This window comes from Leptolyngbya cf. ectocarpi LEGE 11479 (assembly GCF_015207065.1).
Taxonomy (GTDB): Bacteria; Cyanobacteriota; Cyanobacteriia; order Phormidesmidales; family Phormidesmidaceae; genus Leptothoe; species Leptothoe ectocarpi.
Window position 1 is genome coordinate 1 of sequence record NZ_JADEXP010000009.1, and the last position, 44,331, is coordinate 44,331.

Annotated in this window: 40 protein-coding genes; 16 read left to right on the forward strand and 24 right to left on the reverse strand. The window is 50.3% G+C overall.

All coding sequences use genetic code 11. The features are described 5' to 3' along the window. The first annotated feature begins 206 nt into the window (after window positions 1-206). Window positions 207-1,169, forward strand: a complete 963-nt coding sequence (locus IQ260_RS02235; protein ID WP_193990450.1) for a tetratricopeptide repeat protein — start codon at window positions 207-209, stop codon at window positions 1,167-1,169. 38 nt (window positions 1,170-1,207) lie between these two features. Here IQ260_RS02235 and IQ260_RS02240 read toward each other — a convergent pair whose 3' ends face one another. Continuing rightward, window positions 1,208-1,531, reverse strand: a complete 324-nt coding sequence (locus tag IQ260_RS02240; protein WP_193990452.1) for a hypothetical protein — start codon at window positions 1,529-1,531, stop codon at window positions 1,208-1,210. Window positions 1,532-1,628: 97 nt separating this feature from the next. Between IQ260_RS02240 and IQ260_RS02245 the strand changes: the two genes are divergently transcribed. Together IQ260_RS02245 and IQ260_RS02250 are read left to right on the forward strand one after the other, a co-directional pair. Next, on the forward strand, window positions 1,629-2,279 hold the full coding sequence (locus IQ260_RS02245) for a pseudouridine synthase (RefSeq protein ID WP_193990454.1): 651 nt from the start codon (window positions 1,629-1,631) through the stop codon (window positions 2,277-2,279). A gap of 184 nt (window positions 2,280-2,463) precedes the next feature. Next, on the forward strand, window positions 2,464-4,437 hold the full coding sequence (locus IQ260_RS02250) for a serine/threonine phosphatase (RefSeq protein ID WP_193990456.1): 1,974 nt from the start codon (window positions 2,464-2,466) through the stop codon (window positions 4,435-4,437). Window positions 4,438-4,473: 36 nt separating this feature from the next. Here the strand turns inward: IQ260_RS02250 and speA are convergent, their stop codons facing one another. After that, entirely contained in the window at window positions 4,474-6,453 is a 1,980-nt protein-coding gene (gene speA / locus IQ260_RS02255) for a biosynthetic arginine decarboxylase (RefSeq protein ID WP_193990458.1), read from the reverse strand. A gap of 170 nt (window positions 6,454-6,623) precedes the next feature. Between speA and IQ260_RS02260 the strand changes: the two genes are divergently transcribed. Continuing rightward, a complete protein-coding gene (locus tag IQ260_RS02260) occupies window positions 6,624-7,226 on the forward strand; it encodes a hypothetical protein (protein WP_193990460.1) in 603 nt (200 codons plus the stop codon). 14 nt (window positions 7,227-7,240) lie between these two features. On the opposite strand, the gene IQ260_RS02265 is transcribed toward IQ260_RS02260, so the two are convergent. The 3 genes from IQ260_RS02265 to IQ260_RS02275 form a co-directional block, all read right to left on the reverse strand. Beyond that, complete coding sequence (locus IQ260_RS02265) at window positions 7,241-8,812, reverse strand: Hsp70 family protein (protein WP_193990463.1); 1,572 nt, start codon at window positions 8,810-8,812, stop codon at window positions 7,241-7,243. A 12-nt stretch (window positions 8,813-8,824) separates the two neighbouring features. After that, window positions 8,825-9,382 carry a hypothetical protein gene (locus tag IQ260_RS02270; RefSeq protein ID WP_193990465.1) on the reverse strand — a complete coding sequence of 186 codons (558 nt, stop codon included), beginning with the start codon at window positions 9,380-9,382 and terminating at the stop codon, window positions 8,825-8,827. Window positions 9,383-9,460: 78 nt separating this feature from the next. Beyond that, entirely contained in the window at window positions 9,461-9,916 is a 456-nt protein-coding gene (locus IQ260_RS02275; protein WP_193990467.1) for a nitrate reductase associated protein, read from the reverse strand. A 338-nt stretch (window positions 9,917-10,254) separates the two neighbouring features. On the opposite strand from IQ260_RS02275, the gene IQ260_RS02280 reads away from it, so the two are divergent. The 3 genes from IQ260_RS02280 (at window position 10,255) to IQ260_RS02290 (ending at window position 11,522) form a co-directional block, all read left to right on the forward strand. Further along, window positions 10,255-10,467, forward strand: coding sequence for a DUF2997 domain-containing protein (locus tag IQ260_RS02280; protein WP_193990469.1), 213 nt, complete (start codon window positions 10,255-10,257; stop codon window positions 10,465-10,467). Between the two features lie 81 nt (window positions 10,468-10,548). Continuing rightward, window positions 10,549-10,944: a DUF1257 domain-containing protein gene (locus tag IQ260_RS02285; protein ID WP_193990471.1), complete on the forward strand. Its 396-nt coding sequence runs from the start codon at window positions 10,549-10,551 to the stop codon at window positions 10,942-10,944. 140 nt (window positions 10,945-11,084) lie between these two features. Then, on the forward strand, window positions 11,085-11,522 hold the full coding sequence (locus tag IQ260_RS02290; protein WP_193990473.1) for a ferredoxin: 438 nt from the start codon (window positions 11,085-11,087) through the stop codon (window positions 11,520-11,522). 51 nt (window positions 11,523-11,573) lie between these two features. Here IQ260_RS02290 and IQ260_RS02295 read toward each other — a convergent pair whose 3' ends face one another. Further along, window positions 11,574-12,821 (reverse strand): DUF4335 domain-containing protein, encoded by a 1,248-nt coding sequence (locus IQ260_RS02295; protein WP_193990475.1) that lies wholly within the window; start codon window positions 12,819-12,821, stop codon window positions 11,574-11,576. Window positions 12,822-12,957: 136 nt separating this feature from the next. After that, window positions 12,958-14,670, reverse strand: coding sequence for an ABC1 kinase family protein (locus tag IQ260_RS02300; RefSeq protein WP_193990477.1), 1,713 nt, complete (start codon window positions 14,668-14,670; stop codon window positions 12,958-12,960). Window positions 14,671-15,002: 332 nt separating this feature from the next. On the opposite strand from IQ260_RS02300, the gene IQ260_RS02305 reads away from it, so the two are divergent. From IQ260_RS02305 to IQ260_RS02320, 4 genes are all read left to right on the forward strand, one after another. Continuing rightward, window positions 15,003-15,227 (forward strand): hypothetical protein, encoded by a 225-nt coding sequence (locus IQ260_RS02305; RefSeq protein ID WP_193990479.1) that lies wholly within the window; start codon window positions 15,003-15,005, stop codon window positions 15,225-15,227. Between the two features lie 133 nt (window positions 15,228-15,360). Next, a complete protein-coding gene (locus tag IQ260_RS02310; protein WP_228015413.1) occupies window positions 15,361-15,963 on the forward strand; it encodes a pentapeptide repeat-containing protein in 603 nt (200 codons plus the stop codon). A gap of 158 nt (window positions 15,964-16,121) precedes the next feature. Beyond that, a complete protein-coding gene (locus IQ260_RS02315; RefSeq protein ID WP_193990483.1) occupies window positions 16,122-18,125 on the forward strand; it encodes a DICT sensory domain-containing protein in 2,004 nt (667 codons plus the stop codon). 105 nt (window positions 18,126-18,230) lie between these two features. Further along, entirely contained in the window at window positions 18,231-18,413 is a 183-nt protein-coding gene (locus IQ260_RS02320; RefSeq protein ID WP_322744879.1) for a CU044_2847 family protein, read from the forward strand. Window positions 18,414-18,476: 63 nt separating this feature from the next. Here IQ260_RS02320 and IQ260_RS02325 read toward each other — a convergent pair whose 3' ends face one another. The 4 genes from IQ260_RS02325 to phoU all read right to left on the reverse strand — a co-directional run bounded on the left by IQ260_RS02325 (window position 18,477) and on the right by phoU (window position 23,467). Beyond that, complete coding sequence (locus IQ260_RS02325) at window positions 18,477-19,235, reverse strand: LapA family protein (RefSeq protein ID WP_193990485.1); 759 nt, start codon at window positions 19,233-19,235, stop codon at window positions 18,477-18,479. Between the two features lie 37 nt (window positions 19,236-19,272). Then, the gene (locus IQ260_RS02330) at window positions 19,273-19,938 is read right to left on the reverse strand and encodes a flavin prenyltransferase UbiX (protein WP_193990487.1); all 666 of its coding nucleotides are present in this window, start codon (window positions 19,936-19,938) and stop codon (window positions 19,273-19,275) included. Further along, window positions 19,939-22,338 carry a ribonuclease R family protein gene (locus IQ260_RS02335; RefSeq protein WP_193990489.1) on the reverse strand — a complete coding sequence of 800 codons (2,400 nt, stop codon included), beginning with the start codon at window positions 22,336-22,338 and terminating at the stop codon, window positions 19,939-19,941. It abuts the gene before it with no gap. A 394-nt stretch (window positions 22,339-22,732) separates the two neighbouring features. Continuing rightward, window positions 22,733-23,467, reverse strand: coding sequence for a phosphate signaling complex protein PhoU (phoU, locus tag IQ260_RS02340; protein ID WP_193990491.1), 735 nt, complete (start codon window positions 23,465-23,467; stop codon window positions 22,733-22,735). A gap of 322 nt (window positions 23,468-23,789) precedes the next feature. On the opposite strand from phoU, the gene psaM reads away from it, so the two are divergent. The 3 genes from psaM (at window position 23,790) to ribBA (ending at window position 26,306) form a co-directional block, all read left to right on the forward strand. Beyond that, window positions 23,790-23,885, forward strand: coding sequence for a photosystem I reaction center subunit XII (psaM, locus tag IQ260_RS02345; protein WP_193990493.1), 96 nt, complete (start codon window positions 23,790-23,792; stop codon window positions 23,883-23,885). A gap of 284 nt (window positions 23,886-24,169) precedes the next feature. Then, window positions 24,170-24,511 carry a slr1601 family putative cell division protein gene (locus IQ260_RS02350; protein ID WP_193990495.1) on the forward strand — a complete coding sequence of 114 codons (342 nt, stop codon included), beginning with the start codon at window positions 24,170-24,172 and terminating at the stop codon, window positions 24,509-24,511. Window positions 24,512-24,557: 46 nt separating this feature from the next. Further along, window positions 24,558-26,306 carry a bifunctional 3,4-dihydroxy-2-butanone-4-phosphate synthase/GTP cyclohydrolase II gene (gene ribBA, locus IQ260_RS02355; RefSeq protein WP_322744878.1) on the forward strand — a complete coding sequence of 583 codons (1,749 nt, stop codon included), beginning with the start codon at window positions 24,558-24,560 and terminating at the stop codon, window positions 26,304-26,306. Between the two features lie 37 nt (window positions 26,307-26,343). Here the strand turns inward: ribBA and IQ260_RS02360 are convergent, their stop codons facing one another. Further along, the gene (locus IQ260_RS02360) at window positions 26,344-27,675 is read right to left on the reverse strand and encodes a S41 family peptidase (protein WP_193990497.1); all 1,332 of its coding nucleotides are present in this window, start codon (window positions 27,673-27,675) and stop codon (window positions 26,344-26,346) included. 465 nt (window positions 27,676-28,140) lie between these two features. Between IQ260_RS02360 and IQ260_RS02365 the strand changes: the two genes are divergently transcribed. Beyond that, window positions 28,141-28,806 carry a YdcF family protein gene (locus IQ260_RS02365; RefSeq protein WP_193990499.1) on the forward strand — a complete coding sequence of 222 codons (666 nt, stop codon included), beginning with the start codon at window positions 28,141-28,143 and terminating at the stop codon, window positions 28,804-28,806. On the opposite strand, the gene IQ260_RS02370 is transcribed toward IQ260_RS02365, so the two are convergent. The 7 genes from IQ260_RS02370 to IQ260_RS02400 all read right to left on the reverse strand — a co-directional run bounded on the left by IQ260_RS02370 (window position 28,803) and on the right by IQ260_RS02400 (window position 35,015). After that, window positions 28,803-30,293: an ArnT family glycosyltransferase gene (locus IQ260_RS02370; RefSeq protein ID WP_193990501.1), complete on the reverse strand. Its 1,491-nt coding sequence runs from the start codon at window positions 30,291-30,293 to the stop codon at window positions 28,803-28,805. The genes IQ260_RS02365 and IQ260_RS02370 overlap by 4 nt on opposite strands. 1 nt (window position 30,294) lies before the next feature. Continuing rightward, window positions 30,295-30,969, reverse strand: a complete 675-nt coding sequence (locus tag IQ260_RS02375) for a hypothetical protein (protein ID WP_193990503.1) — start codon at window positions 30,967-30,969, stop codon at window positions 30,295-30,297. A 90-nt stretch (window positions 30,970-31,059) separates the two neighbouring features. Continuing rightward, window positions 31,060-32,385 carry a PhoH family protein gene (locus IQ260_RS02380; RefSeq protein WP_193990505.1) on the reverse strand — a complete coding sequence of 442 codons (1,326 nt, stop codon included), beginning with the start codon at window positions 32,383-32,385 and terminating at the stop codon, window positions 31,060-31,062. Window positions 32,386-32,571: 186 nt separating this feature from the next. Next, window positions 32,572-33,258, reverse strand: coding sequence for a hypothetical protein (locus tag IQ260_RS02385; protein ID WP_193990507.1), 687 nt, complete (start codon window positions 33,256-33,258; stop codon window positions 32,572-32,574). Between the two features lie 63 nt (window positions 33,259-33,321). After that, window positions 33,322-34,002 carry an actin-binding WH2 domain-containing protein gene (locus tag IQ260_RS02390; protein ID WP_193990508.1) on the reverse strand — a complete coding sequence of 227 codons (681 nt, stop codon included), beginning with the start codon at window positions 34,000-34,002 and terminating at the stop codon, window positions 33,322-33,324. Between the two features lie 166 nt (window positions 34,003-34,168). Then, window positions 34,169-34,561 (reverse strand): hypothetical protein, encoded by a 393-nt coding sequence (locus IQ260_RS02395; RefSeq protein ID WP_193990510.1) that lies wholly within the window; start codon window positions 34,559-34,561, stop codon window positions 34,169-34,171. A gap of 133 nt (window positions 34,562-34,694) precedes the next feature. Beyond that, window positions 34,695-35,015, reverse strand: coding sequence for an SH3 domain-containing protein (locus IQ260_RS02400; RefSeq protein WP_193990512.1), 321 nt, complete (start codon window positions 35,013-35,015; stop codon window positions 34,695-34,697). A 228-nt stretch (window positions 35,016-35,243) separates the two neighbouring features. Here IQ260_RS02400 and IQ260_RS02405 point away from each other — a divergent pair, with 228 nt between their 5' ends. Continuing rightward, window positions 35,244-35,717 (forward strand): host attachment protein, encoded by a 474-nt coding sequence (locus tag IQ260_RS02405; RefSeq protein WP_193990514.1) that lies wholly within the window; start codon window positions 35,244-35,246, stop codon window positions 35,715-35,717. Window positions 35,718-35,844: 127 nt separating this feature from the next. Here IQ260_RS02405 and IQ260_RS02410 read toward each other — a convergent pair whose 3' ends face one another. From IQ260_RS02410 to IQ260_RS31615, 5 genes are all read right to left on the reverse strand, one after another. After that, entirely contained in the window at window positions 35,845-36,786 is a 942-nt protein-coding gene (locus IQ260_RS02410) for a lysylphosphatidylglycerol synthase transmembrane domain-containing protein (RefSeq protein ID WP_193990516.1), read from the reverse strand. A 30-nt stretch (window positions 36,787-36,816) separates the two neighbouring features. Then, window positions 36,817-40,131 carry an ArnT family glycosyltransferase gene (locus IQ260_RS02415; protein WP_193990518.1) on the reverse strand — a complete coding sequence of 1,105 codons (3,315 nt, stop codon included), beginning with the start codon at window positions 40,129-40,131 and terminating at the stop codon, window positions 36,817-36,819. Then, entirely contained in the window at window positions 40,124-41,557 is a 1,434-nt protein-coding gene (locus IQ260_RS02420) for a hypothetical protein (protein WP_193990520.1), read from the reverse strand. The genes IQ260_RS02415 and IQ260_RS02420 overlap by 8 nt, the downstream gene beginning before the upstream one ends. Before the next feature lie 2 nt (window positions 41,558-41,559). Further along, the gene (locus IQ260_RS02425) at window positions 41,560-43,020 is read right to left on the reverse strand and encodes an efflux RND transporter periplasmic adaptor subunit (protein ID WP_193990522.1); all 1,461 of its coding nucleotides are present in this window, start codon (window positions 43,018-43,020) and stop codon (window positions 41,560-41,562) included. 103 nt (window positions 43,021-43,123) lie between these two features. Further along, complete coding sequence (locus tag IQ260_RS31615) at window positions 43,124-44,209, reverse strand: glycosyltransferase family 4 protein (RefSeq protein ID WP_193990524.1); 1,086 nt, start codon at window positions 44,207-44,209, stop codon at window positions 43,124-43,126. Window positions 44,210-44,331 lie beyond the last annotated feature (122 nt).

Here is a 44,331-nt window from a genome sequence, read left to right on the forward strand (position 1 = left end):
TAGTTATTTAGCTAAGCTGACGATATTTGGAGGCTGTTTGGTCAACTTACGAAGAAAATATTTACGAATTTTTGCTACCAAACGGCCAACTATGGAAGAAATAATGATCATGCTTACGGACATCGGCTGACGACTCTGCTAAAAGCCCAGCAGTCCTGGCTCATTTGGGTTTAATATGGGCAAGTTGCTCTGAAGGCGGGAGTCCTATGGCTATTAAACGCAACCGCTGGCTAGTTGGCGGTATCTTATTCATAGCGGTAGCGGCACTGCTAGCTGTTTCCCTGGGTCCCCTGATCCAAGCGGCTTTTGATCAACCGGGTAATGGTTATGGCGACAATGCGGCGAATACGGCCGCGAGCCCAGACCGCCAAGCAGAGTTAGAGGGTCGAGCCAATGGCTATGAGCTTGTCCTAGAACGAGAGCCTGACAACCAAGCTGCCCTTGAAGGCTTAGTGGAAGCTCGCATTGGCTTGGAGGACTTGTCAGGAGCTGTTGAACCGCTAGCACGCCTGGCAGAGTTAAATCCCCAGGAACCTCGCTATGCCGTGTTGCTGGCCCAGGCTAAACAAGAACTTGAGGATTTAGAAGGCGCGGCCCAGACCTATCGCAGTGTGTTGACGGCTAATCCTGGCAATATGGAAGCCCTCCAGGGGTTGATTGCCTTACTCATAGAACAAGAGCGACCCCAGGCGGCGGTGGGTCTGCTACAGGACACCCTTAAAACAGCTGAGCAGTCTAATAAAATTCAACCGGGCACCATTGATGTAATTGCGGTGAAGCTGCTGCTGGGACAGGTTTATGCTGAGCAGTCTCGCTATGACGATGCGATCGCAATCTATGACACCGCCATTCAAGATGCCCAGAATCTGGGAGGCACGCCTGACTTTCGGCCCACCCTAGCCAAGGGTCTGATCCTTCGAGAAACGGGCAAAGAAGCCGAGGCTAGACCTTTGTTTGAAACGGCACTGTCCCTGGCTCCGGTTCAGTTTAAAGATCGTATTCAGCAGCTCATCGATCAGGGAGCAGTGGAAACAGCTCCTTCTGATGGAGCCACTGGTGAGACACCTGGCGGGACATCTGATGATGGGACAACTGATGACACATCGGTAGCTCCTGATACAGCTGAACCAGAGGCCGCGCCTGCCTCCGAGGGCCAGCCCGAGGAGTAAAGAGTTCTTGCCCATTACCCCTCTTGAACCTGGATGTCTTAGGATGCCGCCTGTTCTGACATCTCTTGCCCGGACATCTGTTGGGTACCAAAGGCACTCTGTTTCCGGCTCGCCGCTGCATCAACCTCACTAAACTCAATGTGATTAATCAGGGTGGTGACAAAGGCAAATAGTAAAAACGGCAGTGACAGCACCAAAATCAAGCCAACACAGACCAGCGCATAGATGGGACGACTGGCCCCCATTAACGCCAGCGCCGTTGCCAAACTGATAAACAGTACAAGCAGCCAAACAATGATTTGGCCGTAGATGTCACCAAAGGTCAGAGTGCAAACAAACTGGTACTTCGAGGCATTATTCATATTGCCGATACTCGCATTGATCGAATCTACTCAGCATATCTAGCTCCTTAACGTAATTCACTATTTCTCAATACAGCTTCAAGAATTGACCGCGTCTATGGATTACCGCTATCTGGTTTTTTATAAGCCCTACGACGTCCTCAGCCAGTTTACCGACGCTGATCGCACTACGCTCAAGTCTTTTATTCCAGTGTCGAAGGTGTATCCGGTGGGGCGTCTTGATCGCGATAGCGAAGGGTTGCTCCTGCTAACCAATGACGGACAGCTGCAAAATCGTCTGTGTCATCCTCGCTTTCGGCACCCTCGCACCTACTGGGCTCAAGTGGAGCGAATTCCTGATGCCACCAGCTTGGAACGTCTGCGGCAAGGTGTGGTGATCCGAGGCTACACCACCCTACCGGCAGAGGTTACCCTGCTATCAACAGCGCCGTCCTTGCCTCCCCGAACACCCCCCATTAGGTTTCGTAAACAGGTGCCCACAGCTTGGCTACAGCTCACCCTTCGAGAAGGCAAAAATCGTCAGGTACGACGGATGACAGCGGCCGTTGGTTTTCCCACACTGCGGCTTGTGCGCGTTGGCATTGGGTCGTTACATTTGGGCGACTTACAGCCCGGACAGTGGCGCTATCTGACCCCTGATGAACAGCAACATCTACATCAGCTTGGTCAGTTAACAAAAGGTTGTGACAGACCTCATGCCTCTAGACGTAAACGATTCCAACCGCGCTCCCGACAACGTTACAATTAATTTGGTGGCATTTATACCGACGTTTGTATTTTTTATCGGCTATGCTGAACTGTATTTAGCTGTTGTAATGCCTTCCCTCCATAGTTTTTAAGAGCTAAGACTATTTTTAACTTTGGGAATAGTGGATTATGGCATTGTTTTCGCTAAGCTGCGGTCATTGTCAACGGCCTTTTTGTATCCACTGATGATCATTTGTCCATACTGCGATTTTAATAACCCGACCGAGCACAAATTTTGCCAGTCATGCGGTTCGCCACTGCAGCTTTGGAGGGCTCTTATTTTGCCTGGGACACCGTCTGTTGTCCTGGCTGTAGATCAAGGGGCAATGGCATCTGGGGACGGTCCATCGAGCGGCCCGTCAGATAGCCCAAGCGATTCAGGCAACTCGGGCGATTCAGACAATAGCGATATCGAGATTTGGCAACAGGTAGCGACGAACGTGATGGCGCCCATGGCAGCAGCCACCATGAGTTATACCGCTGGTGATTGGTTGAGTTCTCAACAACGCTATCGGTTGATTGAGGACCTAACCGTACCCACTGACGACCCAAAACCTGTAGAAGCCCAGGTTATGGACACCAAGCCTAATGACTTGGCGTCTTCCTTGGTGGAACAGCGGTATCAGTTTTTTCCCATCGACTGGGAGCCTCAGTCTGAGCAAGCGTCTGATCAGGCTAAAGACCTTTGCTTTCCGTTGATGGCCTACCCTTATTTGGCCCTCCATCGTCGGTTTTTTCCATCGGTGCCAGAACTACAGAACGCTTGGGTACACTCTGACTACAGCGTTTTAATTATTGAGGACCGACGACATCTGCCAGATCTGCTCACCGTTTGGCAGCAGGCCACCCTAGACCCGCTCCAGCAGGTTCATAGTTTCTATGTGATGGTTGAGCTGTGGGAAGCCATGGCGGCATTTAAGGGACAGGGCAGTTTGCTCAACATCAGCAATCTATGTATGGATGAAGACCAAATTGTCTGTCTGCGATGTATAGAGATGGGTCCCTATCTCAATGATTATCGTCTGGCGGACATGGGGTTACTGTGGCAGTCCCTGCTCCAGTCCAGTAGCCAGTCATTGCCGGATCTAAAAACGCTGGCTGCCCAGGTAACTGAGGGCCAGCTGACTGATCTCGATGAACTCAAAGAGGTATTGGTTGCGATCGCAGACAAATATCAGCTCGGCGCAGATATTTCCCCAGCCATTTCTGAGGTATCGTCCAACCCTAATCTTCTAGGTGATCTAGACATTCCAGGATTAGAAGGCATCGAACTCACTGACGACACTGGCATGGACAGCATCGACTCTCCTACCATGGTGCTACCGATGAAACTGACCGGTCTAGAAGATGCCGGTCAATCCCATGTGGGACAGCAGCGGGACCACAACGAAGATAATTACTTTATCCAGTCCGCCCTCAGTCGCCAAGAAACCCTCACGACTCAAACCTTAAATGCCCGCTGTGCCTACATTCTTTGTGACGGCATGGGGGGACACTCAGGCGGAGAAATCGCCAGTCAGCTAGCGGTGGATACCCTGCGTCAGTACCTTGATGAGCAATGGGGACCCGAGCTGCCCGACGAAGCGGAACTCCTCCATGCCATTGGTCTCGCCAACCAGGTCATCTACGACAAAAACCAGGCAGAAGAGCGCACTGGCAGCGCTCGCATGGGGACAACATTGGTGATGTTACTGGTTAAAGGGACCCAAGCCGTAGCAGCCCATGTGGGCGACAGTCGGCTCTATCGGTACACCAAACGTCTGGGACTACAGCAGATTACCGTCGACCATGAAGTGGGTCAGCGGGAAATTAAACGCGGTGTAGAACCTGCCATCGCCTATGCCCGACCGGATGCCTACCAGCTTACCCAGGCGCTGGGTCCCTGTGGTCAAGATGCCTTAGACCCTGGCTTTAACTATCTCAATCTCACCGAAGATACCTTGCTGCTGCTGTGCTCTGATGGTCTCAGTGACGACAGGCTGCTGGAGACCCACTGTTCTACCCATATCGAACCCATTCTCAGAGGTCATAAAGGGATCGAAGAAGGGGTGGCAGATTTAATCGAACTGGCCAACGAGCACAACGGCCACGACAATATCACCGCTCTGGTAGTCAAGCTCAAGGTCAAACCCGACCTCTCTAAACTCCAATCGATTTAACACCGTAGGGCCGTTCCATGGAACGGCCCTACGGTGTTAAGACAAATAGGTATACCGGCTCAGACTCTCTTCGTAGTTTTGTAGCAGCAGCTGGGCTTCTGGCAGGGTAATCTGTTTCTCTTTAAGAGAGATTTCCGAACGCCGTCGAATTTGTTCCACCAGGTCCTCAGCGTCATACTGCACATAGCTCAGCACCTCCTTCATGGTGTCGCCTTTGACCACATGTTCGATGGTGTACCCCTGGGGCGTAAGGTGAATGTGAACCATGTTGGTATCCCCAAAAAGATTGTGCAGATTACCCATGATTTCCTGGTAAGCCCCATTGAGAAACATACCCAGATAGTAAGGTTCATCCGGCTGTAGAGCATGGAGTTCCAACACCGATTTCACACCGTGCAAATCAATAAACTGGTCTATTTTTCCATCGCTGTCGCAGGTCAGGTCTGCCAGGGTGGCTCGACAGGTGGGTTCTTCGTTAAGACGGTGAATGGGCATAATCGGAAACAGCTGATCGATTGCCCAGGTATCCGGAGCTGATTGAAACACCGATAGATTGATGTAGTAGATAGACGCCATCATCTTTTCTAGATGGGCCAGATCGTCCGGCACATACTCTTCCTGGCGCAGCACCTGAATAATCTTTTGACAACAGGCCCAAAAGAGATTTTCTACCCGCGCCCGCTCAGTCAGGCTGAGATAGCCAAAGTTAAACAAGCTCACGGCTTCGCCCTTAAACTGCTCGGCGTCGTGGAATGCTTCTTGGTAGTTTTTAGAGTTAATACTCTGATAGGCCTCGTACAGCTCTTTGAGAATGGCGTGATCGTCTGACGATGGTTCAAAGGGCACCTGGGGACGGACTTCGCTACTGCCCAACACGTCGAATACCAATACGGACTGATGGGAGGCAATGGCTCGACCGCTTTCACTGATCAACGTCGGTACGGGTAGATTTTTGGCAGTGCAGGCCTCTTGAACCTCGGCTACAACGTCATTGGCATAGTTTTGGATGCTGTAATTTTTAGAGGCAGGTACATTGGTCTTAGAGCCGTTGTAATCTACGCCAAGGCCACCCCCCACATCCAGGTATTGCATATTGGCCCCAAGGTTTACCAGTTCCACATAAATTTGGCAGGCTTCTCGCAGCGCATCCTTGATGATACTGATGGAGGACATTTGGGAGCCAATGTGAAAGTGGAGCAGCTGTAGGCACGACAGCATCTCGGCTGAGCGTAGCTGGTCAACAACGGTCAAAATTTCTGGGATAGTTAGGCCAAACTTAGCGCGATCGCCAGCGGAGCCCCCCCAGCGCCCGATGCCCTTGGAACATAGTTTGGCTCGCACCCCCAATCGCGGCTGGATATTGAGCTGCTGACTGACCTCAATCACCAGAGGTAGCTCGTCTAGCTGTTCCAATACAATGATTGGCTGCTGACCCAGCTTTTGACCCAGCATGGCTGTTTCCAAGTAAGCTCGATCTTTGTAACCGTTACATATCAGCAGTGCCCCCGGTGTTTTAAGTGTGGCCAGGGCAATCATCAGTTCCGGCTTGGACCCGGCTTCTAACCCAAACTGATAGCGTTGGCCAAAGGTGACTAGATCTTCAATCAGATGACGTTGCTGATTGCATTTAATGGGAAATACCCCCTGGTAACGGCCGTCATAGCCATATTTAGTGATGGCTTTAGCAAAACAAGAATTGAGTCGTTCGATGCGGTCTTCCAGAATGTCAGAGAAGCGAACAAGAATCGGTAGGGATAGATTACGAGCTTCTAGGGCCTGAATTAACCGATGTAAGTCTAAAGAACCGCCCCGATCTCCTTGGGGTGAAACGATGACATTACCAGCGGCATTGATGGAAAAGTAGGGTTCTCCCCAGCCGTTGATGCGATACAGCTCTTCGCTATCTTCAATGGTCCATGGTGAGTTCTCTGGAGAGAGTTTTTTCCCAGGCGGGAGATCAGTATTAGCGATGGCATCCATTGATTGCTGGTTGAGCGAAACTGGGCCTGACGTCATCAACGTAATTTCCTTTAACAAAGATGTAATGATAGTTTAAATTTATCCCTAGGCTATCTGTACGGGTCTCAGGAGGTCTGCATGATCTAAAAGACCACCGGGGTATGTTCGCTATACGTAGATATACTCGGCACACTAGACGTATTTTTACAAGGGAATCAATTCAGTTCATGAAAACACGCACCGCCCCAATATCAGTTGTCCCAGTTTTGGGCGTTGACTTACTCATTGCGCTGGTGGCGGCCATTGCTGCATTTCTCTTTAACCAGGCGGTTAATCTAGCACTGTCATCAGAGTCTATCAATCAAAATCTGCAGGCTCCCCCCGCATTTTTGGTGGTGGGCTCCAGTTTGGCCATTCCGTTGGTATATATAGTACTTGATGTCCTGAACGCAGCCGGCAATCGGCTCAAGCTGCCCCTAGCGGGCAGTCGCAAACGGGCTCAGCAAATCTATGCCAGACGGATTCATCTGGGACTGCTGGCGCTGTATTTTAATGCGATTTTAGTGGCTCTCTGCTGGTCAGCGTCGGCAATGCCAGTGATGTCAAAAATTTATCTGGCGGCTGTATTTGCGATCGCAATCTACGCCCTAGGCCAAAGCATTCCCTCAACCAAGCTTAGCTTTACCCTGTCGGGTGTGCTGTTTGTGATTGTTCTATTGGCCACCCAAACCTTTATCATCACCAAAACCCAGGCTGAAGCTGAGCAAGCTGGGGAAGAACTGCGGGAGCGCCTCGGTAACGGCAACCCCGGTGCAGAAGACAAAGACTAAATTCAGCAGCAGACCTAAGACAGTTCCACAACCGCTTGCTTTTGGGTCAACACCTCCTCGGTAAGCATATCTTCCACCGTCACCCGCAGTAATCGATCTTGATCGACCATAAAACTCAGCTTAACTCGGTCCTCCCCCGGCCTACCGGGGGGGGTGAGTGTAGCAATGCTCGGAGCCTGTTCGTTGAGCGGTTGGGCTACGGTCTCCCCTGTCTGGGTCTGTCGGGTAACCAGGCGGTTACCCTCAAAATAGACCTCGGTGCTGCCCTGGTTACCGCCCAGCTCACCAATAATCAGCTCAATGCTGGGCTGCTTTTCACTGGACGCCCCCAGCACCAGCTCCACCGGCTGCGTCATCGGGTAAGGCTGCCCCTGGGGAATAATCGGATGCCAGCCGTGGCAGTTATTACGGCGGTCCCAATAGCGAATGCCGTAGCCATGGTAAAGAAAGTCCGTCAGCTTAATTTGCTGCAGCTGCAGTGCCCCGGCGGATACCGCCGTAAACGGGCGATCACAACACACCCGCGTCTGGTCAAATCGTGCCTTAACCCAGGTTTGAACCGCTGGAATTTGAGTCGTTCCCCCCACCAGCAGCACCGCATCAACATCGTCTAGATCCAAACCTTGACGCCGTCCCTGCTGTAAAACCTGGGTCACGCGCTCCTCTAACCGATCAAAAAAGCTCTGCTGCTGTAATATCGCCTCAAACTGCCCCCGATCCAGGGCCAGCTCGTAGCTGTCAAAGGTTTCATCATCGAAATAGCTTTCGCTGGCGCTCAGAGCAGTAGACAGCTGAATTTTGAGCTGCTCCGCTAAGCGTAGCGTCAACGCCGATAGGGGGATGCCATACTGCTCGCTCAGATACTGGGCCACCCACTGGTCAATGTCGGCCCCACCCAGATTTTCCCCAGCCTTGGCCACTACTTTTGCCGTGGATACCTGCTGGGCCGAATTGCCCATGGTTTTTTGACCCCACTTGAGAATGTAGCCCAGGGCCTGAGAGCGCCGCCCGCTCAGCTGCACCATGGCCAGATCGAGGGTGCCCCCGCCAAAGTCAATCACCAAGACCGTCTCATTATCTGTGAGACCATAGCCCAGGGCCGCCGCCGTCGGCTCATCGATCATCCGCACCCGATTAACGTCCCAGCTTTGGCACAGCCCCCCGAGCCAGCTGCGATAGGTTTCAAAACTATCCACCGGCACCGTCAGGACAATCTCATCTAGAGGTTCGTCCTGCTGTTTGAGCTGTTCAATAATCTGGGTCAAAAACCATTCGCCTACCTGCTCAAAGGACACCGTACAACCATCTAGATCCGGTATAAACCCTTGAATTGCGGTACCAATACCCCGCTTAAAATTTTTAAAGCAGCGATCCGGTGACTGGTCTAAACCGCGATCGCGCACTCCTTGACCAATCAGTACCTGAGGGCGTTGGGCATCCTCGACATAAACCAAACTTGGCACCACCGCTGGACCCGGAGGGCGCTGGGCCACCGCCGCCAACGGCAAAATCTCAGCGGACTGGGTGGCCATATTCCACCGACAGAGCACCGTGTTGCTAGTGCCAAAGTCAATCGCTAATACCATGAGCGTGTATACCTAGCTTGCGATCGCAAGTCCCAATGCGCCACCAATAAACAGACCCAAAAAACAAAAACTTAGCAAATATAAGCCACAGCGAGTGCGACTCATCTCTGCCAGCAGACGATCGCCAATATTGGCAATTAATAGGCTACACAAAGCCGTCAGCACCAAAACCCCAAGATTGATCAACAGCAGTACTAAACCTGTCCGAACAAACTGAATATCATCAATATTAGAGGTGCCGCCATAGCCCACAGCAATGGCCAACGCCACCACCGATAGAGCCACCCCCAGACAAGTCACACCGCGAGACAACAAAATACGCATCCCCTGTAGCGACGACAGCGCTCTGGGACCCGCCAAAACCGCAGCCTGTAACAAGGTACCTGCAAACGCTAGGGGCCAGACCCAGAACGGAGGCGAAAACACAGATAACAGCAGCCCCGTGACTCCATGCAGCAGTAAAACCAGTATTAACAACCCCCAAGGTGTGGCTCCCCGCGGACGGGCTCTACCTACACGTCTAGGCAGCTTAACTGGAAAACTCGGGGTATTAAACGGTTGCTTACTCATGGATATCAATAACGACTGGCGGGGCCACGCTGGTATTGATACTAGCAGCCCAAACACCTCCAACCCCAGCCCTAAAGCTTAATCAGCCAGACCAAATTCTTGCAAAGCAGGCACAAAATTTCGGTTCTCATGACTGGGCCGACTCAGCTTGATTAGCGCAAATCGTTGAGCCGGAGTCAGCCCTTGCCAAGCATCGGTTGAAATTTCCACCCGATGGGCAGTGGCCTGGTGTTTGACCGATGCGGGCACGGCAGTTTCCAACCAGGCCGGATGGTCCGGCACATCAATCTCTTTGGCTGGCTGGCCGGTGTAGTGAGTGACCAACCCTTGTAAATACTGCTGGTAGGCAGCAATGGCATCTCGATGCTCACAGGGCATCGTCACCAGCGTCTGCCGCTCAGGGTGACTAAACCGATGCCAGTGGGTGAGCTTGAGCTTTACACCACAGGTATCCAACTTCATCCTCACCACCATTGGAATACAGCGCAGCGACTCAATAAACTCCTGCTCAAACTGAAAACCTCCTGATTCCATAAACACCTCATTCAACTGGAGCGGGTCACGGGCTTGCCGAGCGCGGCCAAGCCATTACAGTCAGCATCATCGCTTAAATTAGGAGGGAACTAGACTACGACCCATCTCGAAACGTTGATTTTTGTAACACATCTACGTCAAACCTAAATCCCCCTAAGCCCCAAGCTTGACTGCTTCAGGAAGTTGCGCGACACTTATTTGTACAACTAATGTAGGCACTCTCAAACTCAATGCTCTGTATTAATTTTTTATATGGAGTTCTAACTATTGTTTGAGTATTATTTTGTCTATAAATTTCCGCTCCTAAGTGTGGCGAGTCCCATAAGAGGTGAGTCCTTTTGGAAACACTGGAATTTGTTATCTATCCCGATGGCCGAGTCAAAGAACTGGTGACAGGTATTGTCGGTCGCTCCTGCTCTGAGGTAACTGCTGCCGTTGAGGCTCAGTTAGGCCAGGTTGTATCGCAGGAAAAGACGTCTGAGTTTTACGCCCAGGAGAATCAGTTAACGTCCAAACAAACGGACGCCCAGACTAACTACAGCAGCTGGTAGGCCGTCGGTTCTGCTACTGCATCGGCCCAATGGCCACACTGTCAACTTGAATACAACTTCCACACAACATAGGGTTTTAAGATGTCGCATTTTAGCCAGATCAAAACCAAAATTCGTAATTTGCCTGCTCTAGAGGCTGCCCTGACTGATATTGGCACCGATTGGAAAGCCGGTCCCCAGTCAGTGCGTGGCTATCAGGGCAAGACCGAGACTGCTGAGATCGTTATTGAGCAAGATAATGGCTACGATCTTGGCTTTAAGCGCAATGCGGACACAGGTGACTATGAGCTAGTCGCCGATATGCAGTATTGGCAGCAGTCCCTGTCTGTAGATGGCTTTTTGAATCAGGTGACTCAGCGCTACGCCTATCACACCGTGGTGAGTGAGACCTCACGTCAGGGCTTTCAGGTAGCTGAGCAGAAAAACGCTGCGGATGGTTCCATTCGCCTGGTTTTACAGCGCTGGTCACAGAACTAGCTCGAGCTTAATGCATGCTAGGTTAGGGCGGCTTTGAGGCTTGGGGCTTCAGGTCGCCCTTGCTGTATGGGAACTTGTCCCAATGTGACTGGCCAATGTGACTGGCCGCTGCGATTGCCCATGTAATTGGAAGACTATCAATGACTTTGCAATCCGATTCTCCCAATAGCGGACGCTCAGGGTTAGAGCCCGAACTCGGTGGTCTCCTGAGAGATATCGACAATCGTACGGGGCTAGAGCCTGAGTTGGGTGGAACATTTCGCCAGAAAGGCGTGTATGTTGATGAGACCACCTGCATCGGCTGTACGCACTGTGCCCATGTGGCTCGCAATACGTTTTATCTAGAGCCGCACTACGGTAGGGCTCGGGCGATACGCCAGGATGGGGATTCTGAAGAATTAATTCAAGAAGCCATTGATACCTGTCCCGTGGACTGTATTCACTGGGTTGACTATACAAAGCTCAAAAAACTAGAAGAGGAGCGTCGCCATCAGGTGATTCCGGTGGTTGGGTTTCCAGTCAATCAAGGTTTGGTGCGTCGTAAGAATCGTACGGCTCAGAAAAAATCATCCCAGTAGTCTCAGTACACGACACACCAACAGCACAGGGCAACGGCACAATAAAATTGCCTACTCGATTTCTCTGACGGTGAGGCTACCCGTTCCTGTATAAACCACTTCTATGGTTAGCACGCGTCCGGGAGATGGCTCAATCATGACGTCAGAGAGGTCTAAAGCAGGGGCATTTGCACTGACAGGTACTTGAGTCAAGATTCTACCGCCGGGTGAAATTTCTAGCTGGTATACCAGCGGATAGGAAGCGTCTTTGGGTTGGTAGGGGGTTAGCTGGGTTGCGATCGCATCCAGTATTTCACTATCACTCGCTTCACGCTCAGGCTGTCTAATGCGGGCTGCAGCCTCAGGTCTCTCGTTAGCGATAGCGCCAGCGCTACTCCTATCGCTTTCTGCTGACTCTTCAACAGCTTCAGGCGCAGGCGCTGCTGGTGCAGCCTCAGGCAAAACGTTGGTCTCTGCTGGTGCCGTGTCTTGTTCAAGCTGCTCTTGAGCCGTTGCAAACTTATCAGCAGAAGGTTCTGTAAAATCGGCGGCGGGGTCTGGTGCAGAAGGTTCTGTAAAATCGGCGGCGGGGTCTGGTGAAGTAGCAGGTGCAACCGGCGCATCGCCAGTGGTCTCTGAGGTTGGGCTAGAAAGGCGTTGATTTTCTGGCCGGTTTTCCGTAGCGCTGCTATCGCTAGCAATCTCGGGAGTCGGTCTAGCGGCTGGCGGAGCAACAGAATCTGCCGGTGGTGCAGACTCTTCTTCAGATAAGATCTCCGGTGCCGCGTCAGGAGCGACGGACGAACCCGCTTTGTTCTCGAAAACGGCTTCGGGAGCCTGAGTTGTTTCCATCTGATCAAACGCGGCTGGTCGGTACTGGAGATAGACTGCTGTTACTCCCACAGCCACCAAAAGTGATGCCACCGCCGAACCTGTCCACCACTGACGACGGCGCTTAGCAGGTGCTTTCGGTAGCGTGATATGGCATTGACCATAGCTATTCAGCACCTCTGCGAGATCAAACAGCTGCAAATGACTCAGTTCCACATCGTGATCTAAGAGCGTTAACCGATGACTCTGAGGCCATGCCTGCTGGCTAAGATGCCGCTGTACATAAGACTCGATGGTATCGCTCAGGGTGACTAGCTGTAGCTGATCGCCCGTCACCAGACGCTGTTGTTCTGACCACAGGCTAAAGCGGAGCTGACGCACCACGGGTCGGTCGCTCCACTGGGACAGCGGCGACTGGTGCGCTGTTACCTCCAGGGTATAGCTACCAGACTGATAACGCTGGGTATCGATGGATAAAACCGAAGACATGGACGAGCTAGTCGTTACGGTTACAGCTTACTAGCACAGTCCCATTGCGACTAGGGTGGTTACCGTTAAGGCAACGCTTTTGATTGCTCGGCAGACCTGAGCTAGCATCTGTCTCACCCAATCCGTTTCAAGGATATTATTCAGAACCTGAGCGTTCCAGAAAGAACAAAGAGCGGCCTGCAAAAATTGCAGCTAATACAGCCAAAAATAAGAGGCTTCCACCTAACCATGGCCAACCTGCAATCAAAAACTGCGTTGAAGATAATAGGAGTGCGCTGAACACAATGGCGTAAGTAGCACCGATTAATATCGTATTGAGCTTTCGTAATTCACGATTAGCCTCGACCGAGTTGGTGCGAAGTCGGATATCTCCTTGTTCTAACTGATTTAGGGTTTTCTCAACACGCCTAGGTAAATTTAAGCTGGTATTTGTAAATTCAGCCGCCTGATTACCCAATTTATCAATTAGGTAATTTGGGTTGTTATACGGATCGTTTGCCATCAGTTCTTCTGCAAAGGGTTGTGCAACATCTAAAAAGTTAAAGTCTGGGTCGAGCGCTGTTCCCCACGCTTCTAGTGTGGAGAGTGCTCGTAGCACGAATGTAAACGTCGCTGGAAACCGAAAGGGCTGATTGTAGCTAAGTTCGTAAAGGTCTTCGCTAATGTCAGCCATAGAGATGTCGTCATGACTCCCTAATGCTTGATTCAGATATGTTTCAAGCATATACTGAACCGAGCGCCTGACAGGATCGAGAACTGCGCCAGGTGCTAAAGCTCCCAGCTTCACCATCGATTGCACAACTAAGTTAGCATCCTGATGGATAATGCCTGAAAAGGTGAGCATGAGGCTCTCTTTGGTTTCAGGGTGAATCTCGCCCATCATGCCAAAGTCGTAGAAGATGAGAGAACCGCTCAGGGATACTGCAATATTACCGGGATGAGGATCGGCATGGAAAAAACCATGGTGCAAGACCTGACGTAAATAGGCAGTTGCCCCTAATCGAGCAATCCGTGGCCGATCTAATCCAGCGACATCTAACCCTTCAAAGCTACTGACTTTAATCCCAGAGACGTACTCCATCGTTAGCAGTTTTGCTGTGGTGTAACGCCAGTAAACACGAGGGACAATGACGTCTGTAACCTCACTAAAATTACGACGGAAGGTGGCTGCATTACGTCCTTCATTGAGATAATCAACTTCTTGCCAGAGCGTGCGTCGACATTCTTCGTAGATACCAACCCAATCGCGTCCATCTTCTCCCCAATGGGTGCGATGTTGAACATACTCGACAATCCGCCTGAGAATATTCAGATCGATCTCAAATAATCGCTGTAATCCCGGACGCTGAACTTTTACAGCGACCTCTTCTCCAGATTTCAGTCGAGCCTGGTGGACTTGCCCCAGACTTGCAGAGGCAATCGGAACCAGTGTGAAGTCAACATAGACCTCATCAATGGCTTTACCCAGTTCACGTTGGACAATGGCTTCTACTTGCTCATACTCAAAAGCAGGCACCTGGTCCTGCAGCTTTGAGAGTTCTTCAACGTATTCAGAGGGCAATAAATCAGCCCTAGTGGAAAAGAATTGCCCAATTTTGATAAAGGTGGGTCCCAAATCAAGTAGCGCTTCTCGTAACCAAATGGCACGTTGCTTGTGCTTCTGAGCTTTCTGCTCTGAGGTGCTCTCTGAAGTAGACCTGAACGGCCGCCTGTCTAGCCATAAATACAACAGAAACTGCAGTACAACCCATCCAATATCAGATAGACGCCCTAGCTGGGTGTAGTTGTCGCGAGCCCAGCGATACGAGCGCTGAGAATGGACTGGTGTTAGCACAGATGCATCAGTCACAGTAGTTAGCGTAATTATGCGATTATTAGAGAATTTAACTTAAGTTTACATTATAATGTTGCAAAAATTAATATGTAACGGCGGCATCAATATTGATTCCTTTCCGTTCTATCCTTCAGCTTATCCATTAAATGACGTCTTAATTGACCACTCCATAGAGGATATGGAGACTGAAGCCAGATAGAACTGGTTACATTCGGCCTGCCCACTTACTCTGGGATAGCTTTCCGCAGCAATTAAGGCATATTTGTCAAAATATTTACAATTCGATACAAAATTGCGTTACATTAGTTAACATAATAAACAGTCATAAATACGATAAGGGCTTACTAATGGTTTCATTGCTTATCTCAACGTTTGTTGTCGCCTGGGTTGCGATCGCAGCTGTCGCCATCCAGACAGGCTACCTAGATAACGCAGCGCATCATTCGTCTCACCAACTAGAAAGACTGACTAACCTGCTAATGGGGCATGCATTAAAGGGCGGTGAGCGGGGACTTTCTCCAGTACTGATTCCTGTACGGGGTGTGCATGCAGAGCAGCACTTCAGACCGTAGTTATAGGTATAGCTGCAAGCCAGCTACACAGCCCGTATAGAGGATGAGCTAAATTTTCTTGAATGCGCTCGGTCTATAGGGTTTGAGGCTAACTCCATTTTCCATGACACACCTGAAATCGTGAGACATTGTGATGAACATTAATGAGTTTTTGGAGCGTTACGCAGCTGGTGAGCGAGATTTTGCGTGGCTAGATTTACGTGCAGTCAACCTGAGCGAGGTGAATTTAAGCAAGACAACTTTAAAGTATTCCGACTTAGGTAGTACGAACCTGAGTTTAGCAGCCTTGAGAGAATCCAACTTGAGTCAGAGTAGCTTGTCAATGGCAACCTTGTGGCGAGCTGATCTAATGGATAGCGATCTCTCAGCCAGCAACTTAAGTGAAGCCAGGCTGATTCGCGCAAACTTGCAACGGGGTAATTTATGTCACGCCCATTTAGATAGGGCCGATTTGAGATTAGCTAATTTACAGGATGCCACATTGAGAGGTGCTAGTTTGGTCGGCGCTGATCTCCGTTATGCAGACCTGACTGGAGCCGATCTCACCCAAGCAAACTTAAGTCGCGTTGATTTTACCGGAGCGACGTTGGTGAATGCGCACTTGGATGCGTCTAGCTTAACAGGAGCCATCTTTAATCGCGTCGATCTCAGTCAGTTACGTCTCTCTAATGCAAAAGGACAGCATCAAGCTGTTGAATCAGCTCCAATTCCCGCACTAGACGTAAGCATCAGTTAAATGGGTATGGGACTCATTAATAGATGCAGCTTAGTAAGCGTTTCCATGCTGTTGTATGCCTGAATTTAGGATTGAGCAGAGCACTAATTCATTTTTTTGACAGATACTTTCTGTTTCTCCCACCTTTGATTAGCCATAGTTAAAGAGGTTAAAGCCCGATGTCAGACTCTTTACTAAAGAATTTATTAAAAGACCTGCCAAATTTACGCTCTCAAACCTACTTTAAGTCTTCTTTAATAGCATTGTCCCATGCCATGGAAGATCTAATACTGGTGGGAGATGAAGCACCACTAGTGATCGCAAATTTTCAGCGCGAGCGATTTTATCGTCAGGAAATTCGTCGGTACCAGCAGATTGCCCAACGCACCGAGCAAGTATATGTTTTAGCCGCGCCGGAACCAGAGTCAGGGTTTGCCATCGATACAGCCGCCTATGATGTGATTCCATTACATCCTGATGATGCCCTCACCCAAGAATGGCATTTAGTCATTATCGGGAAGCACCATTCCGCCTGTCTGATTTGTCGTGAGCAGATTGAAACAGACGCGTCTGTTGACCAAATGCGCACATTTGAGGGAGTTTGGACATTTGATCCATCTGTTAGCAGTCATGCAGCACGCTGGCTACTAGGACGAATTGCCACCTATCGCCCAGAGCTAACCGATAAAATAGAGCGTGCTCAGCAACAATACAGTCTGACAAGCACGGCCTCCAACCAGGCATTACTACGCTCTAAGGAGTACGAGACTGATACTGACATATTTGGGCAACGTCTCGTCACCTATCTCCAAGCTGGACAGTATAAGCTGTTAAAAACGTATCAAAAGGTAACCGTTCAAGAACAGCGAGAGCGTCTCATCAATACGCTTGCAGTGACTATTCGCAATTCTCTTGATCCGCATGCGGTATTGCTGACAACTGTTCAGGCACTAGGGCAGACATTTTCCCACTGTCGCTGTCTTCTATATCGTTGTCATTCGACTGATTCACAGATCACTATTGACTATGAATTTGCAGGCTCAGATGTCTCTTCCCTATCCGGTGAACGCTGGTCCCTGGCAGATAATCCCCTGATTCAAGTGGCAATGGCCCAGGATCGGGCTATTGTCATTAATGACACAGCAAAAGCATCCAACTTCCAGAAAAATCATACACTTCAATCAACCATTCAGTGCTGGCAGATTCGGTCCTGGTTATTAGTTCCCATCCGGTATCAAGGAACGCTAGTGGGCATGATTGAACTGCATGCCAGCGAAACAGATCCGTCTGGATGGCAGGAGCATGACATCCTATTTATTGAAGCCATTGCCACCCAAGCTGGATTCGCCTTAACTCAAGCTCAAGCCTATGCCGATTTAGAAACGCTCAATCGGCAACTTGCAATGGTAGAACAGACACAACGGAATTTAATTGCCATCGTCGGGCATGAATTACGCACGCCGCTCTCCACAATTCAAGTTTGTTTGGAGAGTATTGCGACTGAACCAGATATGCCCGCTGAGTTTCTCCAGACAATGTTGGATACAGCCTTAACAGATGCCGATCGGATGCGAAAGCTGATTCAAAATTTTCTGACCCTATCCCGTCTAGAGACTGGAAAGTCTATTCTATGTTTAGAATCAATTCAGATTCAAGAAACAATTCATATGGCGCTAAATAGTGTCAAGACTAGCTCAGGACAATTATCGTTGCCCAGCATAAATGTAGAGTTACCGACTGAATTACCCTCTGTCAAAGCAGATGGTGAGAGCTTAGTCAAAGTAGTGACAGAACTGCTAGAGAATGCCTGCAAATTCACAGAACCCGATGGTGAAATTACGATTCATGCTGGCCTAAGGCGAGGTGAAACAACTATGGGGGCAACAATACAAGACCCTAATGATAGTCATACTCCCGTGGTTGAAGTGACCGTTGCTGACACAGGACGAGGAATTGAACCGAGTCAGCTAGAAACTGTTTTTGATTGGTTTTCCCAGGAAGAAGATTTTCTGCGACGCACGGTAGGCGGTGCTGGATTAGGGTTAGCCATTTGTCGGCAACTAGTTCAACGCATGGGAGGGCTGGTCTGGGCTGAATCTACTGGCAAAGATCAGGGGAGTAAATTTCATTTTACAGTGCCCATTGAAGTTCCAGTCCAATATCAAAATAGCGTGTTAGCGTAGGTCATACGACAGTTAGAGTATCTTACAAAGAGCCGTAGGGTGCTGTTAGCGCAGCGTAACGCACCAAATCAGAGTGCTTGACTAGATTCCTAGAAGTAAGGCACCATCCGCACCTACACCGCCCACACCCTCAACGCCTTTAAGGATATGGCCACCGCCAATGTGGACAAAGTCACCCTAGAATTTGGCATCACCGTCGCTGGTGAAGGCGGAGTGCCCTATGTTACAAAGGGTAGTGCTGAATGTAACCTCAAAATTACCGTTGAATGTTCATTTCCAAATTCGTAGGGGTACTCCCTTGTGGAGACCCTGGATAACTTTGTTTGAACCATGGTTCAGGGGTCTAGGTGTTCAACCGTCTTTATCCTTAGAATCGTAGGGCGGAATAATTACCCGATAGTTGGCATCATAAACGTCCTCTGGCTCCTCAGGTGGGGGCGCGTCGGGTTCAGGAGCGGGTTCTTCCGGGGCATCACTGCCATATAGCCAGCCTTCTTCGTAGGTGCGAGGCTCATACATACTGGACGAGGGTTGCTCTGCTCCACTCCGAGCCCAGCCAATATCAGGGCCGCTGTCTGGTCTATTGGTTTGCCTGGCGGCGGCCCGTGCCGATTCACCATAGCCATCATCACCCCAGCCAGATTCAATATCCCTAACGGTATCTTCGGCAGATGTTCTGGGCATGTCTCTGGCGGCATAGCCGGGTGCCTGCTGCTGTCCCCAGTCGTCCCATTGCTCTGGGGCTCTAAAGTTTTCCCAGTCGCTATCGTAGGGGCTCCGGGTGTCGCGGCTGGCGGCTGGCTGAGGTGGCTGATAGCCTGATGCACTATCTTCGGGTGAGTCTACAAAACGGTTGGTGGGTGAAGGCTCTGGGGCAGGATCGCTCAGGCGCTTGCCGATGGGTCGATAGGCACGCTTTTGAGGAGCTAGCTGGTAAATGAGCCAAGCACACAGGGCACCTATTGCGATCGCACTCAATAACCATACCGCCAACGGCAGTGCCACCGTCGTCCCCCCCAGAACCACTAGCTCCAACACAGGGGTCAGATTTTGCAGCACCAAGATTACCAGTGCGGCCACCACCAATAGAAATGTAATGAGCTGAACCATCACCATCTCCTTAGACGTTTTGAGCTATGGATTAGCCTCACGACTCACCGGTTTGACCATGCCCCTGCCAACGATTTAACGGCACACAGTCAATATCCACCTGATCCAAGGCTCGGGCTACGACAAAATCCACCAGGTCATTAATTGTTTGAGGTTGGTGGTACCAGGCCGGAATCGCTGGGACAATTCTAGCGCCCGCTTCGGCTAAGGTTGTCAAATTACGTAGATGAATTAAGCTCAGCGGTGTTTCACGGGGTACCAACACCAGCGGTTTACCTTCCTTAAGCTGGACATCAGCCGCCCGCTCTAAGAGATCAGAACTTAAGCCAGCGGCCAGTTTACCCACCGTACTCATGCTACAGGGCATAATCACCATGCCCAGGGTCTTAAACGAGCCGCTGGCAATGGTCGCCCCCACATTGCTCCAAGCATGACAGCGCAGAACACCCTCGCTGGCCACCCCAGCCTGCTCCCGCCAAAATTGAGTTTGCTGCTCTAACTCACCGGGCAGCCGCACCTGTTGCTCAGCCTGCCACACCATGTACACAGCTTTAGAAGCCACCAAATCGACTTGGTAATCAGCTGTGAGTAGGTGTTTGAGGGCTCGCACGGCATAGATTAAACCGGAGGCTCCGGTGATGCCTAAGACGAGAGAACGACGGCTGGCCGAAGATGACGCTAAAACAGACGGAGAAGACGCCACCTATTCTTCCCCATCGTCAAACATCTCGTCTCCGTTCATCTCGTCTCCGTTCATAGCATCGTCGTCGTCATCATCAATGGCTTCACTGCCGCCACCCACAGCCACCAGGTCAATCTGCTGACGATAGTAGTCTACGCTCTTGACCTGCACCTCAACCCGGTCGCCCAGTCGGTACTGCTGACGATTTTTACGTCCCATTAGCTTCTGCTGTCGAGACCGATATTCATACCAGTCGTCCTTAAGAGAGCTGACATGGACTAGACCTTCCACCAGCAGCTCTTCTAACTCCACAAAGAATCCATAGGACTGTACACCCGTGATTAATCCGTGGAACACTTCTCCCGTATGAGCCTGCATAAAGGCGGCCTTCTTCAAACCCTCTAAATCAGATTCAGCTTCCTGGGCGAGACGCTCCCGCTCAGTCAGGTGGGTGGTGATGTGGTTAAAGCTCTCTTCAAACTCATTGTGAATATCGGGGGGCAGTACGCTCCAACTAACATGGCCGTGGCTGCTGCTGCTGCGCAAATCCACCCGATCTCTAGAACGAGTTGTCTTGCGATTGCGACCATCATCAAAGACGGCATGAAGGACACGGTGCACCAGTAAATCAGGATAGCGGCGTACAGGAGAGGCAAAATGGGTATAGCCATCTTCGAGGGCCAGACCAAAATGACCGTCAGGATGACTGCCGTAAGATGCGGGCTTTAATGTTGACAGCAGCAGGTAGGTCAGCACTTTCTCTGCCTTAGACTGGCTAAATTGCTGCACGAAGCCAAGATAGTCTTTGGGCAGTACCTCCTCCTCATTTTCCAGCTGCAAATTTAGCCCCATATTGTTGGCCAGCTTAATCAGCTCCTGTACATCACCGGGGTCAGGGGTACTATGGAGACGATAAATGGTAGGCACTCCTAGCTCTTTGAGATGTTTTGCCACCAGCTGATTGGCCAACAACATGCATTCAGTCACAATTCGTCGCGCCGGCAGCAAGTCCGACACAACCATCACCCCTAAGCCCCCTTCATCATCATGCTGAAACTTAGGAGAGAGATAATGGGACAACTCTTCTCCCGCCTCCTCTGGAAAAACATGATCCGGTAGGTTTAGATCAAACGAGCCCCGCTGATTGCGCTGTTGCTGTAGTAGTGCACTCACTTCAAACAGCTGGTCAATTAGCTCAAAGCTCTCTTCAAACTGAGCTAAATCACTTTTCTGAAACGACAGTTCTTCCATGGCCTCGTCATCATCTCGGGCCAAAATTGCCTGGGCCTGATGATAGTTGAGCTGCTGGTCGTTACAAATCACCGATGGCTGCACCTCGTAGGCCAGCACCTCACCTTCAGGAGAGAGAATCACCATAACAGATACGGTCAGTCGCTCTTTATCTTCTAGTAGGGCGCATAGGGATGTGGACAGCGGCGGTGGCAGCAGGGGCACGGGAGAATCTGCCAGGTATACTGATGTGCCTCGGCGGTAGGCTTCTTGGTCGATGGGGCTATTGGATGGCACATAATAGGAAACATCTGCCACATGAATCCCCAACAGCCAGTTGCCATCGTCCAGCGGCTCCAGGGTGAGGGCATCATCAATCACCTGAGCCCCGTCAGCATCAATACTGACGGTGGGCTGGTCCCGTAGATCGATCCGTTTTTTGATATCGGCTTTACGCACCCGGTTAGGCAATGCCTTGGCCGCCATCATGACTTCTTCAGGGAAGGCTCGAGGTAAATCATGTTTGCAGTAGACAATATCGATATCGGCAGCGGCTTCGGCATCGCTTCCTAAAATCTGGGCCACTCGCCCCTGGGGCAAATACTGTCCAATGGGATAGCGCAAAATCTCCACATGCACCAGGTGATCAATCGCTGCCTGCAGTTCCGCTAGACTGAGTTCATCATCGTCCTGGTTTTTTAAGTCCAGCTGAAACAACAGCCGATCATCCAGCGGCACGGCCTGCAGGGTTTTGTCCTCTTCAGATTCTTTAATGCGGGCCAGCACCGAAGAATTGGCGCGCTCTAAAATCAGCTGGACTTCCCCTTCAGGGCTGCGGCGTCGATTGCCTTCTTTGGTCACCTTGACCAAAACCCGATCACCATTCCAAGCATGGCTGAGGTGGGCTTCTCTTACATAGATATCGTCCGCTTCTTCATCGTCTTGAATGGCAAAGCAAAATCCTTTACTAGAGCAGCGTAGTTTGCCTTCAATCACCCCCTCCCCGTGGATGCGACGGTATTTGCCCCGTTCTTTTTCTAGTACGCCAATGCGTTCTAAGGCATCTAAGGCAATGGTCAGATCGTTGACCTGACTATCATCAGAGCAGTTGAGCTTTTTTTCTAGTGTCTTGGTCGTGACGAGCTTATCGTTTGAGAAATTGGCTAGGAGGGAAGCGATTGAAAAATGCATGTAGCGATGAATCCTACGCGTTAGTGAAACAATGCCACTGGTTTCTTGGCCAGAGACTGGGCATAGAGCGCGCTGTTTCTTTAAGAAACGTGCAAGAGCCGCATCCCTAGCAACTACCCAAACGCCAATGACAAACGATACTCTATGGACTGCAAATCGCAACGGCTACACTATTTAGCAACCAGTAATTTCACAAGGTACGAGGGCACTCCCCCTAAGACGTATCCTTGAAAACTACTCTAACTACCGCTGCACAGTGTAACGTGTCGTCTACACAGCCCTTAACCGAGCATGTTCAAGAAAATTAGCATATGAACGGTATAAGTTTTTCTCAAAGTGGACGTTATGTCAAATAGCTTTCAAATAACTTATCTAAATCTAACGGATGGCGCCCCTAATGTCGTTCCCCGGTAACCACAAAGACGACCCGACGGCCAATGTTGGTTGCGTGGTCGGCAATTCGCTCTAAATATCGGATAACCAGGACTAGCAGTACCGTTGGTTCAACATTGCCAGCGATAGGAGGCGTTTGCACTAAAAGTTCATAGAGGCGGTCGTAGTCGTCATCAACGACGTCATCCTTTTTCTTGATTTCATGGCCTGCGTTTACATCTAATTCGGATAGGGATAGCAAACTCATGGCGACCATGGATCGACAGCGATCCAACATGATCTGGATCTGGTCCATTGTCCCGTGCACCGGGTAAGGAAACAGCTTGAGGGATACTTCGCCAATATCTTTGGCATAGTCCCCAATCCGCTCTAAATCGCGAATCATCTGCATAAGGGCACTGACTAAACGCAAATCGCGGGTAACGGGGGCTTCTAGTGTGATCAGATTGACACAGTCCACTTCGATCTGCCGATAAAGCTGATCCACCTGCTTATCGTGCTTTTTTAGATGTTTGGCAGCGTCAATGTTGCGATCGCACAGCGCCTCTCTGGCCAACAAACAAGAACTTTCGACCAATGCTCCCATCCTTAAAACATCCCGTTGCAGTCTGGTCAGCTTCAGATCTAGGGCCGAACGAAATGCTGAAGACGCTGGAGAGAGACCTATGGCTTCGTGATCACCGTTGAATGTAGTAGGGTCGCTGACATCAATATCGGAGTTAGAAGCTATGTTCATTATTTTTTATAAATAACTGCACCCAAGCAGTTTTTAACGAGCTTTATTAAAGACGTGCGTTTAGTAATTAGATTCAGCACTTAGTACTGATAGCGCATTCACTATGAAATCAGGTGTTATAGAAGCTACATTCTAATGTAGTTTTGCAGTTTACTTTGGATACCATCGAGATCTATCCCGGAGGGATCCAGTTGGGGGTATCCAAAGGTCCTGTTGTTAAAGTGTGTAACAGATTGACTGCAAAGCGTCTGATTGAACCAGTTTTAGTCAACAATTCTCTAATAGCATAGTAGTTAACATTAAGTAAGGAAATTGGCACTCCATGGCTTTATCCGACACCCAAATCATCCTCGCCTTGCTGATTGCTTTAATTCCCGGTGTTTTGGCCCTTCGTCTTGGCACCGAACTCTACAAATAAACGCCCATTAAGATCGCGCACAGGCTTTTTGCTCTCTAGTTCCGGGCTTTCAGGCTCACCCTAGGCGGCGAGGGTCTAACCAGTCTTTTTGAGCAATGTTTATAGCAGCGTTAGACGTCCGACGTTTAACGCTGTTTTTGATATTATATTTTTTAGGCATTGCTGGCCCTCAGCATGAATTGCTCCGCTTTTAGATAGTTTTCTTGGCTTATGGATGGCTCAAATTGAACAAGAAGCCCCATAATGATGGCAAGCTGCCCAACAACGTGCTAGGAATGTGTGCTATGACTCGACGAGCGAAGCCTTTGGTGATCAGAGGTAAGGCCCGCCAATCGTTAGTTTTGGAGTCCACCGTAAAACTCACTGTCAATCTATTGCTGGCAGTCGTGGCCACATCCACCATCGCTAGACTTTTGCCCTACCATCGTCAGCAAAAGTCTGAACTCGAACAGCTGAATCATTCTATTCTCTCTTTAGAGAAAGAGCACGACGGCGTATGGCAGGACTTTAGCCACAATTTTGATCCAGAACAGTCTGGCCGCATTATGGGTGAACAGAGTGGTCAAGAAGATCCGTCTCGGCATCCCATTGTTTTAATTGATCCGCTGCAAACGTCCGATCCCTAAGCTGTCGCCAAGATAGGGAATAACACACTACAATCTATTGGCAGTCATGGCAGGCGTCCGTGGTTGCCAACGTTATCCATCTTCTCTATCACCCGCAGCCGATATGGGGCAGACCGTAGAACAGAAGCTAGCGGAATTTAAATTTGACAGTGTAGACGCAGCACTGATCGATTTATCCGCTGGCAAAGCTATTGTTGTTGTCGATGACGAAAATCGCGAAAATGAGGGGGACGTGGTATGTGCCGCCCAGTTTGCCACCCCCGACATGATTAATTTTATGGCCGTCGAAGCACGGGGGCTGATTTGCCTGGCGATGACGGGCGAACGTTTGGATCAGCTTGATCTACCCATGATGGTCAATGGCAGCGGATTTGAGGATGAAAACGAGCAAACCGCCTTCACTGTCAGTATTGATGCCAGTCTCAGCTGGGGAGTGACCACAGGGATTTCTGCAGAAGATCGGGCTCGTACCATCCAAGTGGCGATCAATCCAGAGGCTAAACCGCAGGATCTGCGGCGGCCAGGACATATTTTTCCCCTCAGAGCCAAAGAGGGGGGTGTGCTCAAACGGGCTGGTCACACTGAAGCCGGGGTGGATCTATCTAAGCTAGCCCGGCTCTATCCCGCCAGCGTTATTTGTGAGATTCAGAACCCGGATGGGTCCATGGCGCGTCTGCCAGAACTGATTGACTATGCCCAAACTCACGGCCTCAAGCTAATCAGCATTGCGGATTTAATTAGCTATCGTCTGCGTCACGAGCGTCTGGTTAAGCGCGAAGCGGTCGCTAATTTGCCAACTCAGTTTGGTCAGTTTCAGATTTATGCCTATCGCAATCTGCTAGACAATTCGGAGCATGTGGCCATCGTCAAAGGCGATCCGGCCACCTTTGAGTCTCAGCCGGTGATGGTGCGAGTCCATTCGGAATGTTTGACGGGGGATGCGTTGGGCTCCCTCCGGTGTGACTGCCGCCTGCAGTTACAAACAGCATTAAAGATGATTGAAAATGCTGAGTCCGGGGTCGTTGTCTATCTGCGTCAGGAAGGACGGGGCATTGGCTTGGTTAATAAGCTTAAGGCTTACTCCCTACAGGATATGGGGTTTGACACCGTTGAAGCTAACGAAAAATTAGGGCTGCCGGCAGACCAGCGCAACTATGGTATCGGTGCCCAAATTTTGAACGATCTGGGGGTGCATCAGTTCAAGCTGATCACTAACAATCCTCGCAAAATTGCAGGTTTGAAGGGGTATGGCCTTGAAATGGTGGATCGCATGCCCCTGTTGATTGAAGCCAATACCTACAATTCAGACTATCTGTCTACCAAAGCTCAAAAGCTGGGACATCTGCTGCTGCAGTCCTATTTAGGTACCTTGGCCTTGCTGTGGGCAGCACCGCTGCCCTCCGCGCAGCGTTACGAAAAGGTCAATCATCTGCGTCAGCTGGCCCACGATGCCGGGCTGTTACTCCAGGAAGAAGCTCGTTCGATTGCGGTATCTCTGTTTAGTCCCCAGGCGCTGATTGTCAATCTGGGGGTGGCTGAACCGGTGGCCAAGGACTGGTATCAGCAGCCCGACAATCGCTACCGCCGTGCGATCGCAACACTACTCGAACAACTCATCCAGTGGTCTGATCTAGAAGAGCTAGACCTACTCATTGCCAAGGGCAGCGATCCTTTTACCACCCTCCAGGTGGGACTCGATCGACAGATCTTTAGTTGGCAATCCCTCACCGTTATCGACGAGCAGCTGAGTACACAGCGAATTTATAGCTTCTCTCGCCATAATGTGAATGATTAAATACCTATAGGGGCGTTCCATGGAATGCCCCTATAGGTTATTGGAGGTGGATTAGCCGTCCCAGCTGAGGAATAGGCGGTACCGGAGAGCTGACCGTTGACAGCTGCCGTCGTCGTCTAGCCGCAACCACCTCAGTTTCCAGGGCTGTAACGGCCTGAGAAAACTGGGGATCGTTGGCCGTTCCCATCAGGTTGGGATTGTTGACTAGTGTCTTGCGCTGGTCCGATGACAGATCTACTTGAATATCGGGGGTAATCCCTCGGCGGCTGATATCGGTACCGTTGGGCGTATAGTAGTGAGCCACCGTGACAGCGACTCCAGACCCATCAGACAGCCCGTGGAGAGACTGGACTAAGGCCTTACCAAAGGTAGGGCTGCCCACCACAACGGCCCGGTCATTATCCCCTAAGGCCCCCGTGACAATTTCACTGGAGCTAGCCGATTCACCATTCACTAAAATCGCCAGGGGCAGCTCGGTTAGATGGGTGCGATTCGCCGAAATTTCCTCGCTGTCACCGCTGCGGTCAACCGTTCGCACAATGGGGCCTCGCCGCAGCCACATCCGACAGATATCAATGCTTGCCTGCAGTAGACCCCCTGGATTGTCCCGCAGATCTAAGACAAATGCTTCTGCCCCCTGGGTGGTCAGATCGGCAATAGCCGTCTGCATCTGCTCAGCTGCATGGGCGCTAAATTCGTCCAGGCGAATATAGCCCACGCTGATACCATTCTGAGTTTCAAGCTTAGCGTTGACCGTTTGGATTTCCACCCGCGCTCGCGACAGCACAAACGTCTGTGAGTCGCTGTTGCGCTCAATGGTCAAAGTTACCTGGGTATCCGATTCACCCCGGAGTAGTTGAGACGTATGTTCCGCACTGAGAAAATCTGTGGAACGACCGTCGACTAGAACAATGCGATCCCCCACCATCACACCGGCAATATCAGCGGGCGATCCCGGAATAACATCACTGATAATTACGGTGCCAGCAGAGCGATCCCGTCTTAGCCTCAGACCGATCCCCGAGACTTCTCCCGACGTTTGATCGGTCAGTTCAGCATATTGGTCAGGACTCAAAAAACGAGTGTAGGGATCCTGCAGACGACCCAGGGCTCGGCGCAGCTCGGCATAGGCAGCGTGACGCGAGGTGTAGTTCTGCCCCAGTAATTCTTGACGAACTTCTACCCAATTCGTCCGGTTAAAAGAGTCATCGACATACTCACGGTAGACAATCTGCCATGCTTCATCAAGAATCGCCTTGGGTCCATCCGTAAACGCCGCTTCAGCTGGAGATAGGGTCAAAAATGTAGGTGCTAGAATAACTGTTGCGATCGCGCCAGTCGACCGAAGTAACTCTAAAGTGGTTTTCATTGAAACGGTTGCGGCAGGGGGATAACGGAACGTTGGAAAGCAGTATATGAGTCTAAAACGAAGGCGTAAATTTACCCAAAGGCACATGCTTATACAAGTCATTGACCTGCGTGTTTATCAAGTCTGAAGCATTAATAAGCATTTTTGTAAAGTAGCGGACCGTTTAGAATCAGACCCTTGTGTGCTAGACCATTCAGCATAAATACTGGCCTTAAATCTAACGCACGAAATAGAGTAATTGCGTAAACGCATTAGATCTTTATCCAAACATTACTTTTTTAGGCTATGGCGGGTGTAGTCGGCTACGCTCAATCACTTTTGAAAAGGATTTAGTTTAATTTGAAACTCATCTAAATATCTTAAATACTACGTCTTCAAAGACTCATAGTCCATCTCCAGACTATTCTTCGGACCGCGTAATTACAGGAGTATATTTACGGAAGCCTGTATCGAGAGCTACCTGCCATGCCTAGAAGCAAGTTATTACAACGACGTTTAAGGGTTGTCTGTCTCGGGCTGCTGGTTGGAGTCGCAATTGTTACAGGGTTTATGTTGAGTAACCTTGGGCGAGCAAGTCACGCCCCAACTGATGCCTATCTGGTCCTAGGCGGTAGTATTCGTCGGGAAATGCACATGGCTCAGGTAGCCAGTACTTTTTCCAAACCTCAGCCAATTTTGGTGTCTGCCGGTTCAGCCGATCCCTGTATTCGACTGTTGTTTGAGCAAGCGGGGGCTGCCCTCGATCAAGTCTGGCTAGAAAACTGTGCCGAATCCACATTTGGCAATTTTGTTTACTCTGTGCCCATTTTGGAACGTTGGGGAGTGCGTCATGTCACCCTGGTCACATCTGGCAGTCATACCCGCCGAGCAGTTACCCTAGGTCGCATTCTGTTTGCCGCTCAGGGCATGTGGGTCACTCCCTTAATTGTCGATGAAGTGGGGATTCCAGGCAATCAGGAGACGGGGCTCAAAACGACCCTCGATATTGGGCGCAGTTTGCTCTGGGCCGTCGTAGCCCAGGTCTATAAACCCACCTGCGATCATCTGGTGGCGCTGGCTGAGGTCGATCTAGAGCGGTGGCGGCAGCAAGGATTTAAGTGTGAGCATCAGGCTGGCATTGAGGGTAGCTAGGGTGTCTGCTCAGCTGTGCCAGCATAGATGCCCGAATATAGGTAGTAGTCTTTAATTTTGACGCCAAACCGCTTTACCGAAATTGTTGCCACCTGCTCCCAGCCGGGTTCTAGTCGCAATGCCCCAGCAGCGATAAACGGGTGCCAGTCGTCTGCCAACACTAAGGCCGAACGACCTTTCAGTACCCGTGATTTGGCCCACACGTCAAACTGGTCGCGGCGATGGGAAATGGCCAACACCTGTTTGTTATTCAGCCCATAGGCTAGGGCCGATGCTGAACGGTAGTCGGTGGTCAACAATAGCTCATGCTGTGGGGCGTAGCCTTGGACCACCGCCGCCACCTGCCGCCAGCCAAAAGACATGCGGCCATCGGGATCACCGTTAGGACCCACCAGGGCTGCAAGCGGTAGCACACAGTAGTTGATCACCAGCAGCCAGGCCACTGCCGTGCCTAAAACTTGCATGCCATTGAGCCAGCGGCGATGCCTCAGGGTGGCCTCACCGCCCGGAAAAACCAAGGGCAGCAGGGGCAACAGCAGCAGATAGGCCAAAATATTCCAGTAGTAGAAGGCGGTAGAAAATAGCCCTACCAGGGAAAGTATCCCCGTCGATGTGGTGAATAGCCCCAGGGCCATAGTCCGATAGGTGGGAGATTTAATGAGAGATCTAGTAGAAGTACTTACCCTGACCGCACGCACCAAGGCCCATACCAGGGGAGGCGATAAAATCAGCGCCGCCGTGAGCCAAAAAAAGATTACTGCATCAGGGCGCAGTGTGGGACCGCCGCCGCTATCCACGCTGCGGGTCAGGTAATACTGGAACGAGAGCCAGTCATTTTGAATATTCCAAATCAATATGGGCAGGGTGAATAGGGATGCGATCGCAACTGCCCCATACAGTCGCCCATCCTGAAGCAATGGCCGCAGCTTTGGCTGAGATACTATTACCCCCAGCGCCGTCAGACCTACAAATACCGCCGTGTACTTGCACAGTCCGGCTAACCCCAGCATAATCGCCGCGCCGTAGAGATACCCACTGCGGCCTCGGCCATCCAGCCACACACCATCTAAAAACCGCACCAACCAGTAGGCCGACAGCAAAGAAAACGCCAGCAGCCACTGGTCATGCCAGGCCAAGGTCAAAAACAAAAAATAGAGGGGACTACTCCAACAGCACCGCACAACGATGAACCAGGCCTCATGAGCCCGTTCACCATAGAGATAGCCAGCAATCTGATAATAGGTCCAAAAAAATAAGCCGTTACTGACTACTGTGGGCAACCGCAGCACAAAAGGGGAATGTCCCAACCTGGAAAACATTCCTTGCACCCAAGCGTGAAACGGTGGGTGGTCGTAATAAGACCAGTCCAAATGCTGCCCCCAGAGCCAGTAATAAGCCTCATCAGGATTGGGAAATGCGGTGAACCAGTAAACACCATGGGCCAACAAAATCAACCACAGCCAGGGGAAAGGCTGTAATTGACTCAATCTAGTCTCCCTCCTCATCCACCGCCTCAATATCAATTCCCCATTCCCGCAGGAGGGCATCATCCCCCTCGTCGGTGAGTTCTTCAGACTCAAAAGATTCGAACTGAGCCGGTTCCACTAAACCGGCACGTTCTTCCGGGTCACTCCACAGAGTGGGCGTGTAGACAATGACCGGGAGTCCTGTGCCATTTAAGCCCCGCACAATCCGCTCCGGCGTTTGAGGGAAGGTAATAAACAACGGATAGGGGCGCTCAGACCCCTCATTGAGTAGATGTTCGTGCTGCATCGGCATCTGCCACTCATAGCTTTCCGCCAACAATATCTGGGTGCGCCGCCACCGATATAATAATTCTGAAAAGTCTTCATCCGGACGATGGATAAATAGGACCACGTCCACACCGGTTTTAATTTTCCACTCAGGGTCACACATCAGCATGACTAGGTCACAGGGTAGAGAGACCACCTCCCGGCGGGTATTGACCGGTCCCATTGGCTGATCAATGGCACGACGAATGCTGATATTAGGGAGGGGTATCGTGACAATACTTTCCTGAGGCCGCCGTATACTGGGCAACATTTCTAGATAGGGTCGATGTTGCTTGAGCAAGGCTAATGCCCCGTGGTAGTCGCTGCACCTGGCAAGCAAATGTTCATAATCGCCTTGCTGAGTAGCCATGATTCATTAAACGTGTGGCAAACATGTTTATTCTAGCTTTCCCATTTTATCAATCGTGCTGGAGCGTTCCATGGAAGGCCCTTACACGCCCTACAACAGTTCCGTAGACCTTTCCGCTAGGGCAGAACGCTCACCCCGCGTTAGCAGAATATGACCGGCCAGGGGCTCATGTTTAAACCGTTCCACCACATAGGTCAAGCCATTACTGGCCGCGTCCACATAGGGGTTATCAATTTGAGCCGTGTCGCCAGTCAGGATAATCTTTGTCCCTTCTCCGGCCCGAGTCAAAATTGTTTTAACTTCGTGGGGGGTCAGATTTTGAGCCTCATCCACAATCAGAAATTGTTTAGGTAAGGTCCGACCTCGAATATAGGTCAGTGCTTCAATCTGTAACAGCCCCATCTCCATCAGTTCTTCATGGCCTCGCCGCCAGTGAGCGGGCTTTCCAGCCGGATCCTGGGTGCCAAATATTAGATCAAAATTGTCATACAAAGGCTGCATCCACGGCGTTAGTTTCTCATTCACATCCCCTGGTAAATAGCCAATGTCTCGCCCCATGGGGACAACCGGACGAGAGATTAGTAGACGCCCGTAGGCTCTCTCCTCGGATACCTTTAAAACACCGGCAGCAATGGCTAGCAAGGTTTTTCCAGTACCGGCCTTGCCCACCAGTGTTACTAGAGGGATGCTGTCATTTAGTAGCAAATTTAGTGCAAATTTCTGTTCCCGATTGCGGGGATGTATCTGGGAAATACCCGCATAGGGCACCTTGGGTAGCGGCACAATATGCCCGGAGGCGCTATCCACCATAGCCAAGGCTGTATGGGCCGGATTATTAACATCGATCAGAGTCAGAGACTGATTGGGGTAAAATTTTCCTTCTAACTCTAACGTGCCTCCTCGAAACAGCTGGGTAAGCTGGTCCGCATCCACCAGTAGTTCTCCTGTACCTGAGTACAGGTCATCGATATCGATTTTATCGGTTTCATAATCTTCAGCCGCTAAACCTAGGGTATCGGCCTTGATGCGCAGATTTGCATCTTTGCTAACTAGGACTACCGGACAGTCACAGGTGTGTTTGTGCTCGAGGGCAACGGCTAAAATCTCGTTGTCGGCTTTATCTCCTTCTAGCTCTAAGGGCAGCGACGAGAGCGTTTCTTGATGACACAAAGAGACTTTGAGCGAGCCGTCTCCTTCTAGGAGAATGCCTGTGGTCAGGCTACCCTGACCGCGAAGCTTATCGAGTGTGCGAGACACCTGACGCGCATTGCGTCCGGTTTCATCCAAGGACTTTTTGAATCGATCTAGCTCTTCGATAATGGCTATGGGCAAGATGACGTCATTCTCCTCGAATCGATAGATGGCTTTCGGGTCGTGCAACAGCACGTTGGTATCGAGGACGAATGTTTTTTTCATAAATTCAAATCACCTTTGAAGTCCTTTAAACCCTCACTTAACTATCAATCAGACAATCAGACCGATATTTAGAGGAGAGGGCAGAAACTTCTTAACAACTAAATAGACAGTAGAAATGTATGTACTATTATCTACTAAACTTTGCCTATTTGCGTAACGGGCTATGGTTCCATGATCAAATGGCTGTTAGCGGCTGCTTTGTCTGAGTTCTTGATGAACTCGGGTACCCACCTGGAGAGCTTCGTTGAGCAGTTGGCCGTAGTCTCCGGCCAGATCTGAGGCCTGCAGAGCTTGCAGGCTGTAGAGGTTAGTTTCAATGCTGGTAAATAGCTCGTGACGACGGGCGATAAATCGCTGATGTTTGCGCATGATTTTATCGCTCATCAGACCACATACCAAACTTTCACGGGTCAGGTGTAGGGCCTCTTTGACTTCATCTGGGTTGTCTAATGACAGGCGTTTAGAGCGATCGGCCTGACGCAGTTCATCTAAAATTTCCACCGCTTTCATCATTTCTTTAAAGCGGTCAACTTCATCTAACAGATGGCTGAGCACTTTGAGCTGAGTGCCTTTGTGAATGCCGTAAATACCGTGGGCCACCGTGGTTGCGATCGCGCCTCCCACGCCCACAAACACCCCCACCGCCTGTGCTGCCAGGTTTCGCCCCAACACCAGACACACCGGCAGCCACAAAACCAGGGCGACTGCCAGCACCAGCCCTTGATTGATCAACCAGGCCCAGCGCAGACCCGGCTGCCGAAATACCGACAGCCGGGTGCCCCATCCCATGGATAGCTCACTAATATCTAAACCGGTCAGCTCATCGAGATCATGATTCGTAATCCGTAAATTATCCAGGTTGATTTCGCTCATTCGCTGTATAGGAATTCATACGACGCCTTGCCCACCGCCGTAGAGGCGTTCCATGGAACGCCTCTACAGGCCCAATAAAGACCCTAGGCTCGTAAAAATCTGAGCGTAGAAATTACCCTCAATCTCAGGGCGAAAAACCTGGAACGGCTCATTGGGAGCCCCAAAGAACGGACGCAGGGTCCAGCCTAGCTGGGACCCCACCAGGGCATATAGACCCAGCCAGCCCAGTAGTAAACGGTTCCGCAGCTGACTACCGGCAGCATCTGGCCCCACCACATGACGCATCCCTTGGTAAAAGAGACGGACACCAATCACACCAGTCAATCCCATTACCGCCACATTGAGCAGCAAGAAGAAGTTATACCCCTGAATCGAAATCAAAAAGAACAGAACCACCGGAGCAAAGCTAAACAGCAGTACACTGATCACCGCCACGGTGGTCATTAGCATGGCGCTATATTGGCGAAAATTGAGTTTTGAGCCAAAGAGAATATCAAAAAAGTACAGGGTGGGCAGACAGATACCCAGGGTAATCAAATAGAGGGCCGGCAGTTTAACCATTGACGCCAGCATCTGCAGCAGGCTGCTGGACGAGCCAATGATCGCTCCATAGACCGCAAAGAATATACAGCTGACCACCAGTAGAGAAAAGATTTTACGCTCCAGTTTGACATCACGGCGAATGTCTTCGAGAAACTGGTTGCGATCGCGCAATAACTGAATCAAAACTGAAAAATGCTTCATGCGATGCCTACTGGAATAACGTCAGGAATACTCCCAGACATGGCTACACAGCATCCAGCAACCATTTCGAACAGGGGCAAAAATTAAGGCCGAGACAGTAACGTCTCGGCCTAATTATCATAGATTTCTAGACTTGAGCCTGGCGTAGGGCCAAATTAACCCAGCATTAGGAGCTTTGAGCCTTAAGCTGCTCAATTTCCTGGCGAATAGCTGATAGCTGCTCGGTGAGTGCCTTGATTTCAGCCTGGATGCCGCTGTCTGCCACCGGTTGAGCTACTGTGTTTACCGTTGCACTACTGGCGGGAGAGGGCGCAAAGGGGTTGGGCCATTGGCCATCCAAGTTACCACTAAAATTATCCACAAATTCTCGGGCTTCTTTCTCAGTTAACGCCCCTTTTACCTCTAGCTCATCGGCAAGGCGGTCAAAATCTGTACCAATATCAGAAAATTTGCTAGCAGACGCCTGTGGATCTTGAATAGCCTCGACTGCAGATGCAGCAGCTCCCAATGAGACCCGGAAGCTTTTTTGAATCAATTCGGTCAACGTATCAAAATTCATGGCTAAAGTCGATTTAAACGCCTAATCACCGTTCTACACCGGAGCATACATTATAGACATTCTGGCACCGTCTACCCGGTCCTAGATACATAGCTCAATAGCTGACGGTTAGTCTTCAGATGTTGAGCAAGCCCTAAAGCCCCAAGCATTGACGAGCAACCCAACCCGTCACCTGTTGGATCTGTACCCGATACCAGCCACGGCCATATTCCCCCAGCAGCGTTACCGACGTACCATTGCGGAATGTCCCCACTACGCTATATTGGATTCCCCCGGCGCTGCGCACATTACAGGCATTGTAGGGAGCAGGTGCTTGAATTGGCCGCACGTTCTGGGCCTCAACTCGACGCGCCATCATCAAAGAGGCCGCTAGGGTGAGGATAAATCCACTCCAGCGTACATATTTCCATCGAGCTGGAATCTGAGAAAGCCGAGTCCCTGAATTGATCTCCATTGGCTAACAAAACCTCCAGAAGGCCCTGTGATAGACGTTTTCACTTCTAATGTTAGTCAGATATTTTCAGATAACAACTAATTAGAAACAATTAGCAAAATACTAAATATAATCTCTAAATATTAACAAATGAGTCGCGCTGTTAAAGCTGTGAATTTAGCTCGCTTGCCAACCAAATTCCACTGCTAGAATTTTGGAAATGTTCACACTAGATACAGTAAAGGATCTATGCGCTCATATCTCGTTGCGGTTGTTGATGGTGCCCAGGCTCGTTTCTTTACCCTGACAGCCGCAGAGTTTTCTGATGAAGAACAATCAAGGCCTCATCTAACCGAGCACAGTAGTCTGAACAATGCCGAAAAGCCCATCGCTAGCAAAGGCAATACCGACAACCTAATTGGCCGTAAACACCATGGTAATCGTCACGAAAAAACCACACAATCTACGGAAACAAACCGACGCTTTGCTAGCAAAGTCCTACAGCATATCCATGCGGTCACCCAAAATTTTGCCAGCCATCATCTTATCCTAGTGGCCGAACCCCATATTCTAGGGAGCTTACGAGAGTCGGTCTCTAGCCATGTTCCCTCTACCATGACAGTTAGCGAACTCGCAAAAGATCTCTGTCGATTAAATGCCCATGAGCTGCACAAGTATTTAGCCAATAAACAAATGCTGCCCTGTTCCAATCGAGTGCGATAGAACAGCGGTGCGATTTGGTTGCGAAGTTTATGGGGGCGGCATCGTATTTCACCGTATTTGTTATGGTGACTACACCTTACCGGCTTCTCAGGCTTCGCAGCTGCCTATTGAAATTGCTTTTCTGTATTTAGCATTTGTTGCCATTTGGCCGTAATAACAAAATTATGCCGCCGGGGATACTGAGTAGCCATCCCAGCAGGGTGATCGTTAGGGCCAATCCTAAAGCATCCTCTGCGCCTAGACCGACTCGACTAAAAAGATAAATCCAAATCCCTTCTTTGAGTCCCAAACCGCCCAATGAAATAGGCAACAGCGTCAGCAACACTACAATCGGGATAAATATAACTAGAGCTAAAAAGGAGATGTCAATATCGAGCTGCTGAGCAATTAAAAAGTGATAAACCACAATGCCCAGCTGCAATACAAAAGAGAGACCGATGGATGTAACCAAGGCTGAGCGATGGCTAGAAAACTGTTGTAATAAAATTTGAATTTTTATCAATCGAGCTGCGATCGCACCCAATTTAAATCGTCGCAGCCAGGGAGCGGCCCATTTCAACAGGTGTGGACTCATGATTAGCAATACCGTCCCCACTAATGCGCCCAATGCACCTAAAAATAAGGTAATAATGTCCCAGCGCCCAATAAACTGAAATGCGGCAGGTAATCCCATAACAGCAATCGCTGAAAGGGCAACTAAGCCAGTAAACCGTTCTAAAAATACTGATACCAGGGCAGTTTCAGCATCTTGGATAAATTGGGTAACCTGGTAGACCCGGTAGACATCGCCCCCAAGGGAGCCGGGTAAAAAGATGTTTAACCACATACCGGCAAAATAGCTGCTCACCAGCTGTTTCATCGGTACTTGGTAGCCTTGAGATTGTAGAACAAGTTGCCAGCGCCAGCAGCTGAGCCATTGTAAACTGGTATAAAATACCAGTGCCAAGAGAACAAATGCCCCAGACAGGGTGTGAAGCTGTTGCCAAGTCTGGAGAATATCAAGTTGGCTAACGATTAGCGTGAGCAAGGTGACACTGACAATAATTTTAATGATAGTGAGACGAGTCATAGTTCTTCTATCGCAACCTGTTTTACTTGCTCAGTAAGCACCCAAATCTTTACCCTGCTCGGGGGTGTGGGGCAGCCAGCCATCGGCAGGATCCCATAGACGTAGGCTGGTGCCAAAACTGTCATACACAGGTTTCCCAACAGTTTGAACGTACTCCAGAATTTGGGCACTAAGGCGGCTCTGGCGAGCATCATCAATATGGACCCACACCCGCTGAGAAGTTTCTAGAACCCTCTCTAACTGGTCAACATTGGTGACAACGACACCCCCTCCCCAGCGATCTAACAATCTGCCATTGCGCCAATAGGTGGCATCTAAAAACCAGGTGCCCATGAGGAAATAATCCACAGGGCCTATGGTTACCGGGCCAAAAGAGGGGGTGGGAGAGATGACCACATCGCCGGCCTGGCGATGGTCACGGATATATTCGAAAATGGCGGTGTTGCGACGCCCCATGGCCTGGGAGTAACTATGGACAATCCGTCCTAGTTCTAGATTGCTGGTCAGCAGTAAGGTTAAACACAGCCCAACAAGAACCCCTACGGGCCAGTGAGGAAACCCTTGTCTAAGGGTTTTAATCAGCTCCTGGGTAATTGCGATCGCACTATAAATCGCCAGCATAACAAACAGGGGATAAACGCCATAGGCATACCGTTCAGCAATCTGATAGGTGAGCAGTGTGAGTACCAGTAAGTTGAGGCACACAAAGCTAAATAGAAATAGTACGAGGCCCGCCTGCTGACGTAAAAAATAAACAAATCCAATGAAAAAAAACATCGTGTAGAGAATCTCTAGACGGTTTGGCCCCACAAAAAAACAGGCCAAAAACCCAGTCACATCCAGTAAATGGGGGCTGAGGTAGGACGTAGTACTGCTGGATAGCGCCGTCCAAGGAGTCAGACACTTAATTTTAAAGAAGATAATATCGTAGGCAAATATGGCCATCACCATAAATGTGTTTAACCACAGTCGCCAGTCGCGGTGCCAACGAAACCGAGGGCCAAAGCACAGGTATCCCAACAAAAAGCCAGGGGTGCTGGTCAGGCTCACTTCTTGAATGAGTAAGGTGGCTGCTAGCGCCACAAAAAAGACATACTGATGGCGTCGTCCTTGATCATCAATAAAGCCACGGATAAAGGCCCACATGGTCAACAGTGTTGTAAACTGCACCATCTGGTAAAAGCGGATAAAGCGGGAATACCAAATCTCCCATGGGTTGAGGGCCAATATTAGAGTGACCACCAGTGCGATCCACACGCGCCCAGTCACCCGTTGGGTGATATAAAACATCAGCAACAGCGTTGCTGTGCCTATAATGACCGAGAAAAAACGAGCATTAAATACAGAATCACCCACCAGTCGCAGCCACAGGGCTAACAGATAGTGAAATATGGGACCTCGCGTGTACCAGATACCTGAGGTGGCTAGCGGAGCCCCCGTTCGCAGAATGCCTCGAGTAGCGTCATAGGATGTATTTTCATCGGAATCTAGATTTTCTTTAGTCAGACGATAGACCCTGAGGCCAAAGCCCAGTAACAGAATCCCCCCTAGAGCGGCTGATCGCTGCCATTGTGGTCCAGTTTCTAACGCTGCTAACAGCCGGCAACTGAGTTGTTCTAATCGAGCTAAAAGCTGCCACTTCACGACTGCGGCCAGGCCGCCCAAAATCAAAAAGATCGATCCTGGTGATAACGATTGGCTAAACAACAGACCTAGACCCATAACACTCGCCCCGCTAATGAGGCCATAGCGCTGCCAGCGAGGACAGTCCCAGCTGATCAAGGTGAGCAGGAGCACCAAGAGACTGCCCAATAACCAGTTGAGATTACCTCCAGACTGCTCCAACCAAATCGCCCACATACCCTCACCATGGCGATGTTTCAGCAGTACTGCCCCCAGTAAAAATACTAACGAGGGTAGTAACAGGTCTGCCCCTACCGCTAGGGCATTCTCTTGTCGGTGCAGCCACAGACGCCCTAACCCCCAGGCTAGGGAAATGCTCAGGCCACAACCCAGGCCCCACCACAGCAGCTGATGGCTAACATACCAGCCGGTACACTGTAAGAACGGGTAACCTAAAAAATGATGAATAAACTCTTGACTCATCACCTGGCGCACTAACACAGTGGGACTGGGCACTATCCGATGTGCGCCTGACCAATCGTCTCCCCCACGCCAACTACCATCGGTTTGGATCGCAGAGAGAACATGCCCCTGGCTTGACTCCGCCCAGGCGTCGACAAATACACTGAGGGCTGGGTTAGGGATATCCCTAATCCAGCCAGACTCACTCGGTTGAGGTACAGGCACATCCCCCTGCTTTGACTCTGCCCAGGCATCGACAAAGATGCTGGGAGGTTCCTCGCCTGTATCCCTGGTCCAACTATTGTCAACAGGTTGAGCTAGATGCACAGCTACTTTGTTTTTACCAGGTTTGACATAGGCGGTGACATCAAACATGCGTAGCTGTTTACCCTGGGTAAACGGTTGGGTGTCGACCAACCGTCCATTGATAAAAACCGCAGGTTCACCAACGGCGGCATAGCGCAACAGGCTACGGGTGGCTCGACGGGGAACCTGCCAGGTCTGATATAGCCAAGGACCTGCTGTGGCAATCCATGAACCCTGAACCGGTCGATCAAACAGCCGCTGGCTGAGACGGGTGTAAGTGGTTTCATACACAGGCCCCAGAGGCACTGCTTCAGGCCATTGGCTATCGTCAAACTCCAGATGAAACCAGCGCACCGCCGACCGATTTTCGGCCAGTGTGGAGACCTGCCAGGGGGTGGCTCCGGTGGATAGATCAATGGGCGTAACATCTGTTTCCGGTAACACCTGGCCTTCAATGGCTATGCGGGGATTGGGATCACCCTTCATGACCTCAATGGCAATGACATTTTTACCCGGTCTCACATAGTTGGTCAGGTCTAAATAAACCGATATTTTCCAATCAGGAGAGCTTGCTAGTGCATAGTTCAGACCCGTCTCCGCTGCATAGGGCAGGGTGTCGCTAAAATCTTGAAGCGGTACTTTGCGGCGGTAGGTGAGGCCTTTGGGACTATTGAGGGCACCGTTTTCACGAATGACCGACTGGCGACCGTTGATATTAAAGACAAAATCATTGTCGGCACTGATGCGCACCCAGGCCGCTTGCACCGTCTCAGGTCCATAGAATGTGTGGCGCGTATAAAATCGGTAGCTGGGCTGAGCCGAGGTAATCCACTGAACCTGGGGTGACCAGTGGACTGGAGCGAGGGGAACGGTGGCAGGCTGCCAAATGGCAAAGCCCAGATTGCCCCAAAGACAGCCTACCAGCAACAATATGGCTAGCCAGCGTTTATTCATCTGTCAAAGGCTCCTGGTGCCATACATCAGAATTTACCGAACGGCGATAGGCTTCCCACGCCCCATTGAGGTCGCCCCGGTGGTAGTCAGCCCAAGTCTGGTGCACATGGGCTTGCCCCATGAGGCCGATATTCGGGGTTTGAAAATACTGTTGTTCGTGAAGAATGGTGGTTGCGATCGCAGCCGATGCCTCATACTGTTGGTCCACCGCCTTGACCAACATCAGATCGTACAGCGCTTGGATATGACCGGGAAATAGCGCTAAGGCCTGCTCTAACAGTGCACTAGTACCGCCCGATTTACGATTGTTGAGCTGACGCTGGCTGTTGGGAGCAATGGGGTTCAGCGGACTGTTGGAAAAATTAGGATAGTTATTCCCATGGACCGAAAAGGGTAGTGTCGGTGCGTTAAAGTAGGCTGTGCCCTGATTAATCAAGGCCGCTGCTAGATATTCTCTTATGACCAGAAGCTGGGGATGGGCCTGCCAAGCCTGTTCTAGATAGGGGATGGCTTGGGCAAAGCGGTGCCCCTGATAGTGGGCCATCCCCTGACAAAAGGCGCTCAGGCCGACATCAGGGTGGCCCTGGTAATAGAGAGAGTCCCCATAGCGTCTCCACCCATGGGGATCGCCTTGAAACGGTGGATAAATCCGCATCAGCCAGGGGCTTTGTTGACCAACAGCAGCATAGTCACCACGGGCATAGGCAACTTCTAAGGCTCGCTCCCAGAGGTTTGCGCCGATCATATGGATCAAGAGTAAGCCCACCACAATGACGACTATGGGTAACCCTTGTCTAAGATCTTGGTACAGGAGCAATAATCGAGAATTTCCCCTTAAATACACCGCTAGTAACACAATCACTAAACCCGTAATTGTCAAGCTCCATCCCTGGCCAATAAAAGCAAAGAACCCATTGCTGTAGCCAAACCCATCCAGCAAAACGTGATCCCATTGAGACAGTTGAAAGAAACGAGTATCTGGAATATCAAACGTAGCTAATGTGGGCAGTGGCTGAAACTGAGCAAGAGAAATAAACTGTTTCCAGTGATTTTGAACCTCGGCAAAGCTAGTTTCTACCTGGATATCTACCTGGCTTAGCTGGTGCCAGTAGGACAGGGCCAAAAACGCTTGCTGAGGCCGCCAGGTCATTAGACCATAGGGAAACAACAGTGTCAGACCCAGGGCCAGCCACACAGTAAAACGCAGTGCGCCCCCCTGCCAGCGTATCCATCCAATCCCTAGGACCAATATCACCCCACCAGAAAATACTCTCCCGAAGGAAAACGTTGTTATCTGTAGAACCTTTAAACTCTCAGGAGGGAGATGATACCATTCGTAACGTAGGCTGAGTAACAATATTAGAAAACCGATCAGCCCAGTTAGGCGCACGCGGTTAAACCACTGTAGAGCGTTAAGAATCTGCATCGTTATGGCACCTCTAGAGGCGTGTTTATCTCCCCATCAACCAGATTAGGAGTTACCCGATCTCCAGGCTGTAGCACCCGTGGGTCAAGCACTACCTGCTCTCCCACCTCTAAGCCAGAGATAATTTCGCGAGTATTATCAAAGCGCTGACCCATCTCTACTTGGCGGACAACAGCTTGTCCATTTTCAATCACCATGACCATGCCGTCTCCCCCTGACAGATGGGTGACAGCCCGTTCAGGCACTTGGATGATGTCTTGCTTTGGGTTAAATGCCACAAACCCCTGCAGTCCGGGTGACATTTTTAAGTTATCCACCTTGACCCAAACCGAGTAGGTATATTGGCGGTTAATACTCACCTTCCCTAGACGAAAACCTTCGGTCTCAACGGCTGGGTTGACTCGAATCACCTGACCGGCAAACGTCTGTCCTGGATAGGCAACCAGACGGACAGTGGCCGGATCACCCACGCTAATGGTATCAAGACGTACTTGATCCACAAAGGCTTCAAACGCCACATCTTGACTCAGGGTGATCAGGGCATCTTCACCAATTTCATAAAAGTCTCCCGCATCGACATTCACCTTACTAATCAGGCCATCGGTCACAGCATAGAGCAGCGTTTTATCCAATAACGTTTCGTTTTCATCTAATCTTGCCTGGGCTTTTTCCATCTCTAGGTGTAGACGTTCTAACTCCAACGATTTTGTTTGGCGCTGATTGGTCAGCTGATTTTGGGCAGTGGATAGATCAAGGGTCCGTTCTAGAAAAAAGTCTTGGTTGATAGAGCGGGAGTTTTGTTCAAAAAATACCCCTTGGGTTGCTGACTTAAACTCTTGTAGTCGTTCCGCATAGAGATCTTCAGCGTCAAATAGCCGAAACTCGCTGACGGCCCCCCGCTCGTATAGATAACGCATGCTTTTTAGGCGTTTATAGGCATTATCCAGCCGGGTACTAGCCGCATTGCCATCTCGTTCGATTTTCTGTTGTACATAGGCTTCACTGTCTTGAAATCGGTCTTCAGCTTCTCCGAGACGCGCTTTGGCCAGAGCCACCTGATCTTCGAGAAGTTGAATCCTGCCTGCGAACTCAAGGGTGCGCTGATGTAACTGGGTTTGAGATCGCATCACATCGGTTTGAGCCTGTTGTACCCGTGTTAGCAGATCGTCCTGTCTCAAACGAAATAACAGTTGGCCTTTTTTGACCCAATCCCCTTCTTTCACCAAGACGCTTTCAACGACACCATTAATTTCAGGTCGAACATTCACGTCATCCAGGGCTACTGATACCCCCGGTGCACCCACTGTCTGATCTACCGTCCCTTGACCCACCACAAAGGTATCCATGGTGATGGGTTTACCGGCCTGTCGCTGTCGCGCCGGGTAGCCAATGTCTGATGAATAGATACGCGATTCTGGATTATTTAATGTTGGCAATAAAATTCCCAGTGTTAGGAGAACCATACCTGCCAACGGAACTATCACTAATATTGGCAACAGCCAACTTGATGTCGAAAGATTGATCCCCCTGGACATAACTGCGTAACAAACCTCAACGGGTTCGTTGCTAAAGGACTCGTTGGTAGATGTCCTGCCACAGAGCAATAATGCGTGGCCAGCTAAAACGCACTTGAATATCTGTTAATCCCTGATGCCCGAGTTGGGCTGCCCATGCTGGGCGGTCGAGTAAATTTGAAATAGCCTGGGCCAGTGCCCTTGAATTTTTCTCAGGCACTAAACAACCCGTTTCTCCTGATCTAATCACATCTGGAATACCCCCAACATCGGTGGCAACCACAGGTTTACCATGGGCTAATGCCTCAATCATGACAATACCTAATCCTTCTGTATCCCCTTTGCTATCGACAATTGCAGGCAACACAAAGATATCGCAGCTGGCATATTCGTTCACAAGGTCTGCCTTGGATAAAAAGCCAAGAAAGTTCACATGTGGAGCAAGAGCTAGGTGGTTGACCTGTGCTTTTAACTCAGTTTCGAGAATGCCTGAGCCTACAATCCGTAAGCGCACATTGCGTTCAGTCAATAAAATGGCTAGGGCATCGAGCAAATAATGAACCCCCTTGCGCTCGTCTAAACGACCCACAAATAGCAGGGTGGGAACTTGCCCAGAAACACGGGGCGATGGGGCTTTAGCCTCTACAGTGAGCCCATAGGGAATGACCTGCAAAGGGCAAGGATGTAACTGGGTGACTAGACCTTTTGTAAAAGACGAATTGGTCGTCACTCCAGCTGCCTGGGGCAACAGCCAGCGAAGGATATGAGCAACAAATCCAAACCGCTGGCTCAGCAACAGTTCTCCCCCATGGAAACTAAAAACCATCGGGATAGTGAACAGTTTGCTAGCGGGCCATGCCATCAGCCCATGGGGGAAGGGCCAATGCACATGCAACAAATTGGGGCGAATTTTGTGGCATAGCCAAAACAGTTGCCATGCTCCCAATATTACATAGCAAATAGCCGGAATCAGGTAGAGTGGCTGACGTTTTAATTTAGTGGGTGCTCCGTCCCGCACTAAGGTTTCAAATCGTCGCCAAAAATAGCGAAAACGATAGACGCTAACCCCTTCTAGTTCATAGGATTGACTGCCCCCATAGGCAGGCGCAAAAATGCTAAACCTGGCCCCTGTGCTCACGGTTCGCTTAAATTTAGGAAGGGTTGCCTAAATTATCCGGTGAGTGAGAGGTAGATATCATCCGAAGCCTTCAACAACTGCAGAATGCGCTGTTGCCGCTCAGATAAAGCAGAGAGAAAATA

What these genes read in the sequence shown, in the direction of transcription:
- IQ260_RS02245 (WP_193990454.1), top strand. Translation starts at nt 1,629, where the DNA reads ATGGATTACCGCTATCTGGTTTTTTATAAGCCCTACGACGTCCTCAGC.
- IQ260_RS02285 (WP_193990471.1), top strand. Translation starts at nt 10,549, where the DNA reads ATGTCGCATTTTAGCCAGATCAAAACCAAAATTCGTAATTTGCCTGCT.
- IQ260_RS02275 (WP_193990467.1), bottom strand. Translation starts at nt 9,916, where the DNA reads ATGGAATCAGGAGGTTTTCAGTTTGAGCAGGAGTTTATTGAGTCGCTG.
- IQ260_RS02420 (WP_193990520.1), bottom strand. Translation starts at nt 41,557, where the DNA reads ATGCAGATTCTTAACGCTCTACAGTGGTTTAACCGCGTGCGCCTAACT.
- ribBA (WP_322744878.1), top strand. Translation starts at nt 24,558, where the DNA reads ATGGCAGGCGTCCGTGGTTGCCAACGTTATCCATCTTCTCTATCACCC.
- speA (WP_193990458.1), bottom strand. Translation starts at nt 6,453, where the DNA reads ATGACGTCAGGCCCAGTTTCGCTCAACCAGCAATCAATGGATGCCATC.
- psaM (WP_193990493.1), top strand. Translation starts at nt 23,790, where the DNA reads ATGGCTTTATCCGACACCCAAATCATCCTCGCCTTGCTGATTGCTTTA.
- IQ260_RS02415 (WP_193990518.1), bottom strand. Translation starts at nt 40,131, where the DNA reads ATGAATAAACGCTGGCTAGCCATATTGTTGCTGGTAGGCTGTCTTTGG.
- IQ260_RS02325 (WP_193990485.1), bottom strand. Translation starts at nt 19,235, where the DNA reads ATGGTTCAGCTCATTACATTTCTATTGGTGGTGGCCGCACTGGTAATC.
- IQ260_RS02360 (WP_193990497.1), bottom strand. Translation starts at nt 27,675, where the DNA reads ATGAAAACCACTTTAGAGTTACTTCGGTCGACTGGCGCGATCGCAACA.
- IQ260_RS02425 (WP_193990522.1), bottom strand. Translation starts at nt 43,020, where the DNA reads ATGGTTCTCCTAACACTGGGAATTTTATTGCCAACATTAAATAATCCA.
- IQ260_RS02270 (WP_193990465.1), bottom strand. Translation starts at nt 9,382, where the DNA reads ATGAGTAAGCAACCGTTTAATACCCCGAGTTTTCCAGTTAAGCTGCCT.
- phoU (WP_193990491.1), bottom strand. Translation starts at nt 23,467, where the DNA reads ATGAACATAGCTTCTAACTCCGATATTGATGTCAGCGACCCTACTACA.
- IQ260_RS02310 (WP_228015413.1), top strand. Translation starts at nt 15,361, where the DNA reads ATGAACATTAATGAGTTTTTGGAGCGTTACGCAGCTGGTGAGCGAGAT.
- IQ260_RS02260 (WP_193990460.1), top strand. Translation starts at nt 6,624, where the DNA reads ATGAAAACACGCACCGCCCCAATATCAGTTGTCCCAGTTTTGGGCGTT.
- IQ260_RS02395 (WP_193990510.1), bottom strand. Translation starts at nt 34,561, where the DNA reads ATGAATTTTGATACGTTGACCGAATTGATTCAAAAAAGCTTCCGGGTC.
- IQ260_RS02265 (WP_193990463.1), bottom strand. Translation starts at nt 8,812, where the DNA reads ATGGTATTAGCGATTGACTTTGGCACTAGCAACACGGTGCTCTGTCGG.
- IQ260_RS02290 (WP_193990473.1), top strand. Translation starts at nt 11,085, where the DNA reads ATGACTTTGCAATCCGATTCTCCCAATAGCGGACGCTCAGGGTTAGAG.
- IQ260_RS02235 (WP_193990450.1), top strand. Translation starts at nt 207, where the DNA reads ATGGCTATTAAACGCAACCGCTGGCTAGTTGGCGGTATCTTATTCATA.
- IQ260_RS02240 (WP_193990452.1), bottom strand. Translation starts at nt 1,531, where the DNA reads ATGAATAATGCCTCGAAGTACCAGTTTGTTTGCACTCTGACCTTTGGT.
- IQ260_RS02305 (WP_193990479.1), top strand. Translation starts at nt 15,003, where the DNA reads ATGGTTTCATTGCTTATCTCAACGTTTGTTGTCGCCTGGGTTGCGATC.
- IQ260_RS02410 (WP_193990516.1), bottom strand. Translation starts at nt 36,786, where the DNA reads ATGACTCGTCTCACTATCATTAAAATTATTGTCAGTGTCACCTTGCTC.
- IQ260_RS02400 (WP_193990512.1), bottom strand. Translation starts at nt 35,015, where the DNA reads ATGGAGATCAATTCAGGGACTCGGCTTTCTCAGATTCCAGCTCGATGG.
- IQ260_RS02365 (WP_193990499.1), top strand. Translation starts at nt 28,141, where the DNA reads ATGCCTAGAAGCAAGTTATTACAACGACGTTTAAGGGTTGTCTGTCTC.
- IQ260_RS02380 (WP_193990505.1), bottom strand. Translation starts at nt 32,385, where the DNA reads ATGAAAAAAACATTCGTCCTCGATACCAACGTGCTGTTGCACGACCCG.
- IQ260_RS02335 (WP_193990489.1), bottom strand. Translation starts at nt 22,338, where the DNA reads ATGCATTTTTCAATCGCTTCCCTCCTAGCCAATTTCTCAAACGATAAG.
- IQ260_RS02350 (WP_193990495.1), top strand. Translation starts at nt 24,170, where the DNA reads ATGACTCGACGAGCGAAGCCTTTGGTGATCAGAGGTAAGGCCCGCCAA.
- IQ260_RS02385 (WP_193990507.1), bottom strand. Translation starts at nt 33,258, where the DNA reads ATGAGCGAAATCAACCTGGATAATTTACGGATTACGAATCATGATCTC.
- IQ260_RS02390 (WP_193990508.1), bottom strand. Translation starts at nt 34,002, where the DNA reads ATGAAGCATTTTTCAGTTTTGATTCAGTTATTGCGCGATCGCAACCAG.
- IQ260_RS02295 (WP_193990475.1), bottom strand. Translation starts at nt 12,821, where the DNA reads ATGTCTTCGGTTTTATCCATCGATACCCAGCGTTATCAGTCTGGTAGC.
- IQ260_RS02250 (WP_193990456.1), top strand. Translation starts at nt 2,464, where the DNA reads ATGATCATTTGTCCATACTGCGATTTTAATAACCCGACCGAGCACAAA.
- IQ260_RS02375 (WP_193990503.1), bottom strand. Translation starts at nt 30,969, where the DNA reads ATGGCTACTCAGCAAGGCGATTATGAACATTTGCTTGCCAGGTGCAGC.
- IQ260_RS02405 (WP_193990514.1), top strand. Translation starts at nt 35,244, where the DNA reads ATGCGCTCATATCTCGTTGCGGTTGTTGATGGTGCCCAGGCTCGTTTC.
- IQ260_RS02315 (WP_193990483.1), top strand. Translation starts at nt 16,122, where the DNA reads ATGTCAGACTCTTTACTAAAGAATTTATTAAAAGACCTGCCAAATTTA.